At 69.6% G+C, this 57,671-nt stretch carries 33 protein-coding genes (1 of these 33 running past the window's edge); 17 read left to right on the forward strand and 16 right to left on the reverse strand.

Annotated elements, in window-relative coordinates:
* Window positions 1-732 precede the first annotated feature (732 nt).
* From HCN08_RS30780 to HCN08_RS30800, 5 genes are all read left to right on the forward strand, one after another.
* Window positions 733-1,971, forward strand: coding sequence for a helix-turn-helix domain-containing protein (locus HCN08_RS30780; protein ID WP_167986596.1), 1,239 nt, complete (start codon window positions 733-735; stop codon window positions 1,969-1,971).
* 86 nt (window positions 1,972-2,057) lie between these two features.
* Window positions 2,058-3,296 carry a restriction endonuclease-related protein gene (locus tag HCN08_RS30785; protein ID WP_240970593.1) on the forward strand — a complete coding sequence of 413 codons (1,239 nt, stop codon included), beginning with the start codon at window positions 2,058-2,060 and terminating at the stop codon, window positions 3,294-3,296.
* The gene (locus tag HCN08_RS30790) at window positions 3,293-6,559 is read left to right on the forward strand and encodes an ATP-dependent DNA helicase (RefSeq protein ID WP_322974791.1); all 3,267 of its coding nucleotides are present in this window, start codon (window positions 3,293-3,295) and stop codon (window positions 6,557-6,559) included. Before HCN08_RS30785 ends, HCN08_RS30790 begins: the two co-directional genes overlap by 4 nt.
* 45 nt (window positions 6,560-6,604) lie before the next feature.
* Complete coding sequence (locus tag HCN08_RS30795; RefSeq protein WP_167986598.1) at window positions 6,605-9,397, forward strand: RNaseH domain-containing protein; 2,793 nt, start codon at window positions 6,605-6,607, stop codon at window positions 9,395-9,397.
* Between the two features lie 202 nt (window positions 9,398-9,599).
* The gene (locus HCN08_RS30800; RefSeq protein ID WP_167986599.1) at window positions 9,600-10,751 is read left to right on the forward strand and encodes an endonuclease domain-containing protein; all 1,152 of its coding nucleotides are present in this window, start codon (window positions 9,600-9,602) and stop codon (window positions 10,749-10,751) included.
* Window positions 10,752-11,060: 309 nt separating this feature from the next.
* On the opposite strand, the gene HCN08_RS30805 is transcribed toward HCN08_RS30800, so the two are convergent.
* On the reverse strand, window positions 11,061-13,010 hold the full coding sequence (locus HCN08_RS30805) for a hypothetical protein (RefSeq protein WP_167986600.1): 1,950 nt from the start codon (window positions 13,008-13,010) through the stop codon (window positions 11,061-11,063).
* 915 nt (window positions 13,011-13,925) lie between these two features.
* Window positions 13,926-14,345, reverse strand: a complete 420-nt coding sequence (locus HCN08_RS30810) for a hypothetical protein (RefSeq protein ID WP_167986601.1) — start codon at window positions 14,343-14,345, stop codon at window positions 13,926-13,928.
* Between the two features lie 244 nt (window positions 14,346-14,589).
* Between HCN08_RS30810 and HCN08_RS30815 the strand changes: the two genes are divergently transcribed.
* From HCN08_RS30815 to HCN08_RS30840, 6 genes are all read left to right on the forward strand, one after another.
* Window positions 14,590-16,125: a DUF2397 family protein gene (locus tag HCN08_RS30815; protein ID WP_167986602.1), complete on the forward strand. Its 1,536-nt coding sequence runs from the start codon at window positions 14,590-14,592 to the stop codon at window positions 16,123-16,125.
* A complete protein-coding gene (locus tag HCN08_RS30820) occupies window positions 16,122-17,417 on the forward strand; it encodes a DUF2398 family protein (protein ID WP_167986603.1) in 1,296 nt (431 codons plus the stop codon). The genes HCN08_RS30815 and HCN08_RS30820 overlap by 4 nt, the downstream gene beginning before the upstream one ends.
* Window positions 17,414-18,430 carry a hypothetical protein gene (locus HCN08_RS30825; RefSeq protein WP_167986604.1) on the forward strand — a complete coding sequence of 339 codons (1,017 nt, stop codon included), beginning with the start codon at window positions 17,414-17,416 and terminating at the stop codon, window positions 18,428-18,430. The genes HCN08_RS30820 and HCN08_RS30825 overlap by 4 nt, the downstream gene beginning before the upstream one ends.
* A gap of 9 nt (window positions 18,431-18,439) precedes the next feature.
* Window positions 18,440-22,426: an SbcC/MukB-like Walker B domain-containing protein gene (locus tag HCN08_RS30830; protein WP_167986605.1), complete on the forward strand. Its 3,987-nt coding sequence runs from the start codon at window positions 18,440-18,442 to the stop codon at window positions 22,424-22,426.
* The gene (locus tag HCN08_RS30835; RefSeq protein WP_167986606.1) at window positions 22,426-23,655 is read left to right on the forward strand and encodes a TIGR02679 domain-containing protein; all 1,230 of its coding nucleotides are present in this window, start codon (window positions 22,426-22,428) and stop codon (window positions 23,653-23,655) included. Before HCN08_RS30830 ends, HCN08_RS30835 begins: the two co-directional genes overlap by 1 nt.
* A 175-nt stretch (window positions 23,656-23,830) precedes the next feature.
* Entirely contained in the window at window positions 23,831-24,271 is a 441-nt protein-coding gene (locus HCN08_RS30840; protein WP_167986607.1) for a DnaB-like helicase N-terminal domain-containing protein, read from the forward strand.
* Here HCN08_RS30840 and HCN08_RS30845 read toward each other — a convergent pair.
* From HCN08_RS30845 to HCN08_RS30855, 3 genes are all read right to left on the reverse strand, one after another.
* A complete protein-coding gene (locus HCN08_RS30845; RefSeq protein ID WP_167986608.1) occupies window positions 24,252-26,612 on the reverse strand; it encodes a DEAD/DEAH box helicase in 2,361 nt (786 codons plus the stop codon). The two genes, HCN08_RS30840 and HCN08_RS30845, sit on opposite strands and share 20 nt — an antisense overlap.
* 81 nt (window positions 26,613-26,693) lie before the next feature.
* Window positions 26,694-29,702, reverse strand: coding sequence for an AAA family ATPase (locus HCN08_RS30850; RefSeq protein ID WP_167986609.1), 3,009 nt, complete (start codon window positions 29,700-29,702; stop codon window positions 26,694-26,696).
* A complete protein-coding gene (locus tag HCN08_RS30855) occupies window positions 29,702-30,898 on the reverse strand; it encodes an exonuclease SbcCD subunit D (protein WP_167986610.1) in 1,197 nt (398 codons plus the stop codon). The genes HCN08_RS30850 and HCN08_RS30855 overlap by 1 nt, the downstream gene beginning before the upstream one ends.
* 611 nt (window positions 30,899-31,509) lie before the next feature.
* Here HCN08_RS30855 and HCN08_RS30860 point away from each other — a divergent pair.
* Window positions 31,510-33,384, forward strand: a complete 1,875-nt coding sequence (locus HCN08_RS30860; RefSeq protein ID WP_167986611.1) for an AAA family ATPase — start codon at window positions 31,510-31,512, stop codon at window positions 33,382-33,384.
* A gap of 559 nt (window positions 33,385-33,943) precedes the next feature.
* Here the strand turns inward: HCN08_RS30860 and HCN08_RS30865 are convergent.
* From HCN08_RS30865 to HCN08_RS30910, 10 genes are all read right to left on the reverse strand, one after another.
* The gene (locus HCN08_RS30865; protein WP_240970594.1) at window positions 33,944-34,684 is read right to left on the reverse strand and encodes a helix-turn-helix domain containing protein; all 741 of its coding nucleotides are present in this window, start codon (window positions 34,682-34,684) and stop codon (window positions 33,944-33,946) included.
* Entirely contained in the window at window positions 34,684-36,855 is a 2,172-nt protein-coding gene (locus tag HCN08_RS30870; protein ID WP_167986612.1) for a hypothetical protein, read from the reverse strand. Before HCN08_RS30870 ends, HCN08_RS30865 begins: the two co-directional genes overlap by 1 nt.
* The gene (locus HCN08_RS30875; RefSeq protein ID WP_167986613.1) at window positions 36,855-37,469 is read right to left on the reverse strand and encodes a helix-turn-helix domain-containing protein; all 615 of its coding nucleotides are present in this window, start codon (window positions 37,467-37,469) and stop codon (window positions 36,855-36,857) included. The genes HCN08_RS30870 and HCN08_RS30875 overlap by 1 nt, the downstream gene beginning before the upstream one ends.
* A gap of 327 nt (window positions 37,470-37,796) precedes the next feature.
* Entirely contained in the window at window positions 37,797-39,206 is a 1,410-nt protein-coding gene (locus HCN08_RS34905) for a hypothetical protein (protein ID WP_206319448.1), read from the reverse strand.
* 296 nt (window positions 39,207-39,502) lie between these two features.
* Window positions 39,503-39,967, reverse strand: a complete 465-nt coding sequence (locus tag HCN08_RS30885; RefSeq protein ID WP_167986614.1) for a hypothetical protein — start codon at window positions 39,965-39,967, stop codon at window positions 39,503-39,505.
* Window positions 39,968-39,982: 15 nt separating this feature from the next.
* On the reverse strand, window positions 39,983-40,981 hold the full coding sequence (locus HCN08_RS30890) for a hypothetical protein (protein WP_167986615.1): 999 nt from the start codon (window positions 40,979-40,981) through the stop codon (window positions 39,983-39,985).
* A gap of 125 nt (window positions 40,982-41,106) precedes the next feature.
* Window positions 41,107-41,913 carry an AAA family ATPase gene (locus tag HCN08_RS30895; RefSeq protein ID WP_167986616.1) on the reverse strand — a complete coding sequence of 269 codons (807 nt, stop codon included), beginning with the start codon at window positions 41,911-41,913 and terminating at the stop codon, window positions 41,107-41,109.
* Window positions 41,910-42,722, reverse strand: coding sequence for an ATP-binding protein (locus HCN08_RS30900; RefSeq protein WP_167986617.1), 813 nt, complete (start codon window positions 42,720-42,722; stop codon window positions 41,910-41,912). The genes HCN08_RS30895 and HCN08_RS30900 overlap by 4 nt, the downstream gene beginning before the upstream one ends.
* A gap of 282 nt (window positions 42,723-43,004) precedes the next feature.
* Window positions 43,005-44,606: a Mu transposase C-terminal domain-containing protein gene (locus HCN08_RS30905; protein WP_167986618.1), complete on the reverse strand. Its 1,602-nt coding sequence runs from the start codon at window positions 44,604-44,606 to the stop codon at window positions 43,005-43,007.
* A 54-nt stretch (window positions 44,607-44,660) separates the two neighbouring features.
* A complete protein-coding gene (locus tag HCN08_RS30910) occupies window positions 44,661-45,221 on the reverse strand; it encodes a transcriptional regulator (RefSeq protein WP_167986619.1) in 561 nt (186 codons plus the stop codon).
* A gap of 993 nt (window positions 45,222-46,214) precedes the next feature.
* On the opposite strand from HCN08_RS30910, the gene HCN08_RS30915 reads away from it, so the two are divergent.
* Entirely contained in the window at window positions 46,215-47,012 is a 798-nt protein-coding gene (locus tag HCN08_RS30915) for a hypothetical protein (RefSeq protein WP_240970595.1), read from the forward strand.
* Between the two features lie 30 nt (window positions 47,013-47,042).
* On the opposite strand, the gene HCN08_RS30920 is transcribed toward HCN08_RS30915, so the two are convergent.
* Window positions 47,043-47,738, reverse strand: coding sequence for a DUF488 family protein, N3 subclade (locus HCN08_RS30920; protein WP_167986620.1), 696 nt, complete (start codon window positions 47,736-47,738; stop codon window positions 47,043-47,045).
* 343 nt (window positions 47,739-48,081) lie between these two features.
* Between HCN08_RS30920 and HCN08_RS30925 the strand changes: the two genes are divergently transcribed.
* The 4 genes from HCN08_RS30925 to HCN08_RS30940 form a co-directional block, all read left to right on the forward strand.
* Entirely contained in the window at window positions 48,082-49,104 is a 1,023-nt protein-coding gene (locus HCN08_RS30925) for a hypothetical protein (RefSeq protein WP_167986621.1), read from the forward strand.
* A gap of 107 nt (window positions 49,105-49,211) precedes the next feature.
* Window positions 49,212-54,203, forward strand: coding sequence for an NACHT domain-containing protein (locus HCN08_RS30930; RefSeq protein ID WP_167986622.1), 4,992 nt, complete (start codon window positions 49,212-49,214; stop codon window positions 54,201-54,203).
* A gap of 163 nt (window positions 54,204-54,366) precedes the next feature.
* The gene (locus HCN08_RS30935; protein WP_167986623.1) at window positions 54,367-54,771 is read left to right on the forward strand and encodes a hypothetical protein; all 405 of its coding nucleotides are present in this window, start codon (window positions 54,367-54,369) and stop codon (window positions 54,769-54,771) included.
* A gap of 1,244 nt (window positions 54,772-56,015) precedes the next feature.
* On the forward strand, window positions 56,016-57,671 hold the 5' portion of the coding sequence (locus HCN08_RS30940; RefSeq protein WP_206319449.1) for an ATP-dependent nuclease. 189 nt of this gene lie beyond the right edge of the window; the window shows 1,656 of its 1,845 coding nt (coding positions 1-1,656); its start codon is at window positions 56,016-56,018; its stop codon lies beyond the right edge, outside the window.

Raw genomic sequence — 57,671 nt, forward strand, 5'->3', positions numbered from 1 at the left:
ACGGCCCGATAGGTGTCGCGTCGTCATGCCTGACGGCATGACTGTGGGTAAGTCAAGGTTCGGGCCCTGGCGGGCCCGAGTTGGTGGTGCTGGTACCGGGAACGGGATGGGCCTGACGGCCCATGAGGCAACGGTTCGGCGTTGCTCGGCTTCTGGCGAGCCGAGCTTGAGAGACCGAGGAACACATGGGGCGCCTGCCGGCGCCCAGTGATGTCAAAGGTTCTGGTTTCACAGTTATTTGAGTTGGCTCTCCCCTGCCGGGGAGAGCTCAGCAAGGTTCGGCGTTGCTCGGCTTCTGGCGAGCCGAGCTTGAGAGACCGAGGAACACATGGGGCGCCTGCCGGCGCCCAGTGTGGAGTCCGGCGGCACGTTGCCGACCCGTCACGAAAGCAGCTACGCGTGAGGGAAGTCCTTGCTGACTGTTCATCACACCGGTCTGGTGGTGCCTCGCTCGCCCGTACCGGCGTGGGCCGCCCAGGTACGGCGATCGCGTCGATCCGGTCAGCGCTGACTACCAGTCCGCCGGCGCGCTTGCCGGTGGCGTCCGCGTCTTCTCCCGGAGCTGCAGGCAGCCTCGCGTTGCTGCTTCGCGCGGCTTGGTTTCCTGATCGACCGCCATGGTGATGGCGGTCGCGTGCCAAGGGGAACGCGTCTCCGAACCAGCAGCCCGATTACCGGGACTCGCCGGTTTCCGGTTCCATCATAGACTTCTATGAAGTCTATGATGGAAGCATGACCCGTCGGCTCGAACCTCTCGCGCACGGCGTGCTGGTTCTCCTGCGTCGCGACGCCGGATTAAGCCAGGTACGGCTTGCAGAGAGGGTGGGGGTGTCGGCCCGGCAGATCGCGAACTACGAGCAGGGGTGCCATTCGCCCGCTCCTGGCACCCTGGTCAGGCTTGCTGAGGCTCTGTGCACCTCCCCTCAGGCTCTGGCCGGGGTCCCGGTGGGTGAGGAATCGCTCGGGGATCTGCGGCGCTTTGCCGGCCTGGATCGGGTGCGGGCCGTACGCCTGCTCAGGAGCCGACTTCCGGAGGGGCTAGGGCCAACGGAGTGGAAGCTGCAGGCCATTGAGTCCGGTCAGGACGTCGTGGCGTGGATGGACCCTGCACTTCTCAAGAGAGTCATCGCGGCGCTGGCGGAGACCTATGGCGTTTCACCCGACGTCGTCCGGCGCAGCTGGTTCCGTGCGTTTCCCGGTCAGGCCCACCTCCTGCGGGAGGACATTCCTGGGGCCGCGTCGCCGAAGCCGAAGAGTCCGTCCCGCGCGCAGCAGGCGTGGCGTGATCTCAATGCGCGGCAGCGTGCGTACCTGGCGGCCTGTTTTCGGGAGGATCAGCGCGCCGAGCGGGAGGCGGAGGAGCATCGTTCCGCAGGGCGTGATCCGGGGCCGGCTTCCCAGTGGCGGCGCGTTCCGTTCGCAGTGAGGGCTGATCCGGCGTTCACTGCGTACACCGATGTTCAGGAGCGTCTGCGAGCTGAGGGCCGGCACGATGCCGGAGCGGGTGCGACGCTGCATGCCCTGGCGCGGCGCGGGCTGCTGAGGGTTAGTGAGGACCAGGTCGAGGTGTTCCCTGTGGGTTTCGTGCCGAGGGTCGTGGTGGAGATGACGCGGGTGGGCCGGGCGTGTGCGCGGGCGGGGCTGCGGGAGGGGGCACCGCGGCGGCCGCCCGGGGGTCTGCTTTCGGAGTGGTTGTGGCGCGCGCTGGTCAAAGTGGCCGAGGCGGGAGCTGATGGGTTGGCGGAGGACGACCTGTGGGGCAGGGCGAAGTTCTATCTGGGCACGGGGTACCGGCCACGTGGTGTGCTCAGCCGCGGGTACATCGACTGCGTCGCTGTAGAGGAGAGGCCGACTGGGGCGGGGCCTGGTCGGAGTTTTCACTGGGTGGTGACGGCGGCTGGCCGGTCGCACATCGCTGAAAATCTGCAGAGGTACGAGGACTTGTATCCGCGGAGGGATGCGGGGAACTGATCCGCACGGAGAAGCCAAATTCGCACACTTGATTGATTTAGGTGGTGCGCGCTGGATTGTCAGTGGTGCCCTCTACAGTGCCCGGCATGGATTCTTCGACAGTCAGCGGCTTATCGGATGCTTCCGTCCGGCACATGGTGATGGCGTCTGCGGCGATGGCGGCCAAGGCGCTCACCGATACTGAGCAGCCGCCCGAGGCGCGGCTGCGGACGCTGATGGACGCGCACGGCCGCGTTCTGGCTGCCCGCAGCCCCGGCGTCCCTTTGCCTTTCGGTGTCTTCCGGGAGTTGCTGAGTGGAGATCTGTCGAGGCTGCTGCCCGACACGGTTCCGGCCGAGGAGATGGACGGCGTCCGACTCATCGCACCGGACGGGAGTTTCGAGGAGGACTACTTCGACCTGCAGGTCGAACAGCGGGTCGTGCTGCGGGCGTTGGCGAAGACCACCCGGGAGGGGCGCACGACCAGCACGGAGATCCTCGAGGCGGAAATGGATCAGGATCGTGTGTTCTCGGCGCTGAGGAAAAGGATGGACCAGGATGCCTACGTCCACGGTCGTTCCAGTCTGATCCGCACACCGGCCGGGCCGGACAAGGACTTGCGTCGCCTGAACCTGCCCAGCAGTGTCGCCGAGTTCTACCGGCCGATCACCTTCGATGCTGTCTGGGACCGCTGGTGGTTCGCGTGCCCGATCTGCCGCTGGCCCATGCGGGTCACCGTTCACGCGCGACGGGGCGGCGCGAGGACGGGCAGCGTGCGCTGCTTCCATCGGCCGCATACCGCTTGGGGTGCCGCGTTCACGTTCAAGATTCCCGAGCTGGGTCGGCCGCCCGTACTGGTCCCCGGCCCTCCCCCAGCCCGGCCTGTCGGCGAGCAGGCGGTGCTCTTCGCCGATACTACCGGGCATGTGCCCGAGCCCCTCCCTGCTGAGGGGCACAAGGCCCTGTCACGGGGGGTGTGGCGCTGGACCACCATCCCCGGGCTGGTGGAGATCGCCCTGTACGACGCGCTGGCCGAGCGGGGGCTGGAGCCGCAACTGTGGCCCGACCTGGATGCCTACGACCTGTACGTGCGGGCGGGGAAGGGACGGGCCGTCAGGGAGTTCCGTATCGATGTCAAGGACTACACCTCGGCGATCCTGCTGGCCAAGAAGGTGCAGGCGGACGGCGGGGACGCCGGTGGAGCCGACTGGCTGGTGGTGCCCGACTACCGGGAATCGAGCCTGCCGCTGCTCGGCAGGGTCTGCGAGGAGTTCGACCTCGACGTGGCGACAGCGGGCGGGATCGGCGCGCTGATCTGCCGGACGGCAGGTGTGCCGTGGGCGTGAAGCTGTCGAAGAGCACCGGCGCGGTGGGAGCCGCGCTGGCGCTGGCCGGCCACTACTTCCCTGACCGGGACGAGGCCGGGAACGTCCTGGCGCGCTTTCGTCATGCCGCGTTCCTCCTCAGCGGCCAGCTGGACAAGTGGGCCGGCTGGCAGGATCTGCCGCACGAGGAGAAGCAGAGGATCGGCCAGGTCACGGCGTCTGCTCCCGAGGAGCTGGCCGGGCTGGGAGTGTTCACGTCCCGGGCACGGTCACTGCTCGACGTCGCCCCGGGTGAGCCGCCCGCGATCCCGTTCACTCCGGCGGACGTGGTGGAACACGCCGAGGCCGCGGTCCCTGTGGTGGGCGGGGATCCGCTGGACTACGTTGACCGGACGCTGGCCCGGCTGTGCCGTGACCACCCGCGGCGCAGGCCCGTCCCGCCAGCGACGCCGGGCATCTGGCTGCCCCGCACGCAGTACTCCGCCGGGGCGGGACTCATCCAGGGCAGAACCACTATCCCCCTGTTCGACAAGGCTCCCCCGTCCGCGCAGTCGGCCGATCTGCCAGAGGTGCACACGGTGCCCTATCAGGCCGAGGTCCCCGTGCCCACCGGTGAGCTCCTGGAGCTCGCCGGCCGTATCGACGAGCGCTACCTGCCCGAGGACCGCTACGTGCAAGCGGTGCTGGCCGGCCTGTTCGCACAGTTGCACACCACCGACAGCGTCGCCGTCAGGGACCTGATCCAGCTGCTTTCCGGGGGGCTGGAAATCCTCAACGCGCCCACCGGTACCGGCAAGAGCGTCATGGTGCGGGTAGCGGCCTCCTGGTTCGCGATCAACGGCAGGACCCTCACCATCGTGCTGCCGACGGTGGAGGCAACGCTGTCCGCGGCGTGGGACATCGAGCAGGACCTGCGGCATCTGGGCCGGCCGGAGACATGCACGCCGCTGATGTCGCCGTCGCGGCTGCACGAGCGGGCGATGAAGGTCGCCGCGCGCATCGAGGGTCCGCTGCTGGAGCAGCCGGACAAAACGGCGTGGAAGCTGGATCAGCTTTCGTACGGATGCGCGCTCAGTCATCACACGCAGTCCACCCATCCCTATCCCCCGGGTGAGGAGCCGTGCCGGCCGCTGATTCCGCTGCCGCCGGCCTCCGGGCTCGCGTCCTGCCCGTGGATGTCGACCTGCGGCAAGTACGAGCAGCACCGTCGCGCCTGCACGGCCTCGGTAGTGGTCACCAACCACCACAACTTCATGGTCGGCCGTTTCCATCTCGGGATCCTGCTGGACGGACGGGCGGTGGCTGACCTGTCCGTCGCGGAGTTCGCCTTCCGCCGCTCGCACGCCCTGATGATCGACGAGGTCGACCAGTTCCAGTCGACCGCCCTCGACCTGTGCTCCAGCGAACTCGTCCTGGACTCGCGGCGCCAGCCGGCCGTGCCCCTGCGCGAGCTGGACGAGGACAAAGCCAAGCTGCCTCCCGAAGCGGTCAAGGCACTGTCCCCCACGATCTCGCACGCCCGCTACCTGTCGGAGTTCCTCCTGGCCAGCATCTGCCAGAACCTGCTGCACCTGCGGCACTACGAGGGTCACGGTGCCGCCCGGGACCGGCCCGGCGTCAACAGCACCGGATGGCACCTGGCCGGCAGCCGCGACCGGCGCCTGATCTCACTGCTGTTCCCCGACCAGGGCATCACCAGCGAGCAGGAGATCCCCGGGGAACTGTTTGACACCCTCAACGCACTGCGCCCGGCCCATCCCGGCACCGGCGAGGAGCCCTCGCCTGACGACAGCCAGCCCGTGCTCGAGCCGCACCTGGTCACGGTGCGCGACCTGCTGGGAGACCTGCTGGCGCCGCGCGGAGAAGACCTGCTCGCGCAGGTCCAGCTCGACCTCCACGACGCGCTCGAGGACACCGTGAAGGACCCGCACGAGCGCAGCGAAGCCGTCGAACTGCTTATCGTGCGGATGTGGCTGGCCGAGCTCGACGACACTTTGGCGCTGCTGCGCAACAAAACGGCGCAGCTGCGGTCGGTCGGCCTGCGCTCGGCACGCAAACTCGCGCAGCGCCTGGAGACCGGTGTCGCCGGCAGCATCCTGCCCTACGGCATGCTCGGCAAGGCGATCGTCGGCTACCGGATCACCGGTCTGGACAACCCTGAGAAGAACGCCGAGCTGACCGCGCAGAGCATCAGCGGCGACCCGCACACCTACACCGCGCAGCTCGGAAGCATCGTCTCCCTCGCGCTGGCCGGCACCGAGCGTCCGGTGATGGGCCTGTCGGCCACCGCCTACTTCCCCCAGGCTGTCCGCGAGCACGTCCACGCACCCGTCAAGTGGTGGATGACTGACGCCGCCCCGGACAGCATCCGTGCCCGCCGGCACATGATCACCAACTCGGTCACCAACAAGGCCATCCAGATCTCCGGCCTCCCCCAGCACCTCAAACGGGAAGCCCTGATCACCCTCGGCGACCGCCTGTACGACACGGTGATCCACAAGGAGCTCGCCCGGATCGCCCGTACCGATCCCGACCGCGCGCACGCGGCGGTCGTCGTCAACTCCTACGAGCACTGCCGCCATGTGGCTCTCGGTATCCACTCCGCCGGCCAGTACACCGGGGGCCTGTGCGTGGCCGTCCCTGCGGACCGGCGATGGCGCGACAAGCTGCCCCCGCTGCCGCCCGGCATCGTGGAGCTGACGCCGGACGAGTTCGAGGACTTCCCCAACCGGGGCACGATCCTGGTGGTGCCGATGGCCCGCATCGCCCGCGGGCTGAACATCGTCATTGGCACCAAGTCCGCCATCACCCCGGTCTACCTGTGCACCCGCCCGCTGGCGCTGCTGACCGACCCCGCAGAGATGTACGCCAGCGTCAACGCCGCAGGAATCGCCGCCCTCGCAGACCACGCCGGCGCCGACCCCGTCGACGGGCTGCGTGAGGCCCGGGCGGCGGCCTGGGCCCGTTTGGGCATGATCATGAGGTCCGCGCCGGGGTTCATCAGCACCGCCCACGCCCTGCAGGAAGAGATCGTCGCCGGCATGGTCGTCGACATGATCCAGCTCGCCGGGCGGGCCCGCCGCGGCGGCACCGACATGACCCTCCACCTCGTGGACTACGCCTTCCACGAGGACTCCTGGCAGTCCGATCTCGCCGGCATCCTGCGGCGCATGCACCGCCGCTGGTCCCCCGACGTCCGCCGGCAGATGAACGCCATCTACCGGGAGGCACTCGCCGCGTTCCTGGCCTACGCCGGCATCGACCCCGACGACGACCGCCTGTAGATCCGCACCCGCCCTCGCCGAAGACATCACGAAGGAACCCGTTCCATGCCCTCACAACCCACCCGGCCCCACCTGGACACCCTCGCCTACCGGTGCACCCCCACCCTGCTGGACGGAGCCACCGTGTACCTGCGGGAGTTCCCCAAAGGCGTCACTTCGATGTGGACGCTGCTGGACAAGCAGTACAAGGACATGATCAGCCGGGAAGAGGCCCAGGCCCCCCATTCGGTGCTCACCAGCGCCCTGCGCTGCTTAACCGGCGGATACGTGCAATTCGACCCCAAGCAGGGATTCCTCGCCACCCGCCACCGCGTCAACGACGACACCCTGCGCGACGCATTCACCCTCATGCACGGTCTGATCCTTGGGCGCGACATCGACGACATCGACCTCAACCGTCCCAGCCCCCTGGCCGAGCGGGTCGCCGAAACGCCCCAGGACGAGCGGCTCCTGGCCGACTACCTCACCGTCTCACCCGGTCGGCAGCCCGACGCGCCCAACTGGGTCTACCGCACGGTTGCCTGGGACCTGTCCCAGCGGCTGGCCCGCACAACATGGAGCGTGGACGGCCGGCAGATCATCTTCAGGTCCGACAGCAACGGCGGGCTGGTCGCCTGGGACCAGCCCTGGACGAACAAGTCGAAAACGGCGCACGCCCTGGCTCGTATCCGCCTGACGATGAAGACCCTGCCCAACCTGACCGACCCGCTCATCCTCGTCTCCGCCCAGTCCACCCGCGTCGCCAGCCGCATGGCCTACACGCGCACGGTCCTGGCCGAGCAGGCCGATCCGGCGCTTCCGCTGGTCGAAGTCGAGATGGCCGGCCGCGGCCGGGTACGCCGCGTCCACCGCATGGCCCTGCAGACCCTGGCCCGCCTGGGCATGGACCACTCCGTCTTGCACGGCGTCCAGCAGCGCGTCGACGCCGAGCAGGAAGCCGAGGCGGCGGCAGCGGCGGCCGAGAGGGGTTCAGGCAACCCGCAGCCCCCCGTGCGCGGCCCGGTCGAACTGGGCAGCGTCCGCCCCCTGCACAGCAAGAACTTCTCCTTCCCGATCGGCCGCGGCGTCGGCATGCACCACCTGCGCGAACTGCACCGCCACTTCGGCGACGTCCTGGGCGCGGACAGCCCGAGGATCGTCCAGGACGCCCGGGCCCGCGGCTTCAAGCAACTGGCGCAGGCCGAACTTGCCGTCAAACCCGACGACATCGTCCGCTCCCTGGACGCCATGGGCTACGCGCACCTGCGCATCGTGTGCCTGTGGTTCCGGGACGAGAACCGCACCCGCATGCTGCACGGTCTCGCCGGCGTCTTCGGCCTCGACCCCCAGGCCCTCGACCCCGCCGAAGGTATACCTGTGCCTTTGGACGGCGGGCACGTCAGCGCGGTCTTCCATCAGGTCCCCACGTTCCTGGCCCACAGCCCCGCCTCGGGCCGCATCGAGGACATCGAGCACGTCACCTCCCTCAAAGCCCAGCCCGGCACCCTGGTCGGGGTGTGGGCCGAGACCGAGTTCGCCGCAGGCAGCGACGAAGAGGAACCGGAACCCGGCACCACGGACGACAGCCAGACCAGCACCGGCAGGCCGGCGCCGGATGAGGACGCCAAGTACCGGGCGCGCCGCACCCTGGCCGCGCTCGGCGCAGTGTCCCAGTTCACCGGCGACCGCAAGATCCCCAGGAAAAAGAAGAAGGACTCCGACAAACCGGCCGCTGACCACCAGGTCATCTCCTCTCTACTGGACCTGTGCCGCAGCCTGGGCATCATCGACCGGCGTATCGACCAGGTCATGGTGGATGCACACGGTCCCTACAAACCCGGCCAGATCGCTCACTGCGGCATCCACGTACGCCGCCAGAGCCGCCAGGGCAAGGACCGGACCGCGAAGATCTGCATCACTGCCAGCGTCCTCGTACCGCCCGCTGCCGAAGGCGGCGCGTGGACGCTGCACGGCTGGAGCTACACCGACCGGACATGGCGCCCCTACCACCAGGCGCAGGCCGCGTTCCACGCCGAGCCGTACCCGACCGGCAAGATGACCGAGTTCGACGACGACAACCAGGGCTACAAGAAAGTCGCCGCCCTCCTCGACCAGTCCCTCCTCGACCTCGCCGACTTCCTCGGCGGCACCCCCTACACCGTCACCGTCGACGCAGTCGGCGTGCGCCGCCTGTGGATGGGCCTGCACAACAGGCGCCAGGGACAACCCTCCCAGCCCGGCACCACCTGGCTGCCCGGCAGCACCCTCGCCCCCAGGGACCGCCCCCTGGCCGTCATCCGCATCAACAAAGACATGGACGAGGTGCCGCGCCCGGTCCAGGTCAGCCACCTTGACGAAGAGGGCACGGCCGTGCGCACCAACAAGGTGACCAACCTGCTTTACCAGGTCGAGCCCGACCTGGGCACCCCCACATGGCTGCTGGCCACCGTCCCCAATCAGTTCGACGGCGCAGGGGCTGGACGCCTCGGCGAGGACAAGACCCGCTGGAGCGCCGACCCCGGATCATCCGACCCCAAAGACCGCCGCAAGAACGAAGTCCGGGCGCCCTGGTACACCATGACCGCCACCGAGATCTACCCCATCATCGCCGCCACCTCTGCGGGCCTGGAGACGGCCCCGATCGAACCCCAGTCCCTGGCCTTGATGGCCGCCCGCCTGTGTCACCAGCCCCTGGCCTGGGCCAACCGCACCCGCTACCCCGTCCCCCTGCACGCCGCACAGCAGATGGACCTCGACCACCCGCAATACCGCCGCACCGCGGTGCCCGCCGACCAAGACGCCAATGAGACCGGCGAGCGCTCCATCAACAGCAGCCCTGTCGAGGAGCCTGAGAACTGAACCAAGAGCATCCTGGGCGGGGGACGAGAGCAGGATCTCCCTTCCCCGCCCGGGCCGACTCCGCACTGTCGACCGACCACATCCGGCGCCGCGCAGGAGACCATCCTTCGCGCACAACCGCCGAGCGGCGTACGCCCTGCGCGCGGTGCTCGGCGGGGGCCGCCTTTGTCTCCCTTCCCAACCCCCTCTTCGAGGCCAAGCCATGCTCATTTCCCCTGACACTGCGCAGCAGATCCTTACCGATCTCACCGAAGCCGGCCCGGTACCGGCCGCGCCCGCGGGTCTTTCCCGCTACTGGTTTCTATCCAACGGCCACGTGCTCATCGGTGACGCCGCCATTCGCGGCTACAAGCACAAAGGCCAATGGCGTCTGGATGACCGTGACGTCCGGCGCGCCGGAGTCAAACTTGCCTCCCTCGAAGTCCAGTTGGACGACACCGTCCCACTGCTGTCGCCTCACCACTCGGACCAGCCTGCCGAGGGCGACGGCTGGCGTCAGAAGATCGCCAACTGGATCAGCCACACGCAGTATTTGCACCGCCATGCCCAGAAATGCGGCTGCAATGTGCTGGGATGCTGCGAAGTCCCCGAGGCCGAGGCGGCAGATGGCGACCTGCCCGATCCCCTCGCTCTGGAGAATCTTCCCGGCGGCTATCGCCTGATCATCGCCAGCACCCGGCCCGGTCCCCTGCTGACCTGGTCCGGACAGCACTGGCAGATCCCCCGGGCCTACGCACAGCTGCTGACCAATGCGGATTCCGTCCAGGCGAGCCTCAACCAGGCCGCATCCATCTGCCGCGACTGCGGTGCCGAGGCGGACGTGCGGCAACACCGCACCTCAAGCTCCAGCGGATTCATCACCCGGTGTGCCGCATGCGCCGGCAGCCGATTCCAGACCTACACCGGCCACCTGAGAGGCGTCGCCTACAGCTCTCTGTCGAAGAACACCCGCGCCGGCGCCTACCTGTGCTGCCTGTGCGAAGAACCCCGTCCCGCCTACTACTTCGACCACTGCCACCAACACCATGACATCCGGGGCCCGGTGTGTGCCAGTTGCAACACCTACGAGGGGGGCGGCTTCAACTACTTGCAGCGCAAGGGTTCTCTGCAGCACCTGCTGACCTGTACCGGCTGCCGCCGAGAACGCACCCTCCCCCCACGCCACCACGCTGAGATCGTGCTCCTGACCTTCCAGCCCGAACCACACGAAGGGTGCGCCACGCACAGCATTGCCTGCAACCACTGGCCCGGGCCCAACATGCGCTGGGTACAGAAGGTGCCCGCCAGCGAGGTACGCAGTATCGTGCGTGCCTTCGTCGATCGCGCGCTGGGCGAACAGGGTGATGAGTCGTAGCCATCCCTGGGCGTTGAGTACTTCGACCGGGCCGACCGCCGAGGCCGCGCTTCCCACCGTGCCCGCGGTGCCGATCATCGCCGAGCGGAACAGCGGCACGTTGGCTCAGTGGCCGCTTTCCTCGAAGCCCGGGGCGACGTGGTCATCACCGCACACCAGACTCCTCTATGTCGGTGATGTGGCACGGTGGGGGCAAAGTCACGCGATGGCGGCGCAGGCTACTGATCCACTGGCCCAGGCATACCTGCTCGGCGTCGCGGTCCCCGATGCGACGCTGCCGAGCATTCGGACGTGCCCTGCCTGGCGGCGTCAGTGAGCCGCAGGCGGCCGCGGCCAGTCGGTGCCTTCGACCGCGGCGTCCAGGACGTCGCCGAGTCGCAGCCAGGCTGTGGGCCCGGCGTAGGAGGCGGGGCTGTCGGCGAAGCGGGCCCATGCTCCCTCGCTGTCGCCCAGGGCGGACAGCACCAGCCTCGTCACCTGCGGATGCGCGGTGTCGAACCTGCTCCCGCCAGTGCTCAGCGCCGTCCAGGCCGGCAGGGCGCGGATCAGGTCCTCGGGCGGGTCCGGCGAGGCGAGGGCCAACCGGGTCCAGCGCTCACGGTTCTGCGGTCCCCCGCCGGCCCGGCTGCGCAGCTCGGCGGTGATCCTTACGAGCGCCTGTGCGGGGGTGCTGTGCAGGGCGAGGATCTCGGCGAACGAAGACTGGGAGTGTTGCGCGGCGGAGATGAAGGACAGCAAGGCCTTCTCCACGAGGCTGTCGCTGTGGTGGCGTTCCAGGTAGTCCCGCAACGCTTGCTCATCGACGCGCGCCAGCTGCGCGGCGGTGACCTCCTGCGGGGAGCCAAGGGCTGCGGCGCGGTGTGTCGCTGCGGTGTCGTTGAGCATGCGTCGGATCGTGGCACGCAGGTCGTCCAGCTCCCGTTCCTGCTGGCGTGCCTCGTAGCCGGAGGCGCCCGAGCTGTAGCCGGTGTGCGGCCGCAGGTGCGGCAGCGCGGCACCCGCCTGCTGGCGGACGTCGTCGGTGATCTGGGGCAGGTGGACCAGCAGCATGTGCAGCCAGCGCAGTTCGTGTGCGTGGGAGGTGGCGTAGCGGCTCGTGTCGGGCTCCCACAGGTGCAGCGCGGGAAGCGTTGTAGTGGCGAAGCTGCGGCCGATCCGGGTCAGGAGGTCTTCGGACGCCTGCCAGTCCCGTGGCTGGCCCCACTGCCGGGCCTGGGCGGGATCGAGCAGGTACCGCCAGGTGCTGTGCGTGCGTTCCGCGGCCCACGAGACGGCATGGCGGGCGCCGATCTGCACAAGTCGCCCGTGCGCGTCGTCGAGGTAGAACTCGACTTGCTCGCAGCCTGCGGGCGGCAGGTTCGAGAGGACGTCGCGGAGTTGGTTACGGACTTCCAGCACTGGGGTATTCGCCGCCAGCAGGCGGCATACCCGGGTGACGGCCTCCGCCGTAGCGAAAGCGGCCAGGTCCTCGGCAGCGGCCTCCTCCAAGAGGCCGGGCTCGACGTCCCAGGGAAGGGTTCCCAGGAGGTGGTCGCGGATGACGCTGCGCGCGGGTGTGTCCCCCGCCCACGCCAGCAGGCTCCGCGCGCCTCTGACCTGGGCGTTGACGACGGCGCCCCACATCTGCTCCCACGCCTTCACCGCATCCCGGTACAACCGGAAGGCCTGGGCTGGGCGATCACCGTCCCCGCCGGCCTCTGCGGACTCATCGAGCGCGGGCCGGGTCGGCAGCAGGTTGAGCGCCGCGGCCAGGACGATGTCGGGCAGGCCGGGCGCGGCCAGCAGCAGTTCGGCGGTTCCCGGGTTCTTGAGCCGGTCCACGGTCATCGGCTGCGGCGCCGGTTCGCACTGCCCGAGGTGGGAGGCGACAGCTTCGGCGAGACGGGCGGAGCGCGAGCGGCGCACCAGTGCGCCCAACTGCTGGGCGGTGCAGTTGTGCAAGGCCTTGTCGCGTACAGGCTCGGTGCACGCGGGGTGTGCGAGGGCAGTCGCGGCCACCTGCCCGGCAGTACTCCACTCCGGGTCCTGGTCCTCGCGCAGACCAGACTCGATGGCCTGCTCCAGCAGCCACTGCGGCGCAGTCTCGCGCAGCGCGCCTTCCAGGAGCGCCAGCAGCAAGTCGTCCCGCGCGGCACCCTCGGGCAGGTTCTGGACACGCTGCAGCGCCAGCCGCACAGGCTGCGCCTGCGGTCCCGCCTGCCCGGCCAGCGCCGCCAGGAAAGCCGGCGGCAGTCCGGTGCGCATGTCGTCGCTGGTCATCGAGACCTTTCTCGCAGTGCAATGCCGTTGCCGGGGCCCATCCTGGCCCACCGCAGCTGCGCTGGTAGGGAGAACCCGGAACCCGCTTCTCCGCAAATCCGCATGGGCCAGTGTCCGGTGTCGTGCGGTGTCATGCAGGGATCGGCTGTGTGAGGCTGCGCGGTTGTCTCTTTTTAGGGTCGTCCACCGCATCCCAGCGAAAGCCCGTTCAGGCCGCGTCCGCCGCTGGCAAGCGGCATCCGGCCTACTGATGCCTCATCGGGCCCTCCGGGAATCAGTATCGGTTGGCGCAGAGGCCGGGCAGCCGCTGCGGATGCGCCGCCTGCTCCCGAGTGGCGCGCCGCGGTCGCCTCAGATGCCTAAATTACGACAACTGTCCTGGACACAGAGCGCGTTCGTGTCCGGGCAGGTCGGGCATGGTTCTCGGCTTCACTTTGCGGATCGCATCACGGAGACGGCCGTGCCGGCAGTACGAGCCCGGTGCAGCATCAAAGACGCCGCAGCACAGCAGGTCAGATGCTGCCCACACGCGGATCTGCACACCCGCCGCAAGCCCCGGTGGAATGACAGGCACGGATTTCTGCCTCGGGTTGCACGGGCTGCCCCGGCGCGGGCATGGCTGGTGAAGCTCGTCCACCCGTGCAAGGAGATTGCGGTGAAAGGTCGTCGCTGGCTTCCCGGCAGACGGCACTGCGTAGCGCGGGTCGTGCCGGTCCTGCACGCGGAGACCATGTGACCGTGCGAGCCCGGATCTTCAGGTGCTGGACTGCGCTGCCACTGCGGCATGTGGGGCGGAACGGGGCATCCGGGGTCCGGGGCCAACCGGAAGTGGGCGAGCGGTCAGGATGGGGATCAGCGATCACCCAGTGGTCCTCAAGACGGCACGGCAAAACGGTGAAGCCGGAGCGGCGGTGGTCAGCAGTACGGCCAGTGGATTCCCTGTCCGCCGCCTCTGATCGCACGCCATTCAGGAACGGGGACCCGGCCGGCGGCGGCATGGATCCAGCCCTTGTGGTGGTAGACGTGGGTGAGGATCGCGTCGAGGACGTGCCAGTCGGCATGATGCCCACAAGCGCCACACCGGTTCGGGTTGAAGCTGCGGCCCCGCTGCCAGGCGGGCCGGTCATACAGCTGCGCCGCGACGTCTGCCGTGTCACCGTCCGGTGCCGCCAGGATGCGGCGCGCCATGTCGACGGCCTCGGGGAAGTCCGTGGTGGTGAACTCCTCACCGCGCGGCCGGTACGACGGCAGCAGCCCGAACACCCACCACAGGGAGAACGAACACCGCTCACACGGTGCCTCGTAGGCCAGCACATCCACCTGCAGCGAACTCACCGCGCACCCTCCTTTACATGGCGATCCTGGCACACACCGGTCCTGGCGCCGCAGGAAGTCCGTCCCGCACCGAGCAGGTCGCCTGCGTCGCTGCCCCGGTAGGCGGCCGGGACGGCGAGGCGCTGGTCGGTGATCCTTTGCGTCCCCGTGGAAACGGCCGTTACTCCCGGTTCGTGGGAGATCTGTCAGTGGTGGCCTTCACACTGGGAAGCCTGCGCGAGTGGTAGGGGGCGAGGGAGCCGGCATGGATCAATCGCGACAGTGGTGGCGGAGCGTTCTGTCCAGCGACTGGACGGTGTTCGCCCTGCCGGAGGACCTGGTGCGGGAACGCTATACGGCCCTGCTGGCCGCGTTGGAGGAGTTGTCCACCCGCGGCCCGATGTGGACACCGGCTCAGATCCTCGACCAGCTATGCACCGTGGGTTACCACGACGCGCTGGCCGAGGAGCAGTTGCTGGCGTCGCTGGAGCAACTGGCCAGGTGGGATCTCGCCAAGCCGTTTCGGGACTATGCGGCGCCGGTGCGCAGCTACCGCGGGGTGATCTCGCGGCAAGAGGCCTGGGCGTTGACGCTGCGGGGGCGGGCGCTGGTAGCCGCTGTGCGGGCAGCGGTGCTGGATTCACGTCGTGCACTGCAGTTGCCGAGCCGGTTGCTGGACGGTGTGGAGCAGACGATCCGCCGGATGCTGGAGCATTTCGGAAGCGATCCTGGGCTGCTGACGGGTGATCTCGATGATGTGCGGACCCGGATCGACGAGCTCCAACGCGTGACGGCCGACTTCTACGGTGCGCTGGCGCAGATGGTCCAGTCCGATGTCACGGACGACGACGTGTTCGGCAGGAACCGGGACCGGGTGCTCGAGGCGCTGCGGCAGTTCCCGCGGGAGTACGGACGCGCGCTGCGGCGGGTGGGGGACGCACTGGCGGCGTTGCGGGAGACGGGCCACGGACCGGTCGTGGAGACCGCGGCCGTGCACGCGGGTCTGGTGGATCCGGCCGAGCAGCAGCACTGGGTGGACGAGCGCATGCGTCGCCTGGCCGACTTGGAGGCGTGGTTCACACCCGACGGGACGATCTACCGGCTGATCGCTTCGGCTACCGGCGCTGTGCACACGCTCCTGATCGCGATCGACCGGCGTTACGCGGCCAGGAGGAGGGGCGCGGATCTGGGGGCCGACTTCCGCTCTGTGGCACGCAGCCTGCACCGGCAGGGTGGCGGGGAGCAGGCGCGGCGCGTGTACGGGGCGGCGTTCGGCGATTGGCCGGCGTGGCACGCTCAGATCGGGCCGGCCGAGGAGGACGTGGCGCACGCGGCGGTGGCGGCGGCCGGGATCGCGGCGCACCGCGTGGAGGTGACGCTGCGTGAGCACGAGCGGGTGGGGCGGCCTGGTGGCAGGCCGCGGAAGCTGGCGGACACCGCCGTGGACCGCCAGAGCGCGCTGGCGCAGGCGCACGAGGAGGCGCAGCTGCGTCGTCGGTTCGCCCGGGTGCTGGTGACGCCCGGGGAGGTGGGGCTGGAGCATTTCGCGGGGTTGGCGGCGGATGCTTTGGTGATCTTGCTGCGGGCGATTGAGGTCGCGCGGCAGGAGTTCGACCCCGAGCTGGGGTCAGGGTCCGCGGTGGCCGAGGGGGCCAACGTCGTGGTGCGGGTGCGTCCGGGGACGGCGGGCCGCCAGGTCCGTGTGGAGTTCACCGAAGGGGTGTTGACCGGCCCGGATCTGCGTATTCGTGTCGATGCGAGTGAGCGGGCCGGAGAAGCGGTTGTGCAGGGGGTGGCATGAACGGCGAGGCGTTGGAGGCCGATCTGCGGGATGCGGCCCGGGTGCTGGTGGACCGGGGACGGGTTCGGGCCGAGGCCGAGCCGGAGCTGTACCGGGCGGCGGTGAAGGGGCAGGCCGCGCTCGCGGGGCTGTTCCGCTCGGAGCTGGGCTGGACGCTGGAGGTGCTGGAGGTGGCGCAGCTGGTCCGGCTGCACAAGCGGCGTGTGGATGTCCCGGGTGACCGGGGGCCTGCGGTGGCTCGCGGCGGGGGCCGTCCGGTGCTGCTGTCGCAGGAGGCGCTGGTCCTGGTGTGCTTGGTGTGTGAGCAGTTGTGGCGGCGGCCGCGGATGAGCGTACGGGAGTTGATGCAGGCGCTCGCGCAGGTGTGCGCGCAGGAGGCCGCCTCGGGTGGGCTACCGCGGGTGCAGTGGGTGGCCGGGGAGGGGATGTCGAAGCAGGAGGCCCGCTGGCACCGGCAGAACCTGGTGGACGCGCTGCAGGTGCTGGAGGCGGAGGGTTCGGTGGAGGCGGACTCCGACCTGGAGCGGGTCGTGGTGGACGAGGACGCCGACCTTGTGGTGACAGCCTTGAGGGACCGGCTGGCGGCGCGGTTCTCGTCGTTGTCCCCCGCGTTGCTCGGCCTGGACGAGCTGCCCGCGCAGGAGCACGCGGCGGCCTTGTCGACCGCTTCGCTGCTCGACCCGGTGGCTCCGGCGCCGGACCAGGTGGCATCGGTGGAGGAGCGGCGGCTGCAGGCGCTGCGGCGGCTGGTGGACGACCCGGGCGTGGATCCCTTCGACGAGCAGACGCCGGGAACGGCGTACCTGCACACGCTGGCTGGCCGGGAGCGGGGGCTGGCGTTGCTGGCCGGCTTGGGGTTGGGGGTGAGCGTGCGCCGGGACTGGTGGGAGGTCACCGATCCCAGTGGGCTGGGAACCGCGATGGACTTCCCCAATGGGCGGCGGATGGAACGGCAGGCCGCATTGGCGTTGCTGGCTCACCTGGCCGAGCGGGACCGGGCCGGCTTCGTGGTGCAGGTGGGTGACGTGGTGGAGCTGCTGGAGGAGGTGCGGGCGGTGATGCCGAACTGGGCGGCCGGGTACAAGGCGCAGTTGCCTGCGTTGGCGCGGGCAGCGATCGGTGAGCTGGCGGCCGCACGGCTGCTGGTGCCGATGGCGGGTGAGGCGGAGCAGTGGCGGGCGACGCCCGGGGTGCACCTGTGGCGGGTGCGGGTGGCGCACGCGGCCCGCGGCACGGCGGGGCCCGAGCCCGGCGGGACGTCCGGTATCGAGCCGAGTGAGGGGGACGCGTGAGGATCGCCGGGAACGGGCCCGTCGGGGCCGGTGACGTCGGACTGGGGGTGCCGGTCGCGGAAGGCCGGTGGCAGCCCACGCGGGCCGGGGTGGTGAACTCCTGGGCCTGGGCCGAGGAGGAACTGCTGTTCGCCGACGGGTGGCTGACGCTCGCCGGGCCGAACGGATCCGGGAAGTCCTTGTCGGCGTCGATGCTGGTCACGGTCCTGCTGGACGCGGATGTGTCGCAGACCGCCTTGTCGGTGTCGGGGAAGGCAGCGGGAACGTTGCTGAGCCGGCACACCGACCGGGACGAGCAGCAGGACCGCACGGGGGTGTGGTGGCTGGAGTACGGGCGGCGCACCGGAGGCGGGGCTGTGGAGTATGTGACGACCGGGCTGTGGCTGCGGTCGGTCGGCAAGGTGGTGCACCGGGTGTTCTTCCTGGCGCGGGGGCGCGTCGGGGAGGGCTTGCGGCTGCAGGTGGACCGGGAGCCGGTGCGGATCGGTGACCTCGCCGCGCAGTTGGCTGCCTGCCAGGGGCATGCCTTCACCTCCAGCGCCGCCTCTGCGACGTCGAACCGGGCCCGGTTGTCGGAGCATCTGCGGGTGGTCGGGGACGAGCACGACTACCGGCGGGCGGTGCGCGAGGAGCTGTTCGCGCCGCTGGACGAGGTGCAGTTCGACGCACTGGTGGGGGTGCTGCGCAGTCTGCGCAGTGTGCGCACGGCGGAGGCGATCTCCGCGGCGGAGATGGGCCGGCTGCTGTCCAGTGCGCTGCCCGCGCTGGACGGTGAGCGGCTGATGGTCATCGCTCAGGCGATGGAGCGGATCTCTGAGCTCGAGGGCCAGTTGGACCGTGCCCGGGCGGAAGAGAAGCTGCTGCAGGGCGCCGAGCGGGCCTATCGCCGGTATGTGGAGGCGGTGGCGGTGGTCGAAGCCGCCTCGCTGATCGCGGCGAACACCCGATTCGACGCGCAGACCAGGCGTGAACGCCAGGCCGGTGAGGAGGTGCAGCAGGCCGCGGGGCGGTAAGCCGAGGCCGTGGAGCTGCTGGCCGGGACGCGGGCCGAGATCGGGGAGTTGGAAGGGCAGAAGGACGCGGCGCAGGAGGAACTGCGCGGGCACGCGGGCGCGGTCCTTCCGCAGCGCGAGGAGCGGGCGGTCGAGCTGGCCGCCGCCGCCCGCAGGGCGGCCCAGCAGGCGGACGAGGTCGGCGGCGAGGCTTCCCGGGCCGAGGGCACCGCCCAGGAGTCGGCCGGCGGCGTCCGGTCGGCACAGGGCGCTGTATCCGCGGTGTCCGGGCCGCTGCGGGTGGTGGGGGGCCGGCTGGGCGCGGATGCAGTCCTGGAGGGGCTGCTCGCCCTCGACGAGCACCTGGTGGGGGCCGAGGCCGCGGCAGTGACTGCGGGCATGGCCGACGAGGCGTGCGCGGCGCCGCTGGCGTGGGTGGACACGCGGCTTTCCCAGGTGCGGAAGGTGGAAGCCGCACTCGGGGACCACGCGACGGCGCAGGGACTGGCCGTGGCGGCGGCCGCCGATCTGCGTGAGGCCGAAGGCGTTGAGGAGACCGACCGGGCCACGGCCGACCAGGCGGGCCACACACGGGCACAGGCCGAGGACACGCTGCTGGAGGAGCTGCGGCAGTGGGCGCAGGCGGCAGCGGAGTTGCGCGGTCCCGCCCTCGACCTGCTTGTGCGGGACGGTCGCGGCGACGGGGAGCGGTTGCCGGTCGGGAAACTGACGGCCACGCTCGCGCAGGTCGCGGGCGAGGCGCGAGCAAGGATCGACACAGCAGGGCACCACCGGCAGGCAGCCGCGGACCACGCGGTGGCTGAGCAGGCCGCTCGAGCGTGGGAGCAGACACGCACACAGTGGAAGCAGGAGCACGGAGCGGCGGAAGAGGCCGCCCGAGCGTTGCGCGATGCCCAGGACGAGGCCCGGGAACGGGACGCCGCCGAGCAGGAAGCCCGGGAACAGCACCAGGAGACACACCGGCGGCAGGCCGCACAGGCCGAGGCTGCCGTCATCCGGGCTCAGGAGGCAGCAGGCAGGGCCGGATCGGCGACCGCGGCGGCCTGGGAGCAGTGGCAGGGCCTGGTCGGCGTGTGGCGGCGCGGTACGGTCTTGATCGACGCCGGCATGGTGCCGGAGCCGGCCGGGAACGGGACCGCGGTCGATGCCGCGCAGATCGTCGCGCAGATCCAGGTGGCCCTGGAGCGGGCGCACGCAGCGACCACCGGGCGGCTGCAGCGTGCGGTCGACACCGCCGACCAGGCGGCCGCAGCCGCGCAGGAGACGGTCCGCGACCTGGAGCGGCAACTGGAGCAGGCCCGGCAGGCGGCGCCGGTGCCACCCGCACCGCTGTGGCGCAGCCGGCAGCCGATGGACGGCACCCCGTTGTGGGCGCTGGTGGATTTCGCCGAACACCTGGCTGACCAGGCCAGGGATCGCCTCGAGGGCGCTCTGCTGGTCAGTGGCCTGCTGGACGCGCTGGTCCGCTCCGACGGGCAGGCGGTGGCCGGGGATGTGACCCTGCGCCCAGGAGCTGCGGTGGCACCGGGGGCGAGCCTGGCGGACGTGCTGCGGCCCGATGCGCAGGGCCTGATCGCGCCCGAACGGGTCCACCAGCTGCTGCGGTCGATTCCCCTGGACCCCTCGGCGGGCGATCAGGTCACGATCGCGGTGGCGACCGCGGCCGCACCGGCCGGCTACCAGGCGCGGTTCATCGGGCGCAGCGCCCGCGAACGCGCCCGGCTCCAGCACGTGGCCGGCCTGGAGCAGCAACTCGACCAGGCACAGGGAACGTTGCACCGGGCCCGCGACGAGGCCGCGCGCGCTCGTGCCCAGGTCAACGCCGCCGCGGTGGAGCGGGACGAGTTCCCTTCCCCCGCCGGGTGGGAGCAGGCCCGCCAGCGGTGGCAGGACCTTCTCGGGGCGCTGCAGGAGACCCGCGACCGATCTGCCCAGGAGATCCGCCTGGCCGAACGCGCCCTGGCGCAGCAACTGCACATCCTGGACACGGCCGCCGCGCGGCGCCGCACCGCGCTGGAGCTTCTGGCCCAGGAGGCACGGCACGCCGAACAGGTGGCGGCCACGGCCCTGGACGCGGCCGCCACGGCCGAAGGCAAGGCACGGGAGGCAGATGGGGCCGCGGCCGCCAGCCACGCCGCGTGGGAGCAGGCGAAGCAAGCCCAGGCGCAGGCCGATGCCGAGCAGGCCGGTTTCCCGCTGCTGGAACCGGTCTCCTCGGCTCAGCAGCAGGAGGACGACGCGGCCGAGCAGTTGCAGCACGCCATCAGGCGCACTGCCGACACGCGCGAACGGCACCGCCGGGCCGCAGAGGCCGTGCGTCAGGCGCTGCGGGCCTTGCACCGGGCCGCCGACGCCGGCGGCGGCACCGTGCTGCCCACGGATCCGAAGGCGGCCGACGCCCACCGCGAGGACACCACCGTGATGTTCCGGCAGGTCGAGGCCTGGCGCAGTGCCGCTCGGCGGGTGATCGACCTCGCGGGGCGGGCACGCCAGGACGCGGCAACCGCCGGGCGCTGGCAGGCCCTGGCGGCCGACGCCGCCCGGGAGGCGGAGCAGGCCGCCGTAAAGGCAAGGCGCGAGAAGGCGGCAGTGGAGGAGATGCGGCGCCTGCACGGCGCCGCGTACGAGGAACTGCGCGCCTCACTGCAGGAGGTCACCGGTGCGCTCGACCGTGCCCGCAGGCGGGTGGAGGAGCTGCAACGCGCCAAGGAGAAGGCTGCTGCCGACGCGGCGTCGGCTAGGGCGCGGTTGGATGAGGTCGCACCGCTGCGCCAGGCGGCCGAGGAGCACCGCGATACCTGCCTCACGCAGATGGGCCGGCTCGTCGACGAGGGCCTGGCCCTGGCCGGTGAGGACATCCCCACCGGGCCGGAAGGCCGGCCCGCGAACCTGACCGCGGGACTGGCCTGGGCCAGGCACCTGCTGGCCGACCGCCACACCGGGCCGAGCGCAGGAGTGGGGGCGGATCGGCTCACTGCGGCGACCCGGACCCGGGACAGTGCGCTGAAGGCCCTCGAGGGCGCCGCCCGCAGCGCCAACAGCACACTGGCCCGGTTCAACCGGCAGGTCATCCTCACCAACGTATCGGGCACCAGCTGGCAGCGTGCCGAGGTCGCCGATCCGGCCGCCGCCCGCGGCCAGGACCTGCGCGCGGCGGTGGAGGCGCTGCGCGCGGCGGTCTCCCAGCTGGAGCAGGACCTGCGCGCCGACATCAAGAAGGCCATCAAGACCAGCATGTTCGCCCAGTTGCAGCGCGACGTCCAGGTCCGCCAGGACCTCGCGCAAGACCTGGTGAAACAGATCGGTTTGACCTTGAAGGACGTGCGGACCGGGGTGGCGCAGGTGGGCGTGAAGGTCGAGTGGGCGGTGCGCAAGGACGCGGACGCGCAGACCATGGTGGAGCTGGTGAACAGTCCCCCCTCGGACGAGATGTTCGAGCGGATGTATGACGTGCTGCGGCAGCGGATGGACGAATCCGTCGGGGACACCTGGGCGGACCGGGTCGCGCACACCTTCGACTACCGGGCCTGGCACGAGTGGACGATCTCGGTGACCCACTCCTCGTTCGGCGACGGAGACGGTGGCCGCTTCAAGGAGGTCAAGCCGCGCGGCGTGAACCCGCTGGAGACGCTGTCGACCGGGGAACGGCGCCTGGCCACAATGCTTCCCCTGCTGGCGGCCGCGTGGTCGATGTACAGCGGGGACTACCACGGGCCGCGGCTGCTGTCGATCGACGAGTTGGACGCGGCGTTCGATGACGTGAACCTCCGGCAGATGCTGGGACTGTTGCGCCGGTGGCAGTTCGACGTGCTGGCGACCGCGCCCTCGATGACCCCAGTGATCAAGAAAGAGGCCGGGCAGGTCGTCATCCACCAGGTCGTCACCAGCGGAAAACACCGCGTCACGGTGCCGTGGCTGTGGCAGGGCCACGGAGAGGCGCAGCCGCTGACACTGGACCTCGGCGAGGACTTCGAGAACGGAGGAACGGCCGGCTGATGGGCACGACATGGGAATGGGTCGCGGGCGATGAGGCGCTGGCCCCGCTGTGGGCCGCCGTGCACGACCGGCTGTGCGCCGGAACGGATCCGGCGGCGATGGCGAGCGTGCGCGTAGCCGGACTTCCGCCGGCCGGGGTGGCGGCGTTGCGGGCGTGGCTGGACGACGCAGGGCGGCGGCGCGGGACCTCCGCGGTGGTTGTGGACGCGGCAGGGGCGCGGGTTCCGGTGCGGGCCCTGTGCCGGGCGCTGCGGCTGGAACCGCAGGACTTGGTGGCGTTGGTGGAGCAGGCCGTGGGGCGGCCGGTGGTCGACCGTGCACGGCAGCGCACGGCCGAGGCGGCGCTGCGCCAGGATGTGTGGCAGTACGCGGCTGCACGGCTGCCGGCGTGTCCGGGGCTGGTGGCGCGGATGCGCGCCGCCGGGATCGGCACCGGCGAAGGCGCGCAGGTGCGCAGGCTGGTCGACGCCCTGGCCGCCGTGGCGGCACGGTTGCCGGCCGACCCGCCGGTATCGCTTCCCAAGCTCGCCCACGACACCGCCGGTGACCCTCATTTCTTCGACCTCGACACCCTCGCCGGCAGCCGGCTTGTCGCCCTGGTCGCCGAACTGACCGGGCAGGTGGAGCCGACCCGGCCGGACCGGATCCGCGCGTTGCTCGAGCAGACCGGGGTGGTCCCCGACCGGCTCACCGCCACCGTGCTGCTCCACCGTGTCCAGGCGGTCGGTGAGGGACCGGTCGACCGGCGCCTGCGCGAGGCGGTCGCGCCGGTCGCGCTGCACTTGTTCGATCTGACCCGTACTCCCCCGCGCCTGGACCCGGCCCAGGTGCTCACCGTGGTGGAGAACCCCTCCGTCCTCGAAGCCGCCCTCGCTCGCGGCCACACTGCGCCGCTGGCGTGCACCAGCGGACAGTTGCGCGCCGTCGACCACGCCCTGCTGCAACTCGCCGTCGACCAGGGCGTGGCACTGCGGTACGCAGGCGACCTGGACGGGCCGGGCCTCGGCATCGCGCACACCGTCGTCCGCCTGTACGGCGCCACACTTGTTGCCATGGACCTGGCCACACTCCACGGCGCGGGCCCGCAGCCGTCCGCGGTACCGCTGGGCCCGCTCCCCACCGAACACATCGACCCGCAACTCGCCCACGAACTGAGCAACGTGGGGCGGGTGGTGTTCCAAGAACACGACGCCATCCTCGGCCGGCTCCTCCCGCCTGCCTCCGTCTGATGGGGCTCGTACGCCGTGGCACACCCCTGGCCGCTGCCGTACGGCGGGGCGAGGCGAACCCGTCCACGGGAACAGTGCGGCGCGGAGTGACATCATCGACGGCCTGCGCACTGACGGCGAGCCCTGAACCGGCCCGGCGGTGCGGACTGGTCCCCTGGCGCGAAGGAGCAGACACGTGACGAAGACCATGGTCGGTTCGCACGAGCCGCCGGACGGGCCGGAAGGCTATCTGTGCGACCCACACGCGGAGCGTGCCGTGCTGGCCGCAGTCATGTCCAGTGGCCCGCTGACGCAGCACCTCGTGTCGGTGCTGGAGGAAGGGGACTTCACCGACGCGATGCACCGGGACATCTTCTCCGCTGCGGCAGCGCTTTCCCTGCACGCGGGCCGCATCGACCCCATCATCGTCATCGCTGAAGCGGGGCGCCGGGGACGCCCATTGCCAGCCGACACGGTCCATCGGCTCGCTGCAGCAGTGCCACCAGGAGCCACAGCAGTCCATTACGCGGCGATCATCCGCGATCTGACAGCCCTGCGCCGCAAGGGCACCGGCGTGAGCGGTGAGGACCTTCCTTACATTCCCTTGCGCGGATTCCTCACCGACGATGACGTGTGATCGCTGCCCGGTCGAGTTCAGCCGGTAACTGAGGCCCACCAGGGCCTCGTTGGGGGGACTCCTGTTTGGCCCAGCGCATCCCCAGCGCGCTCAAAGCATCCGCGTGCTCGGGGGGGAGCGTAGCGTGGCGGCGGCGCTGGTTACTGATCCACTGGCCGAGGCGGACGGGTCCTTCCTCGGTGTCCTCGGTGTGGCGCTGCGGGACCTCGAGGTGGCCCGCGCGGGCGTGGAATGCGGCGGCCGCAGCCAGCATCTGCTGGAAGGTGGGGCGGCGGCGTGCCCGGGACGCGACGGGTTGCTGGGGCGGGGCGTGCGGTGTTTCGAGGTCGGCCAGCAAGCGCTGCTGATGCGAGCGAAGGCGCTCACGGTGGGTGCGCTGGGTGTGCAGCCACTGCATGAGTCGCGCGCCGTCGGGGGCCTGTTCCAGGGCGGTGCCGGCCTGCAGGTGGTGCTGGACGGTGCGATAGGTGCGTTGCCAGGTCTGGGACCAGGGCGGGTTCCACCAGGGGTCGAGAGCGGCCAGGGCCGCAGTCCGCTCGGCGATGAGCCGGTCGGCGCGGAAGCGCTGCGTTGCCAGCCAGCGGCCCAGGGGGAAACCGTCGTGCTGCTCGTCGACGGGGGCGGCGAGGTGACCGTGTTCTTCGGCCCAGGCGGTGGCGTGGGCGTGTCCGCGGTCCCATGCCTGGCGATGGGGCTCCCAGATGATGCCGAGGCGTTCCAGGGCGGCGGTGCGAGCCGGACCGAGGGCGCCTGTGGTGTGCAGGTGGCGTTGCCAGGTCAGCCATCGGCCCAGCGGGTAGCCGCTGGTGTCCTCGAATGCCTGAGGGACGTCGAGATGGTGGTGGGTACGGTGGTAGCGGCGGGCGGCTGCAAGGCCTGCGCGCCACTCGGCGCTCTTGGGGGCCAGGACGCGAAGCGAGAGGGCCAGGGCGATCTCGTCGCTGCGGACGGGGTGGTCGAAGCGCAGCCATGCGTCGGGGTCATCGGTGGGCCCGGTCAGGGAGGGACGGTCGGTACGGGGGTCGGCCAGCCGCGCTTCGAGGCGGTCGTCGTGTGCGCGCAGGGCCTGAAGGGTCTTCCACAGCGGGGTGTAGGCGTCATTGTTGATCAGGTCGTCGATGTCTTCGCCGGGGGTGGTGTAGACGGGGACGATCAGGGTGGCCTTCTTGCCGGCGCCAGGGGTCTGGCGCAGGGCGCGGCCGACGGCCTGGACGGTGTCGACGGGGCTGTCCTTGGGGTCGGTGAAGGCGACCGCGTCGATGGCGGGGACGTCGATGCCCTCTCCCAGGACGCGAGCGTTGGAGAGTACTGCGGTGGAGCCCTTGGGGTGTTGGGCGAATTCCATGAGCAGGCGGCGGCGGACCTGCGGGGTGTGGTCGCCGCTGATCCACTGCGCCCACAGTCCGGCCGGCTGGAGGGTGCCGGGGAGGCAGTGCGCGGTGTCGGTGAGTGTGGTGGCGAAGGCTCTCGCGTCGGCGACGCGGTGGTGGAAGGTCAGCACGCGGCGCAGGTGGTGGTCGGCGATGGCGCGCAGGACGGCGACCTGGCGCCCGGCCAGGCGCACGCCATCGGCGCCGGCGCCGGGTCCAGTAGCGAGCCAGTCACGCAGGTCTTTGTCGGTGACGACGGGGACGAGAATCTGGTAGTCGGCCAGCAGTCCGAGGTCGATAGCGTCGGACAGGGTCAGCCGGTAGGCGACGGGACCGAAGACGGCTTCGTCGTCCATGGAAGCGACCGGCTCGTCGGACCCTTCGTCGCTGCCGTCGTCGCGGTCCCAGACACGGGGGGTGGCGGTCAGGTAGAGGCGGCGGGCGGCGGGGATCTGGTCGTCGTGGTGGATGGCTGACCACGCTTTGCCCAGGCGGCCGGCGGTGCGGTGGGCTTCGTCGACGACAACCAGGTCCCAGGCCGGCAGGTTGAATGCCTGGTGGGCGGAGGCCACGGCGTGCAGGGAGGCGTAGGTGGCGTACACGGTCACCGGGCCCGCAAGATCACCGGGCAGGCGCGCGGCGAGTTCCTGTGGGGAGGTCGTCATGGGCGTGTCGCCGCCGACCGGGTCGTGATCCAGGGCCTGGCGGGCGGAGCACACCGCGACTGCGGGCCCCTTGCGGCCGGCGGCCCGCCACACCCGGGCGGTCTGGGCCAGCAGGTCGAGGGTGGGGACCAGGACCAGGACGCGGCCGCGGGGTGTCAGGCGGGTGGCGGTGCGGGCGGCGATGAGGGTTTTGCCGGTGCCGCAGGCGGCGATGACCGCGGCGCGGGGCTGTTCGCGCAGGACGGCGGCGGTGGCGGCGACAGCTTCCTTCTGGTGAGGCCGGAGCTCAATGTCGGAAAGGGCCATGACGAGTGTGCCGCTCCGGTGTGGGGTCGGGCCGGGGTCTGACGGGCCAAGGAGGTAGGGTGTTGCCCCCTTGGGCTCAGGCTATTCGGCTGCTTCGGTCAGGTGGGCGAGAGTGGATCCGGTGAGGCCCTTTCGGACGTACAGGCGCTGGGTGATACGGCGGCGCAGTTCCGGGACGTGGCTGATGACGCCGACAGTACGGTCGTGGGCGCGCAGGGAGTCCAGGACGTCAAGGACCTTGTGGAGGGTGTCGTCGTCGAGAGTGCCGAAGCCCTCATCGATGAAGAGGGTGTCCAGGGGGTTGCCGCCGACTTCATGGGTGACGACATCGGCCAGGCCGAGGGCAAGGGACAGAGAGGCGAAGAAGGATTCGCCGCCGGAGAGGGTATCGGTCTTGCGGGGGCGGCCAGTCCAGGCGTCGGTGATTTCCAGGCCGAGGCCGGAGCGGGCGCCGTGGGCGGCTTGGTGGTCGGAGTGGCGCAGAGTGTAGCGGCCCTCGGACATCAGGCCGAGGCGGGTGTTGGCAGCGGCGACGACCTGTTCGAGGCGTGCGGCCAGGACGTAGGCCTCCAGCTGCATGCGGACCCGGGCGCTGGTTGAGTTGCCGGTGGCCAGGTCGGCGAGGTGGCGGGCGGTGCTGTGGGCCTTATCCAGTGCTTCCAGTCGCTCAACAGCCTCGCCCAATGTGGCGGCGAGGTCAGTGAGCTCCGTGGTGCGGGCCTGGGCGTTGCCGGCGGTGGCGGCTGCTTGGACGTACTGGTCGTCTGCGGCGCCGCGTCGGACCGCTGCGGCGTCGACGTCTGCGGGCGGCTGGGCAGCGGCCTGCTGCAGGGCGGGGTTGTCGAGGACGGCTTGGTGGGTGGCGCGGGCCTCGCGCCACTGGTTGATCTCTTCTTCGATGTTGCCCAGGTCCTCCTCACTGAGCAGGGCCTGCTCAGCGGCGGCCAGGGTGTCAAAGCCCTGGGTTGAGGCGGCGGCCGTGGCCTCGGTGGTGCGGGTGCCGCGGGTCTCCGCAGCGATGGCGGCGGCGCGGGACGCCTCGGCGGCCTGCTTGAGGTGGTCGGCGGTGCGGGTGAGCTCGTCAATACGGGCTGCGAGGGTGGGGGCGGTGCCGCGGGCGTCGTCGAGTTTCTTGGTGAGCTCGGCCTGCCGCTGGGACTGGGTGTCGTAGGTGGCGTTGCGGGCGGACAGGCCGGCGGTGGCGAGGTTGAGCTGCTGGGTCATGGCGGAGTGTTCGCGGTCCATGGCGAGGAGTTCCTCGTCGGCGGCCCCCCGGTCTGCGGCTCGCTGGAGGGCGTCGGTCAGCTGCGTGGTGAGGGCCTCGTGTTCGGCCGTGAGGTCGGCCAGCGGGGTGTCGCCGGCTTCGCCGGTCGCGGTGGCAGCGTTCTCGCGCAGCTGCTGCAGTTCGCTGGCGATCGCGTCGCGCTGCTGCTGGGCTCGCTGGTGGGTCTGCTCGGCGGCTTGTTCGTCCTCGCGGGTGGGCTGCCCGTCGGGAGCTGTGGCGGGGGCCGGGTGGGAGCACGAGCCGCAGACCGGGCAGGGCGCGCCGTCGGCGAGGCTGGCGGCTAGTTCAGCGGCCATGCCCTCGGTGCGTCGGCGGCGGATATCGATGTGGTCCTGGGCAGCCATCTCGGTGGCTTGCTGAGCGGCGGCCAGACGCTGTTCGGTGGCGGTGATCTGCGCGAGGTGGGCGTCGCGGCGTTCGGCGGCCTCCACGCGCGAGGTCAGGGTCTCCAGCTGATCCCGGTGGCGGCGGCCCTCTTCCTCGGCCTGGCGGGCGGTTTCCCGGCGGGCGTCCAGGGCGGCGCGGTGGGTGGTCTCCTGTTCGAGCCAGTTGCGGGCGGTGTGCTGCTGGACGGTGAAGTCCTGCCGCTCGGCGTCGATCCGTTCCAGATCGGCGGTGAGTTGGCGAAGGTTGGTCTCTTCGGGGAGCAGGGTGCCCAGCACAGCGACGTCGTCGCGCATGCGTTGCCCGGCCGTTGCGAGGTCAGCTGCCTGGAGTGTGGCGTGCTCAGAGAGCAGCCGGCTTCGGGCGGCGCTTTCGGTGTCCTGGGCGTGGGTGTGGTCGGTGCGGGCGGTGCTGGCGGCGTGCAGCAGCGGCGCGAGCTGCTGGGCGCGTCGGGCCTGCTCGCGGCGCCGGCCCAGGGCTTCTTGGTGAGGGGTCTGCTCGTGCAGCCTGTCCAGTTCCGCGCGGGCGGCGGCATGGGTGGTCTGCTGCTGATGCAGGACGCGCGTGGCGGCTTCCAGGATCTGGTGCTCGGCCTGGTTCTTCTTTGCCTTCTCGGCGTCGGCCTGGGCTGTGAGGGCGTCGGCCTGGCTTGCCTGGGTCAGGTCCTGGGCCCAGACAAGGGCAAGGTCGGTCAGGGCGTGCGGGACGTCGGGAGTGGGGGCGTCGTGCTCGGATTTCAGGTCCGGTCCGGCAGCCTGGTGGATGCGGGCCGCCAGATGCAGCACTTCGTCGCGGGCGGCGTCGCGGTTCTTCTGGGTGGTGCGGCTGTGGTCGTTCAGCCAGCGTTCGATCTGCGCGTACCGGTCGGTGTGGAAGAGCTTGCCCAGCAGTTCGCGGCGCTGCGGCGCGGCGGCGTAGAGGAACTTGGTGAACTCGTTCTGGGGCAGGAGGACGACCTGGCAGAACTGGGTCCGGCTCATGCCGAGGAGGTCTTTGATCTCCTTGCCGGTTTCCTGATGGGAGCTACTGGAGGGTTCCCAGTGGCCCTGGCCGAGGGAGTCGGTCGTCCACCGCTGGAGCCGGGTCTCGGCCTTGTGGACGGTCTCGCCCGTACCGCTTCGCTTGGGGCGCGTCTGCTGGGGTTCGCGTTCGATGCGCAGCCGGTGGCCGGCGATGGTGACGTCCAAGGTGACCTGGGTGAGCAGGTCGGCCGGGGCGTGGTGGCTGCGCAGCAGAAGGTCGCGTTCGACCGGGGGTTCGCCGTACAGGGCGAAGCAGATGGCGGTGAACAGGGTGCTCTTGCCGGCGCCGGTGTCGCCGTGTAGGAGGAACAGGTTGTCGGCGGACAGCGCGTCGAAGTCGACGGTGTGGGTGCCGGCGAAGGGGCCGAAAGCCTGCAGGGTGAGGTGGTGCAGGCGCATCAGACGATTTCCTTCTGCAGTTCGTTCACCCGGGCGGAGTCGACGGCCTGCTGGAGCAGGGCGTGTTCGTCGGGGGTGGGGCCGGTGCCGCGCATGTCGGTGATGAAGTCGCAGGCGATGTCGAGTTCGCTGCGGCCGCGGAGACGTTCGGTGTAGGTGGGGGTGCCGGTGGCTTGGGCAGGGATGAAGGCGCGCTGGTGCTTGAGGCTGAGTGTGTGGGGGAAGCGGCGGCGCAGCCGGGCCATGGCCTCGAACGGCAGGGCCGCATCGGTGAGGGTGACCTCGAGCCAGGCGTCCTTGAGTGGTTCGTGGGCGGGATCGGTGAGCAGGTCGTCCAGGAGGCCTTCGACGCATTCCAGGCGGTGGGGGGTCTGGCAGGGCAGACGGGTGACCGTGGGGGCCGTGCCGGGGGTGAGGTCGACCAGTGTGAAGGACTTGACGTGGTCGGCTTCGGAGAAGGAGTAGGGCAGCGGGGAGCCGCTGTAGTGGACGCGGTCGGTGACCCTCTGGGGGCCGTGGAGGTGGCCGAGGGCGACGTAGTCGATGCTGTCGAAGACGTCGGCGCCGACGTGGGCGACACCGCCGACGCTGATGTCGCGTTCGCTGGCCGACTCCTCCGCCTGGGATTCATCGTCCTGACCGGTGCCGGGGGTGACGAAGGCGTGGGCGATGACCACCGAGCGGGTCCCGGGCGGCTGCCGGTTGGTGAGATCGGAGTGGACCCGGTCCAGGGCCGCGGTCAGCACCGCGGCGTGCGAGGTGGCCTCCGCCTCCAGCTGGCCGCGGACCATCGATGGCTCGAGGTAGGGCACCCCATACACGGCGACCGGTCCGTGCTCGTCCGTCAGGACGACGGGGACGTCGCAGGTGGCCGGGTCGGTGCGCAGGTGGATCCCGGCGCGGGCGAACAGCCCGGAGCCGACGCCGAGACGGTGGGCCGAGTCGTGGTTTCCGCTGATCATGACGATCGGTATCTCGAGGTCAGCGAGCTGGTGCAGGGCCCGGTTGAACAGGCGTACCGCATCCAGGCCGGGGATGGCCCGGTCGTAGATGTCGCCGGCCATCAGGATCGCGTCGACGTTCTCGGCGCGGGCCGTATCGTTCAGGTGATCGAGGAAGGCGCTCTGGGCGGGGATCAGGTCTTCTCCGTGGAACCGGCGGCCCAGGTGCCAGTCCGAGGTGTGCAGGAACCGCATGATGACGAACCGTAGCGACCACAGCGCCTATCTGACGCCGTTTCACCGAAAATCTTCCTTACTTATGAGTAGATGATATGAGATAAGGAGATACATTCTCTTCCCGCGGCTCGCTGCGTGACGCCGCACGGTCACGGCGTCGCCGCCGAGGAACCGAGGCCGCAAGGCGCGGTCGGCCGGCACAGGCAATCGCGGGCACGAGCAGACGCTCCCACCTGCCGCTACTGCGGCACACCACCCGAAACCGGCCAACAGATAAGGCCGCTGATGGCCCGACAGTTGCCCCAGGGACCCGAGGGCCGCGACCGCCCGGGCCATAGCGCAGCCGACTGCCCGGGTACCCGCCACGAGCCGCAAGCTGCCCATGAGCCGATGATCCTAGTGACAATCAATCCCGCCGAGGAGCGTTTCGGTAAAAGATGCTTCGGCCAACGATGTGGCGTTTTGAGCGAACGGCGGTCCGACGGCGTGCAGGGTTCGCGCAGTAGATCGCGATGACTCCGCGGACCCTCTAGGATGGGGCGCTCGGAACGAAGGCGCAGCATCTGAGTGAGCGTCAGGTATGTGCTCGGGCGGGGGTGTCCGGGCGGGGGACGGGAAGCGGTCGCGCAGTGCACTTGAACAGCTTCAGCGTCAGCGGCTTCCGTTCATTGACCGAGGTCGAGGACATCCCCGTGAGTAAGCCGACCATCCTCGCCGGGCACAACGACGGCGGCAAGAGCGCCCTGCTCGACGCGCTGGCCTTCCTGCTGGGCAAACGCTCCCTCTCCGAGGCCGACCGCACCTACCTGGCCAGCGCCGACGGCAGCGGGCTAGGAGCGCCGGGGCGGTGCGAAAGCACCAACGTGTCCGGCATGTTCACCCTCGACCCTTACGAGCAGGACCAGTTCGGTCTGCCTCCTCAGGTGAAGCTGCGCAGGACGGGCGGGGAGGACCTCGTCACCAGACTGGAGATATGGGGGTCGGTTCCGGACGACGAGCGGCTGCACGACTTGTCCAAGCTGCTGGTGCCGGCGTTGAAGGAGTTGGTGAAGGAGTTCGCGCTCACTCCCCCATCCCCGCGCAGGGCAGACCTGGTACGAGCCCTGCATGAGTACGGACATGCACACGCCAGTGCCGAGAACTGGCTGCCCGTTCCACCGGGACTGGACAAGCGCATGCCGCGGTTCCTGCCGTTCGACGGCAAGGCGGCCCGGCCCGACGACGCGGTCAAGACCGCTCTGATCGACCGGTTCCAGAGCCACATGGAAGACCCGGACCTCAAAGGCAAGCTGACTTCCATCGAGGATGAGGTCAAAGACCGGCTGCGGATCGACGCCAAGTCACTGTGCGACCACATCCAAAGCCGCTGCCCCGATCTGGCAGAGGTCTTCGTCGAGCCCGACGTATCCTTCCAGCAGGGGTTCCGCGCGGCGCCCCTGCGCATCGCCCGCATCGCCGGTGAGGCGGTGGGCCTGGAGCGGTCCGGGCTGGGAAGCAACCGGCGCGTGTCGCTGGCCATCTGGGAATGGACCAGCGAACTGCTGGCCGAGGAAGAGGACATCTCTCCCGCCGCGGACTTGACCGACCTGCCCGAGCCGCCCCCGGTGCAAACAATCGTCGTCTACGACGAACCCGACACACACCTGGACTACACCCACCAGCGCAAGATCATGCAGCTGATCCGGGACCAAAGCGCCATCCCCCACGTCAGCGTGCTGGTCGCCACGCACTCGATGAACCTCATCGACGGCGTCGACATCTCCGACGTGGTGCACTTGAAACTCGACAACCACCGCACCGTGGTGGAGCGCCTGGGCGCCGGGCTGCTCGGAGACCACATCGACGCACACCTGGGCAAGATCGCCGCAGCGGTCGGCCTGCGCAACTCCGTACTCCTGCACGAGCGCTGCTTCCTGGCCGTGGAGGGCGAAACCGAACAGCGTGCCTTCCCCTTGCTGTTCCGGCTGTGCCAGGAACTGTCCCTGCAGGCTGCCGGCATCGCGCTGTGGGCCTGTTTCAACAACGAAGGCGCCCTGCACCTCGCACGGTACCTCGCCCAGCACGGGCGGACGATCATGCTGGTCGTCGACGCCGACAGCCGCAACGTGAGCAAGGGCATCTTCAAGACCCCCAAGCTCGACCAGTTCTTCGCCCCCGACCCGCAGCGGTACGTCAAGTTCCTCGGCGAACCCGACCCGGAGGCCGCGGACCAGGAAAAGTACAACGAACTCGAGGAGCTCTTCGAGGACGAGGTGTGGGCACGCGTCGCCAACCAGATCTGGGCCAGGAACGAGGGAAGCTGGCAAGCGGCCGACTTCACCAGCCTGCGCGGTCAGGGCAAGTTCAGCGGGGCAGTACAGCAACTGCTCCAGGAGCAGAGCCCCACCGGCCCGGGCGGCAAGCCCGAGATGATGTACGAGCTCGCGATGGCCCTGGAGGATTCCAACGACGTTCCTGAACAACTGCGGAACGTTTTCGCAGAACTCAGGACGCTAGCCGGATGAAACCGCTTCGCAGGGCCTGACCTCCGCCGGCCTGCGGACGACCCTTGCCACGACGTGCCCACATCCGCTCCTTGCGCTGCTCCAGCGTCGGCGCGGCCCATTCGTGCCATCCGACCGGAGGCTTCCATCGCTGCATGTGCTCACGCTGCTCGATCCCACACCACCGGCAACCGCTGGGCGCAGGTATCCGCAGGTCAGAACCGTCAGTGGACATCGCCACTCCCTTCCCCTGCACGCATTCTGCCCTCCACCACTGACATCACCCGTCCGGGCGGAGAGTCTCGCGAAGGCCGTGCGGACGCAGTTGAAAGCAGGCCCGCCCCTCCTGACCACTGTGCAGCACAGCAGCCATTCCTGCGAACGAGGAACACCCCGCAAGGCGAGGGACCCCCCAGACGGAGCCCTGGTGCCCGCCGGGAAGAACAGCGCCGGCGTTCCGCTCCCCCAGGCAGTCCCCAGTACCAGGCCCCCCCGAGCACGCTCACCGCCCGCGTTCGTTTCCACAGACATGCACCCAGGCCAGCGCAGACAGTCACAACGGCGCTCTGGCCCTGGAGGATCAGCGCGCCCGCCAGGTGCGGATCTCCAGGTGAATAATGCGGGCGCTGGGGTGAACACGGCCGGTCTCGACGAGGAAGGCGTGCACGGCGGCGGTCACGTCCCCGCCGGCTGCGTCCACGCGGGCAGCGAATTCGGCGGCATCAAAGCCGCCGGTGTGGGCGGAGCCGTAGGAACGCTCCTCGGTGTGGTCGGCGCGCTGGATGACGCTTCGGCGGATGCCAGGCGAGTCGGTGCGTGAGCCCGATGGGTGGATGTAGCCGGTCTTGGCCACGCGGACGGTGAAGGCCAAGCGCAGTCCGAGGCGGGCAGCTTCTGCGATCAGGGGACGCAGCCGGGCGGAGCCGGACGCGATGGCCTGGGCTCCGGCGCGGCCGGTGCCAGTGCCGGCGGGGGTGATCAACACTGCTTTGGTCCGGACGCGTGCGCGGCTTCCGGAGGCGGTGGTGCGGCGCGTGATGTGGGGGGCAGCGATGGCGGCGAGCTCTTCACGGTCGCTGATCCCGCCGGCCACGGCGCGCTCGATCTGGGTGAGGGCGGGAACGAAAGCCGCGCCCTTATTGCGGGTGGCGAACTGGGAGATCAGGGAGGGGTCGCGGCCGAGGATTCGGGCGATGTCGGCTTTGGTCAGGCCGGCTTGCTGGAGGCGGGCGGTGATGCGTGCGGCCTCGTTCAGGTCCCTGCCGGTCGGGCCGGTGCGGGAGGTGCCTGCGGCGGCTCGTCGGCGGTTGCGCGGGGGCATCAGGCGGGTGCTCCGGTGAGGGCGGTGCGGCCAGCGTCGCGCAGAGCGAGGAGTTCTTCCTCGCTGGTCGGGGCGACGACGGGGCCGGTGAGGTGGCCCTTGAGGAGGTAATCGCCGGGCTGGCGATGGTAGGGCCAGGGGTGGGTGCCGGTGAGGTAGAGGGCGTCGGTGCGGAAGGCGACGACGGTTCCGGTGGGAACGTGCAGGGCGCCAGCGAAGGCGCCCTCGTCGCGGTGGCGCTGGATGAGCAGGGCGGCGCGGGCGGCGGACCAGATCGCGGCGGACCATTCGGGGTGGGCGTTGGGGTCGCGAGAGAAGCCGGTGGGTTTTTGCCAGGTGATCTGCTGGTCGTCGAAGCTGATGATCTCCGCGTCCGCGGGGACGTCGCGTTCCAGGGCACGGGGGGTGGTGCCGGTGACCATGCGGGGCCGCTGGGCGAAGGACCCGATCCCGTACAGCAGGATGGCGCGCACCGCCCGGGAGGCCAGGTGCGCGGCTCGGGCCTGGCGGGGGTCGGTGTGCAGGGCCGCCTGGGCGTCGAGGGCGGCCCAGGCGTCCTTGAGGTTTTTCGCCCAGTCGTCCAGGGGTTTGCCCTCCTCCCACAGGATGCCGTCGAGGATCTCGATCTTCCAGGGGCTGAGGGGGTTGGTTAGGGCCGTGTGGACTTCCGGTCCGCCGGCCCAGGTGGTGAAGGTGGTGCCGGGGGTGGCGGGGTAGTGCCAGGCGCGGTCGCCGGGAGCCGGGGCGGGCAGCAGCCCGACGTGGCCCCAGCCTTCGGGGACGGTGGCGCGGATGTGCCAGTGCCCGCAGCCGAACAGGGCCCTGGCCTGTTCATTGTCCGACCACGAGTGGAAGGTGGCCGCGGTGATGCGGCGCGGGGTGCCGACCGGGGACTTCCAGGTGTGTTTGGCGTAGGCGAAGGTCCGGTCATATTCCACCAGGGCGGGCAGTTGCTCCGGCACTTGGGGGGTGGTCGCGGGGGTGAGGAGTTCGTTGCGGCCTTGGCCTGCGGTGGCGTGCATCAGGCCGCGCAGTTCCTCGGAAAGCACGGGATAGCCCTCGGCGTACTGACCGCGGGTGGGGATGGTGCGGGTCCACAGGTCCCGGCCGGTCTGGGACGGTGAGCCCATGACGACGGCGTCGGGCCAGTGGCGGCGCAGGTTCTTCCACAGCAGCACGAACGCGTCGCGGACGGTGGCGGGGTCGGCGCCATCGGGGTCGAACCACTCCCCTACCGAGCGGATCTCGACGTGTCCCTCGCCGTTTTCGCGCATGTAGCGGCCGACGGGGTTGCGGGCATGGACGAAGTGGCCGGCCATGCGGTCCTGGCCGCGTCCGGTGTCGGTGCGCCAGCCCAGGGTGGGGGCGTTCAGCCAGGCGGCGACGGCGTCTTTGAGATAGGGGTAGCGGGCGGCGTCGCGGTGCCAGGGATCGCCTGCGGTGATGTAGATCCGCTCGACCGGGCCAGGCACGGTCAGCGAGACGGCGTTGAGGATCTCGCCGGCGCTCGCGCCCGCGAGATCGATGCGGATGGTCTGGTCGCGATGTGCCAGGATCCCGGTGGCAGTGTCGAGGAAGACCGTCGCCCTGGCCTGCTGGGTGAAGTTCGGCCGGGTGGACGCCAGACCGCTGACATGCCCGAACCAGGCTGGTCCCGCGTCGGGGGGGATCGACGGCAGCAGGCGCGGCTGCTGCGCGGCAGGCTCGAGTGCATCAGCCAGCGCGGGCCGGGCGGTGAACTCGGCCGGCGCCGCGCTGGGCGCGAGGGCGGCCTCGGGGCGTGCCTCGGCCAGCGGGGACGACGGCGCGGGCACGACGACGGTTGCGCTCGGGGCGGGTGCGGGCGGGGCCACGGCCTGCTGCTGGGCGCCAGCAGTGGCAGCAGGCGCACAGAGCGCGGCAGATGCGTGGTTCCCCTGGCTGGTTGCTGAGGTCGTGGGAGTGGCCAGGGCGCCGGGGGTCAGATCCGGCGCAGCGGCTACGACGTCGGCGATACTCAGCCCGGCAGCGGGAGCGATCTGCTCGGCCTTGGCCTTGGTGTGGCTGGCCAGGGCGTTGATCTGCTTGTCCCGACGGGCTTCCAGCCGGTTCAGGGCGGTGCGGGCCTTCTTGATGTCCTCGCGCAGGCTTCGCAGTTCGGCCAGGCCGGCCTTGTAAGCGGACGCATCCATCAGGACTCCTGGCTGGTGATGGCAGTAGGGCGGGTGCGGATGTAGGCCACCGGGCCGCCGGAATGGGACGGGAGCGCAGCGCCGAGCAGCCGGCTCGCCGCTTGGCGTCCGGACCGGGTGGGTGCGGTGAGGTGCGTGACGGGGGTGACCAAGTCGGTGACGTAACCGGCCAGAACGGCATCGGGAAAGCTGTGCCGGCCCTGACTGTCTTTCGCCCACTGTTGCAAGCCGCTGAGGACGGCGACCACGTAGCCGGACAGGGTCACCGGCAGGATCTGTCCGGCTGCCACACTCGCCGGATTGCACCGCCACCGCCCCTGCAAGGCAGCCAGCAGCTCATCGGGAGGCAGGGACGCAGAGAAGCCTTGTGTCTGCTCACTCTGCTGGCGGGTCGCCGGGGCGACGTCGGCGCGGAGCACGGCTATCTCCGGTACCTGCAGGTGCGCCAGGTCCGCTACAGGACGGTCCTTCAGTGCGAGGACCACCTCCAGCGGCACCATAACCCGCACGCCGCGACGGGCTGTCCCCGGGATCAGGCCCGCGTGGATCAGGCGACGGAAGGTGGTCACCGCGCAGTCGAGTTCCGCAGCCGCCTGACCGGTGGTCAGCAGCACACCGGCCTCCCTTCCTCCGACGCCGCTCGGTCACCGCAAGCGTAGGAAGCATGCACCTAAACCGTCAACCCGACTCTAATATCTGATGAAGGACTGTACCTGTTCGCTCTCCCTGGCTAGCACAACGTTCCTGCGGGCCGAGGAACACTGCCCCAGCCGAGGGCACGTACCGGGCAGCCATGTGGCCCCGCGCTGAGCCCTTGGCCAGATCGCAGAGGGGGCCGAGCGAAGTCCCCTCCCCGTCAAGAACGCGTGCCGCGCGCCGGCGGGCTGACGTCGGAGCGGCTCTCGGAAGCAGTGAAGGCAAGGCCAGAAGCTCAGACCTGGTCAGTAGAGGTTGGGGCCATACGGGCTCTGGCCTCGAAGGAACGGCTTGAGGTCGTCGGGGCGGGGTTCTGGGATGGCGGGGAGCTGGAGCCGCTGGGCCATCAGCTGGAGCTGAGCTACGTGCCGTGTGGCCCAGTCGATCCATGCGTCGGCCTGGGCCTTTACCGGCCCCGGTGGGAGGGATCCGGCATGCGCGCGGGCGGCATCGAGATACTCACCCAGGTGGTTCGCGCGGCGCCAGGCGGCCTCCCGCGACTCCAACTCCCTGATTCGGTAAGCCTCGGCGTACTCTTCACGGGCCTGCGCCATCGCGGCTTCCCAGCGAAGGCGCTTTTGCCGTTCCGCCTCCAGGTCGGCAAGGCGTCTGCGTTCGGCCGCCTCTCCCCGCAGCCCGATCTCCTGCACGATCTCGGGGAGCTGCTCCTCCAGGGGGCGCTCAGCGCTGTCGGCCCACTCGGACGCACGGTGCGGCTGACCGCCGCTGAGGACCAAGCGCAGCCGCTCGGAGGGCGTGTAGTCGAACCGGGGGATCTTTACCCAGGAGTACTTCTTCGCCTCGGCCAGCTCCTTCTCGGTCGGAATGTGCTCGGCGCGGTCCTGTTCCTGGACGACGAGGAAGTCGACGCTTTGCCCCTGGGCGGTGACCGTGAAGTGGGATCGAGAGCTGCGGCGGCGGTGCGGGGGCGGTGCTGCATCCACCACACCGGCTGCGCAGGTATGACCGTCGCGTTCGACCGCTGTCAGGAGAGCGTGCACGAGCCGCAGGGCGCGCCCCTGGACGGATCTCGTCAAAGCAAGCGGTTGGGATACCTTCTGCATGGCCTGGACCACTTTGTGTGGGCGTGTGAGCCGAGACGGGACAGCCACCGGTTCCAGGACCGCCAGCCGCCATGCCGGGGTGTCGACAAGCTTGATCTCGTAGCCGTCACGACACCACCCCCCATACAGTTCTTTCGTCTTCGGGATCCGTCCGGACCTGCACGCGGTGGCCACGCGGGCAGGCCACCCGTCGGAGTCCCGCCCCGTCCGCACGATCCTGCCGCCCGATGCTTCAAGTTCCTCCAGCAGCTGCTCGGTGAAGGACTTGCGTGGTTGGCGCGGCATTCGAGGCAGCGGCGAGGCAGTAGGTCCAGCGTCCGTCGACGCCTTGACAGGCGTCAACCGGGGCATGGCCAGATTTTTGGCTGAAGCCGGAGTGGCCGGGTAGGTGCCGTGGGCCAGGTAGTGGCTGCCGGCATCTGTCAGCGCCACGTTCCAACGACCGCCACGTCGGGAGACCTTGACCAGTCCTCTGTTCTGCAGCGCCTGGCAGCTGGCCTTATAGCCGCTGGAGTCCCAGACCCCCTCGGGGCAGCCCTTGCCGACCCACTCCAGCACCGCAAGCTGCCGCTCATTGAGGAGCTTCTTCATCGGCTGCCTTCCACCAACGACCAGATGCCTGGCCGAGAGCCTGCCATGTAGGTACCCGGCCGGGGTGGCCATCGTGGAGGATCAACCCGAAGTGGTACCAACCCCCGCTGCTGAGAAGGGCTGCTCCCACGAGGCTGTCCGACCCTGACGGCGGTCCCCGCCCGGCGATGCCGCAGGCAACTCAATAAGCGAACTCGACATAGGCGATGTCGGTGAGCCGGACTTGGCTGCGCTTGCGTGGAGAGCGCAGGTGGAAGTAAGTCTCTGCCAGCGCCTCACCGAGGATCTGCCGTAGTTCAGGTTCCCCCGCGCCCTGGTGGCGGGCCTCGAACAGCAGTTGTGGGTAGGGGGGCGGGCAGTGCCTCGGTGAGCCGGCGCTGACGGCCGTCGTCGGAGGAGCCGGCGGCGGCGTCGAACCCGAACCAGGCACAGAGGTGTACCTGCACAGGCGCGTGCTGGCTGTTGATGATCTGGCGATGGATGCGGCGGCGGACCCTCGGCTGCCACATGCGGATGATGTCGTGGGCGATGGCCTCGCGGGTTGGTTGGGTCGCGGGGCTCTGCGGATGGTCGAGGAGGTTTTGCAAAGCGGCTGGCGTGGTGTTCAACTGCGCGGCCAGTGCCGTGATGCTGGTGTGGCGCGCCTGCAGGAAGCGCAGCCGGGCCCGGTCGGATTTCGGGGGCTGGCGTGTCCAGTAGCGGGCGTCGGCAATGTCGAGTGCGTGGGCGATGGAGCTGGTGCTGTCCGGGCCGTGGAGCATACGGCATGTCCTTGATCAGGCAGTGCGGCCGCGCAGCGTGGAGGCGATGTCGTTCTTGGGTGCGGAGCGTGCTGGGCCGCTGGTGGTGCGAGCGGGTGGTGAGGGAAGCAGGCGGCACGCGGTGAGGGCCTGCTCGATTTCGGGGTGTTGCCAGCGGGGGCTGGCCAGCGGATTGGGTGTATCGGGGTGGCCGCTGATTTCGGCCAGACGGCGGGCGGCTTCCAGTAGGGGGTCGGTCCATGCGGGCAACGGCGGCAGGCCCTGGCCGGGCCGGTAGAGCAAGTGCCCGATCTGGTCTGTGGTGTAGCCGGTCAGGACACGCACCGCGACACAGGCGGCGTGGACGGGGTGGGCGATGCGGGTGTGGATCCGGGCGGCGACGGTGGCGGTGTGCGGATGGCAGTGGTCCTGGTGGGCGTGGGGCGGCGGCTTGGGCGTGATGGGGCCGTCCACGTGCGGTGGGGGCGCGGGCGGGCGGTAGGTGACGGGGCGTGTGGGTTGCGGGGGCATCGGGAACCACACCTCGCCAACTGTTGGGGGGAAGGGGGCGTGGTGCTGCCACCAACGGTGGCCGGGCAGGTCTTTCCTGGCAGGTCGCCAGTGCGCGGCGGCCGCGGCCGGATCGTCGAGCAGGCGGTGGTCGGCGGCGGCCAGGGTCGCCGTTGCGTGTGGTGGCAGTGGCCCGTTGCAGAGCAGTGTCAGGCGGATGCCAGTGCCGGCGTTGAGGGTGAGCAGGTGCTCCCATTGCCTTCGGGTGAGGCGATGGGCGCGGCAGACGGTGATGCGGGTGACGCCGAGGGCCAGGATCCAGGCGGCGGCGATGCGCCAGCTGCGTTCGGCGTAGGTGATCCATGGAGGCGCGTGGTGGTCTTCGGTGAGGATGGGCAGGTGTTTGCCCAGGGCGCGGATCACGTCGTGGGCAAGGTAGGCGCCGCCGGGCACAGCCGGTGCGGGCGTGGGATGGACGGTGATGTGCCCGCGGCCGGGCTGGTGGGCGGTGAACGCCAGTCGCATGTAGTGGGCTTCGTCGTGGGGGTCGACTATGACGGTGACCGGTGCGGGCAGGGTGGCGGTGTGCGGGATCCAAGGGGGCGGGGTACCCAAGGCGGGGGTATGGCCGTCTTCGGGTGGGGTGGCTGTCATCGGGTCTGCGCCCCTGGTACCAGGTGGCGCAGGAGGGCGTCGGGATCGGCGGTGGGTTGGCCGGTGCGGTGCTGGATGCTGATGCTGCGGTGGGTGACAGTGGCCCAGCGGCGGAAGTTGCCGTGGGCCCACCTCTGGTCGAGGTGGAGCAGCACGGCGGGATCGGCGGTCTTCCAGTGGGGGTGGAAGGCGGCGATGGTCGTGGGGATGTCAGCGCGGTCCAAGAGGTCCAGGCTGTGCCAGCAGGTGATGCGTGCGGCGAGCATCGCGGTGGCGCGCAGGGCACGGATGCGGTGGCTGCCGGCGGTCAGGAGCAGTGCGAACTGGGTGCGTGGGTCGTCGCAGAGGTAGCGAAGGTATTCCAGGCAGGTGGCGGAGAGCTGGTGTGCTTCGTCGATGGCCAGCAGCCGCACCGGGTGGTGGAGGGCGTGGCGGACCAGGTCGTCGCTGGTACCGCAGTCATCCGGGGGCTGGCCGGACAGGCCAAGGGCGTGGTGCAGGCTGTGGCGCAAGTCCTGGGGCCGGGCCTGGGGCCGGGGCAGGATGCGGATGGCCTGCATGTGGGGGTTGTGGTCCAGGACGGTGTGCAGGGTGAAGGTCTTGCCTACCCCTGCTGGTGCGGTCAGGCACATCATGCCGTGCTGGGCGAAGGTGGTGCGCAGGGCGGCTGCGGCGGCGGAGAGCGGGCTGGTTGTCACGGTGCGGGCGTGGGGAAGGTTGAGGTGGTGGCGGGCGCGCCGGACGGTGCCGTGGGCAGTGGCCGTGGTGGTGGCGGGGGTGCCCCGGTAGGAGGTGGGGGTCACCGGTCGTCGTCGCGGCGTACGGAGCGCGGCGGCCGTGCGCGGCGCAGAGCCCAGCGTGCGAGGGTTTCGTCGACTTCGGTCAACCCGCGGCGCTTGAGGCCCTCCAATACGTGGTGGGTGATCTTGGACCACATGCGGAAGGTGCCGCCACCGGCTTCCAGGTCGATGAAGTTGATCAGTTCGGGTGATGCGTTTGCCCAGACCGGGTGGAACAGTGGAATGTTCTTGGCGACTTCGTCGGGCTCCATGGGTGTGAACTCCTGCCAGATGTAGATCCGGGAGGCCAGGGCCGGTTCGTTGTAGAGGGTCTTGTAGCACTCCTCACCGCCGACGAAGAGCACTGCGGGACGGTTCCTGCCCTTGCCGCTGTCCCACAGGTGCCGGATGAACTCGAAGCACTCACGGCTGAACTGCTGGGCCTCGTCACAGACCAGCACGTAGGGGCGGCGTGCCAGGGAGCGCTTGAGGAGTTGGTCGAACTCGCTAGGGCGGGCGGGGGGCTTGCCCTCCAGGTGCAGAGCGTCGAACAGTTCCATGCGGATGTCGCGGGGGGTGGGGCGGGAACGGAACTGCAGCAGCAGCACGAGGTCCGGTGCGACTTCCTTCAATGCCGCCCGCACCGAGAACGTCTTGCCCAGTCCTGCGTCACCGTAGATACACGACATGGCGCGGGCGTCGATGGTGTCGGCGATGTTCTCGCCAGCTTCCAGCAGCGCCTCGGTGGCCACGATTCGGGCAGAGGCAAGGCCGAGGTAGAAGTCGGGGTCGCCGTCGTCGGTGGCGACAGCGGTCACGGTAGCGGTGGCCATGATGGCTCCTTCGGGTACGGATGGAGAGGCTGCCGGGAGTTCGGGGTCTGTGTGAGGGGGGCTGAGGTGATGGGTCGCGGGAGGGGACGGCCCGGACGCCCCCCAGGAAGGCGCAGCCGGCGGCGTCGAAGACGTCGAGTGCGGCCGGTGTTGCGAGGCGTGTGCGGACGCAGATTTTGCTGCCGGCTTGGACGGTGAAAGTGGCGGTGTAGGTGCGGCGCTGGAAGAGGATGTGGCCGCCCAAGCTGATGGTGCGCGCCGCGCCAGGCGGAGTGGCGGGTGTCATTGGCTGTCCTGGCCGGCCGTGTCGGAGGGGGCGGGGATGGCCCAGCGGGCTCCGGGAGTCAGGCGGCGGGGCATGTAGCCAGCGGGCACGCCGTCGTCCTCCTTGATGCGGGCTCGGGGGGCTGCGCCGAGTTCAGCGGCGGCCTGCTTGCGGGCCATGGTTCCGGCCTGGCGGGCGGGGCCAGCCTGCGTGAGGGGCTGGAATTGGCGCCGGCGGCGGCGCTGGGCGTCGGCCAGGTCACGACGCAGCCGCTTCACCCGCTCATCACGGGCCTGGTAGACCTCGCGGATCTCCTGTTCGCTGGCTTCGTCGGCGAGGTGGGCGGTGCCCAGGTGCTGGCCGGTCCGGGCGTGGAAGGCCTCAATGGTCCGCGGGTGGTGGGGCTGGTAGCGCACGACGACTTCGGTGCCGGTGCGGCCGGTCATCCATGCGCCGACGTAGTCTCGGTTCTGCCAGCGGATTCCGTGGCCGTGGATGATGCGGGTGGAACGCTCTGCCTCCAGCAAAAAGGTGTCCAGGTCACGAAGGGTGGGTTCACGAAGGGGCGTGTCGTCGCTGTTCCAGCTCTCCAGTGGGGTGAGGTCGCCGTAGCCCTGCATGCGGTGCTCGGCGTTTCGGGTGCGCACCCAGGTGGCAAACAGGCCGGTGAAGGCGTCGATCGTCAACGCCGGGTCTTTGTCTCCAGAGCGGCGTTTGGTGTTGAGTTTCTGCGATTTGGTGTAGCGGGGAAGCGTGGAGAAGAACATGCTGGTCGCTGCCCGGTTGAGGTTCTCGATGCTGCCCTTGAGGTGCGGGGTGTAGGGCGGCAGGACATCCACATGGACGCCGAAGGCGCCCATAGCCTGGCCGACGGCGCGGGACAGGAAATCCTTGCCCCGGTCGATGCGGATCCGCCGAGGCAGCCCGCCGGCCGGGCCGTGGACATCGTCGGTCAGGATGCACGAGCGCAGCGCAGCCAGGATCGACCCGCGGTGCGGGAAGTGCGGCGTGACGGCCCAACCCATGGTCATGCCGGTGTGGCAGTCACAGAACCAGGTAACCCAGGGCTTGACTAGCCGTCCGTCCGCCCAGACCAGCACAGGGGCCTGCTTATGGTCGCCTTCCCACTCCTCGTTGCGTGCCGTCGGGGGCCTTCTCAGGTGCGGGTCATGGGCCCGGGAGGCCGGGATGCCCGAGCGCAGGCCCGCCAGGTCCCCTGGAGTCAGGTCCCGGTGGAAGGCCCGGCGCAGCGTGGACAGGCTCGGCACGCCGTTTTCCGTGCCGCCGGCTTCCATGTCGCTGTCGTCCTTTGTGTGGCCGGCTTCCTTGACGAGTTCGTCGTGGACGCCTTTGACGTTGCCGCGGTGGTAAGCGAGCCTGACGCGTAGTTCCTTGGTGATCTCGAAGTGCTCGCGCGGTGGCAGGTCTGCCGTACCGGTGGCGCGGGCGCGCTTCAGCCGCCGCCATACCGTGCTCTCGTCGACGCCCACGCTGCGGGCAACCAGCCGCACGTCAGCGCTCGTCACCTGCTGCAGGGCGAGCAGCGACCGGATCGCGGCAGTCAGCAGGTTCTTCTTCTCCCGCCGACTGACCGGTGCGGGAACAGGCGCCTGGTCCACAAAGGTTCTCCTTTCGTCCGTGACATGCACAAAACGCGCCAGGGCGGGCTGGGATCAGCCGCAGATGCCGATGTACGACACGTACTCGTACTTGCGGTAATCCGAGTCCAGGTCGCCGATGATGTCCGCCCACAGGTGCTCCATCTGCAGCGTGTCCTGCTGGGCCCAGGCACGCACGATGTCGTCCCAGCGGTAGAGGTTCTTCACCCGGAGCCGTAGCTGCCGCCGGTGACGATCCTGCACGCCCTCCTGCGCAACGGGCGTGATCTCGATGCGGGTGCCCCCTCTTGTATTGAGCTGGCGGATCACGCTCGGAGTGATGTTGCGCCGCCGCAGGTCCCTGAACGCCTTCTCCAGACGCTGTCGCTGGTCTGCATCCGGCACAGCGGGCTCTTCCAGCCAGGCAGCCAGAGCGCCGGCGTCCTCCTGGACGCCGTGAGCGTGCAGTGCGGCCGACCCACCGGTCTTGCGGGTCAGATACCTCACCGCCCGCCGAAGGCGTTCCTCCTCGCTCCGCCACCACCCGACGTCGTAGTCGAAGGTCCGTTCATCCAAACTCCGTGCAAGTGCCCGTCCGCCTTCGATCCCTTCGGCGCCGAACTGGCCGAACCCCATCAGATCTCCTGCATGTGCGTGTCCTGAGACTGGTTCATCCCTGCCGTGCAGGGGGTAGCGGCCGGAAGCCCCCGGCAGCCGTTGGGTCGGTGGCGCGGGCAGCACACGGGCACGTACTGGCTCCCGCCAAGGCACTGGTCCGTGGGTGCAGCGGCTGGCGAGCGTCAGCTCGTCTGCTTTTCGCGGGGCCTGAGATGCAGGTTGTGGGTCAGCGCTGTACCGGCGGCATCCGCAAGGTGGCGCAGGGTGCTGCACCAGGCGCCGTCGAACGTATGCCTGGCCGGAGATGATGTCCGCTGATTCAGGTCATTGTCGTATCGCCGCACGCAACGCGCGTAGCCGTGGCGTATATCGATGCCAGAATCATGCCGCGAACTCGTTTGTGCTTCAAATATCTGTTCAGGTGTGAGTTGCCGGCGCCGGTAGTCCCCCATTCCCGGTGGCGCGGTCGGGCGAGGGCGGCCGGAGGACCGGAAGGAGCCCGCCAGAGAGGGGCATTGACAACCGGACGTCGATCAGGGCCTCCAAGCAACGGCTTCCCGCACTGCCTCCCTGGCCAGGACACTTACGGGCTGCGGTGCGAGGGGGAAGAACCACTGGCGTCGGCGTAGAGCACCAGGCCCCGGCCCGCTGGCCTACCAGCCGCCCGACGCCGTGAGACCTGCGCGGAAAAACCCGTCGCGCGATGAAGTGGACATGGCGGATTCCCCTGGCCGCAGGACTGACTGAGTCGGAGGATCCCTTATCAGGGGGGTACGACAACGGCACTGGGATTCGCGGCGGAAATGGTTCTGTCTGTTCGGGCAGTTGGCGGGATCTTGTCGCTGCGGTCCAGTCCCGACGGGGCCGAGGCAGGTGGGACGACGCGACGGCGCGCGGTCGATCGCGGCGGGGGATGGCGAAATCCCATAGACAGAAGGGGAACGCCCTCTTTTCCCGGTCTCGTCCGGGGTTGATCCTTCTAGGAATGGTGTTCACGGGCGAGGGGGCCTGATGGAGGTTCAGCGGATCCGGGTGATGATCACGGTCAAGGCGTATCCGACGGTGTCCCGGCAGTACAACGAGACGGTGTGTGTGGCCGGGATCAGGGTGGACACCCCGAGCCCGAAGCATGTGCGGTTGTTCCCGGTACCGTTCCGGGAGTTGGAGGAAGCCCAGCAGTTCGACAAGTACGACGTGGTCGAGGTCGACGTGACCGGCCACACGCGGGACGACCGGCCTGAAAGCCGCAGGCCGGTCCTTGCGACCCTGCGGGTCGTGGGACACGTACCCACTGATGGCGACTGGGAGCAGCGCGCCATGTGGGTGCGTCCGCTCGTCGCGGGCTCGCTGTGCCAGATCAAGCGCGAGCAGCGGGCCGGGGGAACGTCGCTGGGGGTGTTCCGGCCTGGGAGAGTCACCGCGTTCAAGCTCATCAAGGCCGAGGAGCGCTCCGACTGGCAGGAGATGATGGCCTCGCAGATGAACATCTTCGACCCCGAGCGGCGCAAACTGGAGGCGCTGCCCTATCGGTTCGTGTACTGCTTCCGGTGTGCCGAGGAGGAGTGCGGCGGCCATGAGATAGGTCTCTTGGACTGGGAGGCCGGGGCTGCCTACTTGAAATGGCGGCACCGGTATCCGCCTCAGGTGCTGGAGGACAAGATCCGGGAGAAGTGGTTCACGCAGATCGCCGGTCCGCAACGGGACGTGCACTTCTTCGTGGGGAACCTGCACAAGCGCCCGCGGCAGTTCATGCTGCTGGGGGCGTTCTGGCCTCCCCGCGGAGTGATGGACCGCATGCAGTTGTTCTAGACCTCGGCCTCGGCGGCCTGCCAGGCGACGTCACATCGGCAGGGCGCCGACATCCAGGCCGTGGTCGGTGCGGGCGATGTCGCAGATGACTTTGCGGTGGCAGCGTTCCTCGTCCTGCTCGAAGCACAAGACGGCCACACTCTGACGTGCGGCGAGAGTGAACAGTTCCTCCAACGCGTCCGGAGCAGGGTCGTGAGCCAGCAGGCGGCGGAAGACCTCCCGCCCTTCTGCGGGGCGGCCCTCCCAGAACGGCGGCCGGTTGTCCTTCGGGTTGCCCAGGGCCGGCAGGTGCCGGTAGCCGATCCCGGCCTCGGCCAGTGCCGCGGTGAGTCTGCTCTTGCTGAAGCCTTTCTTGCGACTGATCGCGTTCAGCCGGACATCAGCGACCGTACGCACACCGCTGCCTGCCAGGGCCTGCACGAAGTCCTCGATACTGCGGCCTTCGTAACCTGCCGAGACGATCCCGGGCGTGCCTGCGGTGCTGGCACCGGCCACCAGGTCGTCCAGGGACACGCCGAGCGGGCCAGCCAGGGCGGCCACAGTGAACAGGCCTGGGGCGGTCGTCGCGGCCGTCTCGATCCGTTCCAGGGTGCGCGGCGAGATGCCTGCGGCCTCGGCCAACTGCATGCGGCTCAAGCCCTTGTGCTCGCGCAGGGACCGCAACTGCGCGGCAAGCCGAGCCCCCTGCCGGTGCTGCAGGTGATCAGTCGACGGTCGTCCAGCCATGATCGACACCCTAGCTCCGATTACAATCGGGAATCCTCTCGGGGGTGGTCAACGAGCCGCTCCTGTTCCGGTCACCGGGCCGGAGACGATGGCGCCGCCACGGTCACGGGTCGAGACGGGGCCGGGCGCGCCTGCCCGTAGCTGGCCCTCCCCCGTGGCGGCAAATGACTCATAACAGCGCGCAGGGCCGGGTTGTCACCGCGTTCCTTCCTCGTCTGCGCAGGTCACGCGCACGCGTCCGATGCCGTGCTGGTCCAGTCTGTGGCCGGTTCCGGCCCCCACACTGTCAGCAGAATGCATTCGCCTGTGACGGGTTGTCAGAGGCGACCATGACCATGCCTGCATGAGTCTCACTTCCTGCCTGAAAGAACCTGCCTCCGCCATCTCGCGGTTCCTCGCGGAGCATCTCCCCTCCCCGCAGGCGGTGCTGGCCGACTACCGCAAGCGCCTGGGCTCTTTCGCGCCGCCGATCAAGCCCAAGCCCGGGCCGGGCTCCCGGGCGGACTACCGGATGATCGGCCACACCATCGACCACCGGCTGCGGATCACGCTGGGGGCGCCCACCGGCCAGCCCATCGCCGCCGGCGTCGTGCGGGCGGTCCTCGACGACGACGGCTGGCCCAGCCCGGGCATCATCCAGACGGTGTGCGCGGCAGGCGAGGACCTGCTGGAGGAATTACGCGCTTGCGAGAGCGGCCAGGGCCAGCCACTGGCCCTGGAGGAGAAGGCCGAGGAGCGTCTGGTGCGGCTGTGTCATGTCGCATCGAGTTTCGAGGCGATCTTCCGGCACGGAGGGTGGGTGCGCGGCAACAGCCTGGGGTTCTGCAAGCCTGACGCCGACCTGGACGACTTCGCCGCCGCGGTTCCGGCCTACGTGGTCGACGACATCCGGGCCCAGATGGCCCTGGCCGCTTCTCCGGGGCCGTTCGCGGCCTTGCGGGGACTGCCGGCGTCAGCTCGGATCTGCGGGCCCGTCTTTGACGGCAGCCGCCACTTGGGCGGCGCCGACGCCGACTTCATCCTGGACGGACACCTGATCGACTGCAAGGCAACCGTCCATCCCGACCGGATGGGCCGCAGTGAGATCTACCAGCTCGCCGGCTACCTCGTACTCGACTACGCCGACGCCTACGGCATCAACACGGTGGGCCTGTACTTGTCCCGGCAGGGCGCTTCGATCGACTGGAGTGTCCAGGACTTCCTTGACCTGACGGGATGCCGGCTGACCCTGCCGGAGCTGCGGTCGGCGTGCCAGTACGCGCTGACCGACGGCTCGGCCGGCACGCCCCCGCCGCCCGAGTCGGCGCGGCGTCCTGCCCCCCGGCCCCGCAATGCGCCGGGTGTACAGGACAGCCTCTTCGACTAGAAGAGCCAGCCCCAGCCCTCGCTGGAGTTGAAAGCTGACCTGCATACGATGCCCGCCGTGGCTTAGGCTGCATCATCTTGTCCAGGTATCCACCGAGGGGCTGTCAGTTGTCCGACGGCAGGGCCACGCACGCCCACGACTGGTTCAGCATCCGGTCGTGGGCCGGCAGCCAGAACCGCGCCTTTGAGGAGCTGTGCTACCAGCTGCGGGACACAGCTCCCCCAGGCTGGCGGACGATCAAGACCGCTGCCCCCGACGGAGGCGTGGAGTGGTACGACAAAGCTCCCGATGGCCGCTGCCACGGACATCAGGTCAAGTTCGTCCGCACCATCGACGACTTGCTGCCGCAGGCCCGCAAAAGCGTGAAGGCGGTCGGCGCCAACCGCCAGGACCGCAACGTGGTGCAGCTGGGGTTCTGGGTCCCCATCGACCTGCCCGACCCAGCCCACCGGCTGAAGGACGGCACGCTGGTAGAGGGCGCCAGGAAGCGGTGGGAGGACAACGTCGCCAGGTGGAAGCGGGACCTGCCTGGCGTTGCGGACATTGACATCACCTTGATGGACAGCGGGCAACTGCTGGACCGCCTGCTCGAGCCCAGCAACGAAGGGCGCCGCTGGTTCTTCTTCGAGCAGCACGCCATGGGAATGCAGTGGCTGGGCGAGCAGCTGGAGGCTGCCAAGAGCATCGCTCACGATCGCTACACACCCGAACACCATGTGCCCCTGCCGATCTCATCCGTCTTCGACGGTTGTGCGGTCACCCCACGCTTTTTGGAGCAGTTGAACGACTGCTGCGACACCCTGGCCGAGGCGCTACCGGGTCCGCCCCCGCGTGACCGGCTCGCCGCCAGCAGGCCGGCCGAGGCAGGTGACGAGCCCTTGGAAGAGCTGTGCACGGCCATCGCATCTGCTCTTGAGCAGGCGGCCGGTGGCTGCGAGACACTGTGCGCCGCGGCCATGGAGGCGGGAACCGAGGGACTGGCGGCAAACGACATGGCGGAGGCGGCCGCCCGAGTGGCGCAGGTTCTGTCCGGCGCCGCTGACACCGCCCGGCGCATCAAACGCTGGCGCAACGAAGCAATGCACGGGGAAGGGAGGCCAAGGCCGGATGCGACGGCAGCCCCGCTGATGCGGTGGACCGAGAACATCGTTGATCGGTTCCGAGGCGCCGTGCTGGCCGCTGGGGAGCTGGAGGCGCTGTGCCGAAGCGACGCGGCGAGGGCAGCCGAGGGCAAGGCGTGGGTGCTGCTCGGGGAGGCCGGCCAGGGCAAGACCCATCTCCTGGTGGATGCCACCCGCCGGGCACTCGGAGAAAGCCGGCCGTCGGTCACCGTCTTCGGTGAGCTGCTGACCGCGAAGGACCCCCTGACGCAGATCGCGCAGCAGTTGGGGCTCGGAACGCTGTCCCATGCGGCGCTGCTGCAGGCGATGGATGCCGCCGGGTCGGTGTGCGGGGCCCGCTTCACGCTGATCATTGACGCTCTCAACGACTCCGCGGAACCTGACGGGTGGCGGACCGCGCTGCCGGCCCTGCTTGCTGCGGCCGCGCCATTCGATCACGTGGCGGTGGTCGTCTCCTGCCGGTCCTCGCTGCGTGAGGCCGTGCTCCCCGAGGACATGTCCGGACGGGGGTGTCTGGTCACTGTTCACCCGGGGTTCGCCGGACACGAGGTGGAGGCGCTGGAGAGCTACCTCAAGACGGCGCCGTCGGCGCTCCCCCGCACGCCGATGCTGACGCCGGCGTTTTCCAACCCGCTGTTCGTGAAGTTGTACTGCGACAGCGTGCTGTCGATGCCGGAGCCCAGGCAGCGGACGGCCGCGGCTCCTTCGCACCGCAGCGCCGTGTTCAACTCCTTCTTGGACCGGCGGGCCACCCAGATCAACAAGGCACTGTCTCTCGACCCTGACGAGCGCATCGTGCACCGGGCCGTTGACGAGTTGGGCCGGCTGATGGCCGGCGAGGGCCGGGAGGTCCTGCCGCGTGAGCAGGCCCGCGAGGCAGTCGATGCTCTCACGCCCCAGCACACCGCCTGGCCCAACACCCTGTACAGGCAGCTGATCGCACACGGCCTGCTGGCGACCGAACGCTACTTTTCAGCTGCTGGCCGCTTGGAGACGGGCGTCGGCTTCGCCTACCAGGCATTCAGTGACGACCGGATCATCCACGCCGTTCTCGAGGAGCACCGCGCCGACGTGGAGGCGGCCACCGCCGCTGGCGCTCTTCCTTCTGACTCGGCGTTGCGGACCTGGCTCGAGAGCGCCTCGGCCAATCTCATTGATGCCGCGACCGTCCTGCTGCCCGAGACGACCGGACACGAGCTGATCGACGTGCTCGGTCCGGACACACCTGGCGCTCCTGGAATCACGGGCGTCGAGGTGCCGATGTTCAGACGGCGCATGTTGTACCGCAGTTTGGTCCAGACTCTGGGGCTGCGCAGCACCAACAGCGTCAGCGAGCGAACCGTTGCGCTTGTGGATCGTGCCACCAGCGAGTTCAGCATGGCTGATGCCGTGCTGGAAGCGGTCCTGACGGTAGCCACGCAGCCCGGGCACCGGCTCAACGCCGACCGGCTGCACCGCAGTCTGCTGGCTCACTCCCCCGCTGAACGTGACGCGCAGTGGGCTGTGGATACCTACTTCATGCTGAACGACACCGGAGCACTGCACCGGCTCCTGCGCTGGGCGGAACAACTGCCGACCCCGGCCGGCGCACTGCCCCGGCCGACACCGCCCGCAAGGATGGCGGTGCGGCGGGCCGGTCTGGCGCCCTCAGCGCCGCGCGGCCCCGTGCTGCAGCCGCCTGACGAGGAGGTGGTACGGCTGGCGGCGACTGTCTTGGTGTGGACGTTGACCTCGCCGAACCGGTTCCTGCGCGACCGTGCCACCAAGGGCCTCGTCCAGCTCCTTCTCGGTTACCCCGGGGTCCTGACCGGGCTGCTGCAGCGCTTCCTCGGCCAGGACGCCGAGCAGATCGCCGATCCGTACCTGTTCGAACGGCTTGTGCTGGTCGCTCACGGTGTCCTTGCCCGGATGCGGGCGGCACAGACTCATCCCGGTCTTCTGCGTGAAGTGGCCGATCTTGTCCTGGCCACAGTCTTCGGTGCGGTGTCTGGTGCTGCGCATGCGTCGCGGAATGCGCTGTTGTGCGACGCTGCGACGCGGATCGTCCGATCAGCCCATGCCGCCGGGTTGATCGGCGAGGACGATCTGGCGCTCACCCAGCACCCGCATCCGTGCGCCGAGGTCGGCGACGCTCCCGACGAGGCCGTGCTCGACAGCCGGTATCCGTCGCGCGGCACGGACAGCGAGCGGCTGTGGGGCAGTCTGCGGTCCTCATTGATCAGCGGCCTGGCGGACTTCGCCAGCTATGAAGTGCGGCCTGCCGTCGAGCACTTCAGCCTCCTGTCGGCCGCAGTGCCGTTGCCGGCCGTCCCCGCCGTGGTGCCACTGGTCGAACCGGCCGTGGATGCCTTCCGCGACAGCCTCCCCGACACCGTGCGCGACGTGCTGGGCACCGAGGAATGCCTGAGACGCCTGCTGGACCAGGATTGGAGAGCCCGAGAGGTTCTCGACGACGATCAGTACCGGTTGCTGAAGTCCTGCGTGCCCGGTCCCAGCGCCGAGCAGCAACTGGCTACCACCAGCGTGGACAAGGGCTGGGCCTGCCGGTGGGTCATGGATAGTGCCGTGAGGCGGGGGTGGACACCGCAGAGCTTCGCGGCCTTCGACAACAGCAACGGTTACGGCCGCGGTGACCGACAGGGTCACAAGGCCGAACGTGTGGGCAAGAAGTACACATGGCTGGGCTTGCACGAACTCGTCGAACGCCTGGCCAACCACCGTCACATGAAGCAGGGGCCGCACGCCGAGTTCACCACCTACCCGGGCGCCGGCCCGCTGTCTCTGACCGACATCGACCCGACCCTGCCCCCTGCAGCTCACCCGCTGTCCGACCCGGCCGAAGGTGATGGTCCCGCCGGTGGCGACCGCTACTCCACCTTCGCCCCGGCCGCTTTGGACGGTCGCTGGAACCCGCCCGCCCCCGTCCTGCCCTCGGGTGACCAGATCACCGGCTGGATCAGCGGAGGCGATCAGCTTCCGGACCTGAGCGAACTCGCAGTCCGCACCCTCGACGACGGACCGTGGATCGTCCTCCATGAGTACGCAAGCGATCACGCGCCGGGCCAGGGCTGGAACGGCCAGGCCGAGCAATGGCACATTCAGCACAGCTGGCTCGTCACCGACGCGCAGTACTCCGAGGTGTTGCAGTTCCTCAGCAACCGCAGTCTCATGGGCCACTGGATGCCTGAACCAGGCAGCCCACACGGCATCTACCTCGCCGATCTGCCACTGCCGCACGACCCCGTCCAGGACCAGAACCACGAGCTGCGCGTCGTCGACTACGCCAGCGCCGAACAGCCGCCGGCAGCAGCCTCGGAGACGGCCGAATCCAGTGCCGCCGCAGTCACAGATGACGGCACGACCGGCCCGGAAGAGCGGAATGCCGACCTCGCAGACCTGCTCGGCTACCTCACCGGCCGCCCGCGCACGGCACCGAAGGATCGCCCGCAGCAGCTACGCGATCTGGCCGCCCGCTGGGCCGACGCCTCCCCTCGTCCCCCCGACGACGCTGCCGTACGCAGCGCACACCACGCCTGCGCCGAAGACGGCACCGTCCTGCAGGCGCACCCCGCCGTCGAGGAATACTCCTGGAGCGGCAGCGGCCACGACTGCTCCCTCGATGCCCCGGCCGGCCTGGTCCTGCCCTGCTCACCGCTGCTGGCCGGCAGCGGCCTGCAGCGCGACCCCGACAACGGCGACTGGTATTCCCCCGACGGCGCCCTGACCGTGCGCGCAGCGCACGGCTACCGCGCTACCGGCGAAGTCACCACCCTCCTCGTCCGCCGCGACTGGCTCGAACAACGCCTGACCGCGCTCGGCATGCGCCTGGTCCTGGGACTGTTCGGCGAACGCCAGCCCCGTACCACCGACCGCCTCCGCCAGTGGCGCGAGTACTCCCAGACCGCCGGACTCGAACCCGGCAAACCCCTCACAGCGACTCCGCGCATCACGACCGTCCGTCACAACACCGACGGCTGAATCCACGCCAGTACGGCCCCTGCCCTCAACAGGGCGGCTGCCGTGTCCGGACACGGCAGCCGCCCTACTGCATGGAGTGCGTGAGCACATCTGCATTCTCAGAATTACTCACGAAATCGGATTGAGGTCCTCATTCTCCTCAATAGCTGCTAAGCTGGAGCCCATGCCCGATCACAGCATCGTCTTGGACGGCGACACGCATGCAAAGGTCACCTTGCTCGCCCGCGCCTGGGACGTGGCACCCGCTCAGGCCGTCACGCGCCTCGTCGACCACTTTCACAACCCCGTCCCGCTCCCTACGGCGCAGGCTGACCCCTCCGCGGACGGCACGGTCGCCGTTCACGCCTTCTACGAGGGGAAGCGCGTATGCGGCCGCTACGACCCGGCCAACCGCAGCCTGACCGTGGGCCCTGGCCCCGGGGCCGGCCGCTACAAGTCGCCCAGCGGCGCAGCAACGGCGGTCCTGCAGGCGCTCAAGCCCGAAGTGCATCCCAACCGCAACGGGTGGTCGTTCTGGGTGATCGACTCCAGCGGACAGGCGCTGCAGACCATCCGCGGAACATCATGAGCATTGTGAGCGTTCTGAGGATCTCATCTTCGGCAGGGAAGGCATGTTGTGGTCCGGCACAATCACCGCGCGGCGCGCTGCAGCAGCGGGTCGCCGGTGACCGGTCTCCCCCGTTCCGGCACCCTGGGTGCTGTCGCTTTGCCCGCGCTGGGCGCAGGAACGTCCTGGTGGCTGAGCACTTCGTGCGCCGCGGTCCTGCTTACAACTGTGGCAGGGCCCGTCCGCGCGCTGCTGCGCGAACGGGCCGAACGGCGCTACGACGCGAACTTCGTGGCCGAGGCCAGAACCGTGGAAGACCCCGTTCAAAGAACCCGGCTCCTCCCGGAGTACCGGCGCGCGAAGGCAGCCGACGGGCAGAATGGCCCGCCTCAGGATGCCCCGTGAACCCTCCCACCTGCTGCTGCCTACCTGACGCTGCGAGAGCCTGGACCTCGACCAAGGCTCCGGGCCGCCCTCGCACAACCGGCTCTCGTGCCAGGAGCGATAGCCGGCCTGCGGCCAGCTGGTGTCCGCCAGACAGTCGCGGTTCCGGTGTCGGCTCGTGCTTGCCGTCCTTCGTCTCTTCAGCGTGCTGGCCGGCAGCCCGCGCAGAGATTGTCGTCGTTGTGTTCGGGACGGAGGCTGGACGGAGTGAGATGTTCCGTGTAGCAGGCAGTGCACAGATCTCCGCCGCAAGCCCCGCACCCGGCGTAGCGTCCGCCTGCGTACTCGTAGCGCCGCTTCTCCACCCAGGGGTCGGTACACGCCATTGTCAGTCCTCACCGGCCGCATGCGTCATCTCCTGAGCTACAACGATCGGTCCACCTGTCCCGTTACGCTCAGTCGCTTCGCACGAGCGCAGCATCCCGGCGACAGCAGGCGGCGTGGCCTACGGTGCCTGGAAGTGACGATCAGCCGGTACAGCTGTGGGGTGCTGGGCGGATACGGCAGCGGTTGCCGGCAGGCACGCCGAGATGGAGTTGGCAGTCCACAGGTGTCACCGCGAACCGATGGGTCGGCCTCGGGCCTCCGACTTCCATGAACGCGAACTTGCAGGGGTGCAAGGTCCGGTCCTCGCCGCGCGATCACGTCACGAGCGGCCCTCAGTAGTAAGACAATCGGTACCATCACGATCTCGGCAGCCGCCGCGGGGGGGCCGGATCCGTTGGCAGGCCACCGGCGGCCAGGGAGACAAGCGCAACACCCGATGCTGCCGTTGAGCCTCGGGCAGCCGTGAGGGGACAGGGCACGTGAAGGTACGGCAGTTGACGTTGCAGAATTTTCGCGGAGTCCGTACCGGCACGGTGTCGCTGGATCAACAGTCCTTGCTAGTGGGCGCCAACAGTGTCGGCAAGTCCACCGTGTGTGAGGCTCTCGATCTGGTACTGGGTCCCGACAGGATGCTGCGTCGGCCGGTGGTCGACGAGTTCGACTTCTACGGCGCCCGCTACCAGGAAACGCAAGGTGGCCTCCCGGAGATCCGCCTGCAGGCGGTGCTGACGGACCTCTCTCCCGAGGCCCAGCGACGATTCGGCCCTCACCTGCGGCGCTGGAACGACGGTTCCCAGAGTTTCGTGGACACCGCTCCCGGGGCGATCGAGCAGAGCGAAGCAGGGCAGTGGGCTTTGCCGGTGGTGTTCCTGGGGCGGTTCGACCCCGAGGAGGACGACTTCGTCGGGGGCACGTTCTTCGCACACCCGCAGGCCGTGCCCGACGACCTCACCGCGGCGTCGACGGAGCTGGGGGCCGGTCTGATGCCGTTCAAGCGGGACGACAAGCGACTGTGCGGCTTTCTCTACCTGCGGCCGAATCGCACCGGGAGCCGGGCGCTGACCTTCCAGCGCGGCTCCTTGCTCGACACGATCGTGCGCCTCGAAGCCCAGGCAGAGGGTGCGCCCCTGTGGGAGAAGGTACTCAGCGATGTCGCCGCGGTGGCCGTCGCCGCGGAAGGCTCGGGCTTCGTGAAGATCCAAAGCGAGGTCGAGAACCGCGTGGGGAAGTTCCTGGCCCTTGCCACGGAAGCCGATCCGGTGGACACCCGCGTCTCGGAGCTGACTCGCGAGCACCTGCGGGAGGTACTACGCCTGTTCATCGCGACACGCCCGGGATCCCACGGTGTCCCCTTCAACCGGCTCAGCACCGGGTCGCTGAACCTGCTGGTCTTCGCCCTGCTGACCTACATTGCCGAGTTGAAGGGCGAGGAGTCCGTCATCTTCGCCATGGAGGAACCGGAGATCGCGCTGCCTCCGCACGCGCAGCGCCGCCTGGTCGACCACGTGGTCCGCACCATGGGGCAGGTGATCGTCACCTCCCACTCGCCGTATGTGATCGAGCGGTTCACGCCGGAGCAGATCGTCGTTCTGGACCGGAGCACGGCCGGGGCGATGAGCAGCGCAGGCATCACGCTTCCCGACGGTTTCAGGCCCAAGCGGTACACGGCAAATCAGCGGCAGTTCGCCGAAGCTGTGCTGGCCCGGGCCGTGCTGGTCGTCGAGGGCGCCACGGAAGCCGCGCTCTTCCCGGTGATCTCCGACGTCCTCGACCGGGACCCGGATCCGTCGCTGAAGGACTACCTCCACATCGACTTGGCCGGCGTCAGTGTCTTCGACGCCGGAAACGATGTCTCCGTACCGCTGTTCGCTCCGCTGTTCAAGGCCATGGGCAAACGCGCCTACGGCATGCACGACACGCCGACCAGTCCGCTGCAGGCGGACCTCGCGGCCAAGACCGGCGACTTCACCCTGTACGAGGTCATCGACTACAGCGGCATCGAGGCGCTGCTGGTAGCAGAAGTTCCCGTCGCGGTGCAAAAACGCTTCCTCCACAGCGTGGCAGCCCGGCCCGACTATCCCGCTGAGGTCGGCCGCCTGACCGGCGAATGCACCGATGAGGCGGTCCGGAAGCAGACGGTGGCGGTACTG

This window comes from Actinacidiphila epipremni (genome assembly GCF_012034175.1).
In the GTDB taxonomy this organism is placed as follows: Bacteria; Actinomycetota; Actinomycetes; order Streptomycetales; family Streptomycetaceae; genus Actinacidiphila; species Actinacidiphila epipremni.

Excerpts from the sequence above, each read along its gene's own strand:
- HCN08_RS30805 (WP_167986600.1), bottom strand. The coding sequence starts at position 13,010 with ATGACCAGCGACGACATGCGCACCGGACTGCCGCCGGCTTTCCTGGCG.
- HCN08_RS30820 (WP_167986603.1), top strand. The coding sequence starts at position 16,122 with ATGAACGGCGAGGCGTTGGAGGCCGATCTGCGGGATGCGGCCCGGGTG.
- HCN08_RS30885 (WP_167986614.1), bottom strand. The coding sequence starts at position 39,967 with ATGCTCCACGGCCCGGACAGCACCAGCTCCATCGCCCACGCACTCGAC.
- HCN08_RS30835 (WP_167986606.1), top strand. The coding sequence starts at position 22,426 with ATGGGCACGACATGGGAATGGGTCGCGGGCGATGAGGCGCTGGCCCCG.
- HCN08_RS30850 (WP_167986609.1), bottom strand. The coding sequence starts at position 29,702 with ATGCGCCTGCACCACCTCACCCTGCAGGCTTTCGGCCCCTTCGCCGGC.
- HCN08_RS30900 (WP_167986617.1), bottom strand. The coding sequence starts at position 42,722 with ATGGCCACCGCTACCGTGACCGCTGTCGCCACCGACGACGGCGACCCC.
- HCN08_RS30785 (WP_240970593.1), top strand. The coding sequence starts at position 2,058 with ATGGATTCTTCGACAGTCAGCGGCTTATCGGATGCTTCCGTCCGGCAC.
- HCN08_RS34905 (WP_206319448.1), bottom strand. The coding sequence starts at position 39,206 with ATGAAGAAGCTCCTCAATGAGCGGCAGCTTGCGGTGCTGGAGTGGGTC.
- HCN08_RS30910 (WP_167986619.1), bottom strand. The coding sequence starts at position 45,221 with ATGGGGTTCGGCCAGTTCGGCGCCGAAGGGATCGAAGGCGGACGGGCA.
- HCN08_RS30800 (WP_167986599.1), top strand. The coding sequence starts at position 9,600 with ATGCTCATTTCCCCTGACACTGCGCAGCAGATCCTTACCGATCTCACC.
- HCN08_RS30865 (WP_240970594.1), bottom strand. The coding sequence starts at position 34,684 with ATGCCCCCGCGCAACCGCCGACGAGCCGCCGCAGGCACCTCCCGCACC.
- HCN08_RS30855 (WP_167986610.1), bottom strand. The coding sequence starts at position 30,898 with ATGCGGTTCCTGCACACCTCGGACTGGCACCTGGGCCGCCGGTTCCAC.
- HCN08_RS30795 (WP_167986598.1), top strand. The coding sequence starts at position 6,605 with ATGCCCTCACAACCCACCCGGCCCCACCTGGACACCCTCGCCTACCGG.
- HCN08_RS30870 (WP_167986612.1), bottom strand. The coding sequence starts at position 36,855 with ATGGATGCGTCCGCTTACAAGGCCGGCCTGGCCGAACTGCGAAGCCTG.
- HCN08_RS30815 (WP_167986602.1), top strand. The coding sequence starts at position 14,590 with ATGGATCAATCGCGACAGTGGTGGCGGAGCGTTCTGTCCAGCGACTGG.
- HCN08_RS30925 (WP_167986621.1), top strand. The coding sequence starts at position 48,082 with ATGAGTCTCACTTCCTGCCTGAAAGAACCTGCCTCCGCCATCTCGCGG.
- HCN08_RS30890 (WP_167986615.1), bottom strand. The coding sequence starts at position 40,981 with ATGCGACTGGCGTTCACCGCCCACCAGCCCGGCCGCGGGCACATCACC.
- HCN08_RS30915 (WP_240970595.1), top strand. The coding sequence starts at position 46,215 with ATGGAGGTTCAGCGGATCCGGGTGATGATCACGGTCAAGGCGTATCCG.
- HCN08_RS30935 (WP_167986623.1), top strand. The coding sequence starts at position 54,367 with ATGCCCGATCACAGCATCGTCTTGGACGGCGACACGCATGCAAAGGTC.
- HCN08_RS30780 (WP_167986596.1), top strand. The coding sequence starts at position 733 with ATGACCCGTCGGCTCGAACCTCTCGCGCACGGCGTGCTGGTTCTCCTG.
- HCN08_RS30920 (WP_167986620.1), bottom strand. The coding sequence starts at position 47,738 with ATGGCTGGACGACCGTCGACTGATCACCTGCAGCACCGGCAGGGGGCT.
- HCN08_RS30845 (WP_167986608.1), bottom strand. The coding sequence starts at position 26,612 with ATGGCCCTTTCCGACATTGAGCTCCGGCCTCACCAGAAGGAAGCTGTC.